The 57,671-nt window shown below is 45.3% G+C and carries 57 protein-coding genes (2 of these 57 cut by a window edge); 41 read left to right on the top strand and 16 right to left on the bottom strand.

Going from position 1 to position 57,671, the window contains the following annotated elements; translation table 11 throughout:
* On the bottom strand, positions 1 to 17 hold the beginning of the coding sequence (gene gatC / locus B4F66_RS11615) for an Asp-tRNA(Asn)/Glu-tRNA(Gln) amidotransferase subunit GatC (protein WP_014707980.1). It extends 271 nt beyond the left edge of the window; the window shows 17 of its 288 coding nt (coding positions 1–17); the start codon lies at positions 15 to 17; its stop codon lies off the left edge, out of view.
* 120 nt (positions 18 to 137) lie between these two features.
* Between gatC and B4F66_RS11610 the strand changes: the two genes are divergently transcribed.
* The 14 genes from B4F66_RS11610 (at position 138) to B4F66_RS11545 (ending at position 14,049) form a co-directional block, all read left to right on the top strand.
* A complete protein-coding gene (locus tag B4F66_RS11610; protein ID WP_041354692.1) occupies positions 138 to 1,184 on the top strand; it encodes a rod shape-determining protein in 1,047 nt (348 codons plus the stop codon).
* 84 nt (positions 1,185 to 1,268) lie between these two features.
* Positions 1,269 to 2,219 (top strand): rod shape-determining protein MreC, encoded by a 951-nt coding sequence (gene mreC / locus B4F66_RS11605; protein ID WP_292354103.1) that lies wholly within the window; start codon positions 1,269 to 1,271, stop codon positions 2,217 to 2,219.
* Positions 2,219 to 2,695, top strand: coding sequence for a rod shape-determining protein MreD (gene mreD, locus B4F66_RS11600; RefSeq protein WP_292353761.1), 477 nt, complete (start codon positions 2,219 to 2,221; stop codon positions 2,693 to 2,695). Before mreC ends, mreD begins: the two co-directional genes overlap by 1 nt.
* A gap of 2 nt (positions 2,696 to 2,697) precedes the next feature.
* A complete protein-coding gene (gene mrdA, locus B4F66_RS11595) occupies positions 2,698 to 4,566 on the top strand; it encodes a penicillin-binding protein 2 (RefSeq protein WP_292353763.1) in 1,869 nt (622 codons plus the stop codon).
* 22 nt (positions 4,567 to 4,588) lie between these two features.
* Positions 4,589 to 5,719, top strand: a complete 1,131-nt coding sequence (rodA, locus tag B4F66_RS11590; protein ID WP_292354105.1) for a rod shape-determining protein RodA — start codon at positions 4,589 to 4,591, stop codon at positions 5,717 to 5,719.
* Complete coding sequence (gene mltB / locus B4F66_RS11585; protein WP_292353766.1) at positions 5,716 to 6,696, top strand: lytic murein transglycosylase B; 981 nt, start codon at positions 5,716 to 5,718, stop codon at positions 6,694 to 6,696. Before rodA ends, mltB begins: the two co-directional genes overlap by 4 nt.
* Positions 6,693 to 7,541 (top strand): septal ring lytic transglycosylase RlpA family protein, encoded by an 849-nt coding sequence (locus tag B4F66_RS11580; protein WP_292353768.1) that lies wholly within the window; start codon positions 6,693 to 6,695, stop codon positions 7,539 to 7,541. The genes mltB and B4F66_RS11580 overlap by 4 nt, the downstream gene beginning before the upstream one ends.
* A 24-nt stretch (positions 7,542 to 7,565) precedes the next feature.
* A complete protein-coding gene (locus B4F66_RS11575) occupies positions 7,566 to 8,714 on the top strand; it encodes a D-alanyl-D-alanine carboxypeptidase family protein (RefSeq protein ID WP_292353769.1) in 1,149 nt (382 codons plus the stop codon).
* A gap of 6 nt (positions 8,715 to 8,720) precedes the next feature.
* The gene (gene dat / locus B4F66_RS11570) at positions 8,721 to 9,566 is read left to right on the top strand and encodes a D-amino-acid transaminase (protein ID WP_292353771.1); all 846 of its coding nucleotides are present in this window, start codon (positions 8,721 to 8,723) and stop codon (positions 9,564 to 9,566) included.
* Entirely contained in the window at positions 9,566 to 9,841 is a 276-nt protein-coding gene (locus B4F66_RS11565) for an HP0495 family protein (protein ID WP_292353773.1), read from the top strand. The genes dat and B4F66_RS11565 overlap by 1 nt, the downstream gene beginning before the upstream one ends.
* Positions 9,841 to 10,455 (top strand): lipoyl(octanoyl) transferase LipB, encoded by a 615-nt coding sequence (gene lipB, locus B4F66_RS11560; RefSeq protein WP_292353774.1) that lies wholly within the window; start codon positions 9,841 to 9,843, stop codon positions 10,453 to 10,455. The genes B4F66_RS11565 and lipB overlap by 1 nt, the downstream gene beginning before the upstream one ends.
* Positions 10,452 to 11,411, top strand: coding sequence for a lipoyl synthase (gene lipA, locus B4F66_RS11555; protein WP_292353776.1), 960 nt, complete (start codon positions 10,452 to 10,454; stop codon positions 11,409 to 11,411). Before lipB ends, lipA begins: the two co-directional genes overlap by 4 nt.
* A gap of 32 nt (positions 11,412 to 11,443) precedes the next feature.
* Positions 11,444 to 12,715 (top strand): NAD(P)/FAD-dependent oxidoreductase, encoded by a 1,272-nt coding sequence (locus B4F66_RS11550; RefSeq protein ID WP_292353778.1) that lies wholly within the window; start codon positions 11,444 to 11,446, stop codon positions 12,713 to 12,715.
* Between the two features lie 158 nt (positions 12,716 to 12,873).
* Positions 12,874 to 14,049: a citrate synthase gene (locus B4F66_RS11545; protein WP_292353781.1), complete on the top strand. Its 1,176-nt coding sequence runs from the start codon at positions 12,874 to 12,876 to the stop codon at positions 14,047 to 14,049.
* On the opposite strand, the gene epmB is transcribed toward B4F66_RS11545, so the two are convergent.
* The gene (gene epmB, locus B4F66_RS11540; RefSeq protein ID WP_292353783.1) at positions 14,039 to 15,046 is read right to left on the bottom strand and encodes an EF-P beta-lysylation protein EpmB; all 1,008 of its coding nucleotides are present in this window, start codon (positions 15,044 to 15,046) and stop codon (positions 14,039 to 14,041) included. The two genes, B4F66_RS11545 and epmB, sit on opposite strands and share 11 nt — an antisense overlap.
* Before the next feature lie 53 nt (positions 15,047 to 15,099).
* Here epmB and efp point away from each other — a divergent pair, with 53 nt between their 5' ends.
* Both efp and epmA read left to right on the top strand, forming a co-directional pair.
* Positions 15,100 to 15,672: an elongation factor P gene (gene efp / locus B4F66_RS11535; protein WP_041354687.1), complete on the top strand. Its 573-nt coding sequence runs from the start codon at positions 15,100 to 15,102 to the stop codon at positions 15,670 to 15,672.
* A gap of 72 nt (positions 15,673 to 15,744) precedes the next feature.
* Positions 15,745 to 16,710 (top strand): EF-P lysine aminoacylase EpmA, encoded by a 966-nt coding sequence (epmA, locus tag B4F66_RS11530; RefSeq protein WP_292353786.1) that lies wholly within the window; start codon positions 15,745 to 15,747, stop codon positions 16,708 to 16,710.
* Between the two features lie 67 nt (positions 16,711 to 16,777).
* Here the strand turns inward: epmA and B4F66_RS11525 are convergent, their stop codons facing one another.
* The 3 genes from B4F66_RS11525 to B4F66_RS11515 all read right to left on the bottom strand — a co-directional run bounded on the left by B4F66_RS11525 (position 16,778) and on the right by B4F66_RS11515 (position 19,883).
* Positions 16,778 to 17,827, bottom strand: a complete 1,050-nt coding sequence (locus tag B4F66_RS11525) for a choice-of-anchor A family protein (protein WP_292353788.1) — start codon at positions 17,825 to 17,827, stop codon at positions 16,778 to 16,780.
* Positions 17,828 to 18,051: 224 nt separating this feature from the next.
* Positions 18,052 to 19,356, bottom strand: coding sequence for a TRAP transporter large permease (locus tag B4F66_RS11520; RefSeq protein WP_292353790.1), 1,305 nt, complete (start codon positions 19,354 to 19,356; stop codon positions 18,052 to 18,054).
* Positions 19,356 to 19,883, bottom strand: coding sequence for a TRAP transporter small permease subunit (locus tag B4F66_RS11515; RefSeq protein ID WP_292353791.1), 528 nt, complete (start codon positions 19,881 to 19,883; stop codon positions 19,356 to 19,358). The genes B4F66_RS11520 and B4F66_RS11515 overlap by 1 nt, the downstream gene beginning before the upstream one ends.
* 158 nt (positions 19,884 to 20,041) lie before the next feature.
* Between B4F66_RS11515 and B4F66_RS11510 the strand changes: the two genes are divergently transcribed.
* The 7 genes from B4F66_RS11510 (at position 20,042) to ccoG (ending at position 28,998) form a co-directional block, all read left to right on the top strand.
* A complete protein-coding gene (locus B4F66_RS11510) occupies positions 20,042 to 20,407 on the top strand; it encodes a DUF4389 domain-containing protein (protein ID WP_292353793.1) in 366 nt (121 codons plus the stop codon).
* Positions 20,408 to 20,435: 28 nt separating this feature from the next.
* The gene (yaaA, locus tag B4F66_RS11505) at positions 20,436 to 21,206 is read left to right on the top strand and encodes a peroxide stress protein YaaA (protein ID WP_292353795.1); all 771 of its coding nucleotides are present in this window, start codon (positions 20,436 to 20,438) and stop codon (positions 21,204 to 21,206) included.
* 79 nt (positions 21,207 to 21,285) lie between these two features.
* Complete coding sequence (locus B4F66_RS11500; RefSeq protein WP_292353796.1) at positions 21,286 to 22,650, top strand: diguanylate cyclase; 1,365 nt, start codon at positions 21,286 to 21,288, stop codon at positions 22,648 to 22,650.
* Position 22,651: 1 nt separating this feature from the next.
* Positions 22,652 to 23,200, top strand: coding sequence for an RNA 2',3'-cyclic phosphodiesterase (thpR, locus tag B4F66_RS11495; protein ID WP_292353798.1), 549 nt, complete (start codon positions 22,652 to 22,654; stop codon positions 23,198 to 23,200).
* 73 nt (positions 23,201 to 23,273) lie between these two features.
* The gene (locus B4F66_RS11490) at positions 23,274 to 25,868 is read left to right on the top strand and encodes an EAL domain-containing protein (protein WP_292353800.1); all 2,595 of its coding nucleotides are present in this window, start codon (positions 23,274 to 23,276) and stop codon (positions 25,866 to 25,868) included.
* A 297-nt stretch (positions 25,869 to 26,165) separates the two neighbouring features.
* Positions 26,166 to 27,557 carry an aminotransferase-like domain-containing protein gene (locus tag B4F66_RS11485; protein WP_292353802.1) on the top strand — a complete coding sequence of 464 codons (1,392 nt, stop codon included), beginning with the start codon at positions 26,166 to 26,168 and terminating at the stop codon, positions 27,555 to 27,557.
* A gap of 19 nt (positions 27,558 to 27,576) precedes the next feature.
* Positions 27,577 to 28,998: a cytochrome c oxidase accessory protein CcoG gene (gene ccoG, locus B4F66_RS11480; protein WP_292353803.1), complete on the top strand. Its 1,422-nt coding sequence runs from the start codon at positions 27,577 to 27,579 to the stop codon at positions 28,996 to 28,998.
* Between the two features lie 18 nt (positions 28,999 to 29,016).
* Here the strand turns inward: ccoG and B4F66_RS11475 are convergent, their stop codons facing one another.
* Positions 29,017 to 30,546, bottom strand: coding sequence for a bifunctional GNAT family N-acetyltransferase/carbon-nitrogen hydrolase family protein (locus B4F66_RS11475; RefSeq protein WP_292353805.1), 1,530 nt, complete (start codon positions 30,544 to 30,546; stop codon positions 29,017 to 29,019).
* A 159-nt stretch (positions 30,547 to 30,705) separates the two neighbouring features.
* Between B4F66_RS11475 and B4F66_RS11470 the strand changes: the two genes are divergently transcribed.
* From B4F66_RS11470 to B4F66_RS11450, 5 genes are all read left to right on the top strand, one after another.
* Complete coding sequence (locus B4F66_RS11470; RefSeq protein WP_292353807.1) at positions 30,706 to 32,511, top strand: SLC13 family permease; 1,806 nt, start codon at positions 30,706 to 30,708, stop codon at positions 32,509 to 32,511.
* Between the two features lie 49 nt (positions 32,512 to 32,560).
* Complete coding sequence (locus tag B4F66_RS11465) at positions 32,561 to 34,774, top strand: heavy metal translocating P-type ATPase (protein WP_292353809.1); 2,214 nt, start codon at positions 32,561 to 32,563, stop codon at positions 34,772 to 34,774.
* Positions 34,775 to 35,022: 248 nt separating this feature from the next.
* On the top strand, positions 35,023 to 36,606 hold the full coding sequence (locus tag B4F66_RS11460) for a GGDEF domain-containing protein (RefSeq protein ID WP_292411235.1): 1,584 nt from the start codon (positions 35,023 to 35,025) through the stop codon (positions 36,604 to 36,606).
* Positions 36,607 to 36,639: 33 nt separating this feature from the next.
* Positions 36,640 to 37,044, top strand: coding sequence for a lysozyme inhibitor LprI family protein (locus B4F66_RS11455; protein ID WP_292353812.1), 405 nt, complete (start codon positions 36,640 to 36,642; stop codon positions 37,042 to 37,044).
* Between the two features lie 24 nt (positions 37,045 to 37,068).
* On the top strand, positions 37,069 to 37,578 hold the full coding sequence (locus B4F66_RS11450; protein WP_292353814.1) for a hypothetical protein: 510 nt from the start codon (positions 37,069 to 37,071) through the stop codon (positions 37,576 to 37,578).
* Between the two features lie 9 nt (positions 37,579 to 37,587).
* On the opposite strand, the gene gluQRS is transcribed toward B4F66_RS11450, so the two are convergent.
* Positions 37,588 to 38,517, bottom strand: a complete 930-nt coding sequence (gluQRS, locus tag B4F66_RS11445) for a tRNA glutamyl-Q(34) synthetase GluQRS (RefSeq protein ID WP_292353816.1) — start codon at positions 38,515 to 38,517, stop codon at positions 37,588 to 37,590.
* A 67-nt stretch (positions 38,518 to 38,584) separates the two neighbouring features.
* Here gluQRS and B4F66_RS11440 point away from each other — a divergent pair, with 67 nt between their 5' ends.
* The 3 genes from B4F66_RS11440 to B4F66_RS11430 all read left to right on the top strand — a co-directional run bounded on the left by B4F66_RS11440 (position 38,585) and on the right by B4F66_RS11430 (position 39,987).
* On the top strand, positions 38,585 to 38,977 hold the full coding sequence (locus B4F66_RS11440; RefSeq protein ID WP_292353818.1) for a gamma-glutamylcyclotransferase family protein: 393 nt from the start codon (positions 38,585 to 38,587) through the stop codon (positions 38,975 to 38,977).
* An 88-nt stretch (positions 38,978 to 39,065) separates the two neighbouring features.
* A complete protein-coding gene (locus B4F66_RS11435) occupies positions 39,066 to 39,389 on the top strand; it encodes a hypothetical protein (protein WP_292353820.1) in 324 nt (107 codons plus the stop codon).
* A gap of 49 nt (positions 39,390 to 39,438) precedes the next feature.
* Positions 39,439 to 39,987 (top strand): hypothetical protein, encoded by a 549-nt coding sequence (locus B4F66_RS11430; protein WP_292353822.1) that lies wholly within the window; start codon positions 39,439 to 39,441, stop codon positions 39,985 to 39,987.
* A gap of 134 nt (positions 39,988 to 40,121) precedes the next feature.
* Here B4F66_RS11430 and B4F66_RS11425 read toward each other — a convergent pair whose 3' ends face one another.
* Together B4F66_RS11425 and B4F66_RS11420 are read right to left on the bottom strand one after the other, a co-directional pair.
* Entirely contained in the window at positions 40,122 to 40,271 is a 150-nt protein-coding gene (locus B4F66_RS11425; protein ID WP_014707945.1) for a DUF3096 domain-containing protein, read from the bottom strand.
* An 84-nt stretch (positions 40,272 to 40,355) separates the two neighbouring features.
* The gene (locus B4F66_RS11420) at positions 40,356 to 40,898 is read right to left on the bottom strand and encodes an SgcJ/EcaC family oxidoreductase (protein WP_292353825.1); all 543 of its coding nucleotides are present in this window, start codon (positions 40,896 to 40,898) and stop codon (positions 40,356 to 40,358) included.
* 236 nt (positions 40,899 to 41,134) lie between these two features.
* Between B4F66_RS11420 and B4F66_RS11415 the strand changes: the two genes are divergently transcribed.
* Positions 41,135 to 41,833: a type 1 glutamine amidotransferase gene (locus tag B4F66_RS11415; protein ID WP_292353826.1), complete on the top strand. Its 699-nt coding sequence runs from the start codon at positions 41,135 to 41,137 to the stop codon at positions 41,831 to 41,833.
* 15 nt (positions 41,834 to 41,848) lie between these two features.
* Entirely contained in the window at positions 41,849 to 42,298 is a 450-nt protein-coding gene (locus B4F66_RS11410) for a thioesterase domain-containing protein (protein ID WP_292353829.1), read from the top strand.
* Between the two features lie 31 nt (positions 42,299 to 42,329).
* On the opposite strand, the gene B4F66_RS11405 is transcribed toward B4F66_RS11410, so the two are convergent.
* From B4F66_RS11405 to B4F66_RS11395, 3 genes are all read right to left on the bottom strand, one after another.
* On the bottom strand, positions 42,330 to 42,659 hold the full coding sequence (locus tag B4F66_RS11405) for a cold shock domain-containing protein (protein WP_292353831.1): 330 nt from the start codon (positions 42,657 to 42,659) through the stop codon (positions 42,330 to 42,332).
* Positions 42,660 to 42,777: 118 nt separating this feature from the next.
* Positions 42,778 to 43,329 carry a DUF421 domain-containing protein gene (locus B4F66_RS11400; RefSeq protein ID WP_292353833.1) on the bottom strand — a complete coding sequence of 184 codons (552 nt, stop codon included), beginning with the start codon at positions 43,327 to 43,329 and terminating at the stop codon, positions 42,778 to 42,780.
* A gap of 112 nt (positions 43,330 to 43,441) precedes the next feature.
* A complete protein-coding gene (locus B4F66_RS11395; RefSeq protein WP_292353835.1) occupies positions 43,442 to 44,353 on the bottom strand; it encodes a cation diffusion facilitator family transporter in 912 nt (303 codons plus the stop codon).
* Positions 44,354 to 44,523: 170 nt separating this feature from the next.
* On the opposite strand from B4F66_RS11395, the gene B4F66_RS11390 reads away from it, so the two are divergent.
* The 4 genes from B4F66_RS11390 (at position 44,524) to B4F66_RS11375 (ending at position 48,318) form a co-directional block, all read left to right on the top strand.
* The gene (locus B4F66_RS11390; RefSeq protein ID WP_292353837.1) at positions 44,524 to 44,871 is read left to right on the top strand and encodes a winged helix-turn-helix domain-containing protein; all 348 of its coding nucleotides are present in this window, start codon (positions 44,524 to 44,526) and stop codon (positions 44,869 to 44,871) included.
* A gap of 80 nt (positions 44,872 to 44,951) precedes the next feature.
* On the top strand, positions 44,952 to 45,707 hold the full coding sequence (locus B4F66_RS11385; RefSeq protein WP_292353839.1) for a hypothetical protein: 756 nt from the start codon (positions 44,952 to 44,954) through the stop codon (positions 45,705 to 45,707).
* A complete protein-coding gene (locus tag B4F66_RS11380; protein WP_292353841.1) occupies positions 45,664 to 46,224 on the top strand; it encodes a hypothetical protein in 561 nt (186 codons plus the stop codon). The genes B4F66_RS11385 and B4F66_RS11380 overlap by 44 nt, the downstream gene beginning before the upstream one ends.
* A gap of 114 nt (positions 46,225 to 46,338) precedes the next feature.
* Positions 46,339 to 48,318: a TonB-dependent receptor gene (locus B4F66_RS11375; protein WP_292353843.1), complete on the top strand. Its 1,980-nt coding sequence runs from the start codon at positions 46,339 to 46,341 to the stop codon at positions 48,316 to 48,318.
* Between the two features lie 48 nt (positions 48,319 to 48,366).
* On the opposite strand, the gene B4F66_RS11370 is transcribed toward B4F66_RS11375, so the two are convergent.
* From B4F66_RS11370 to B4F66_RS11355, 4 genes are all read right to left on the bottom strand, one after another.
* On the bottom strand, positions 48,367 to 49,677 hold the full coding sequence (locus B4F66_RS11370) for an MFS transporter (RefSeq protein WP_292353845.1): 1,311 nt from the start codon (positions 49,675 to 49,677) through the stop codon (positions 48,367 to 48,369).
* A gap of 255 nt (positions 49,678 to 49,932) precedes the next feature.
* Positions 49,933 to 50,868, bottom strand: coding sequence for a sodium-dependent bicarbonate transport family permease (locus B4F66_RS11365; protein ID WP_292353847.1), 936 nt, complete (start codon positions 50,866 to 50,868; stop codon positions 49,933 to 49,935).
* Between the two features lie 106 nt (positions 50,869 to 50,974).
* Positions 50,975 to 51,724, bottom strand: a complete 750-nt coding sequence (locus B4F66_RS11360; RefSeq protein WP_292353849.1) for an endonuclease/exonuclease/phosphatase family protein — start codon at positions 51,722 to 51,724, stop codon at positions 50,975 to 50,977.
* Between the two features lie 157 nt (positions 51,725 to 51,881).
* Positions 51,882 to 52,424 (bottom strand): ATP-dependent zinc protease family protein, encoded by a 543-nt coding sequence (locus B4F66_RS11355; RefSeq protein WP_292353850.1) that lies wholly within the window; start codon positions 52,422 to 52,424, stop codon positions 51,882 to 51,884.
* A gap of 223 nt (positions 52,425 to 52,647) precedes the next feature.
* Here B4F66_RS11355 and htpG point away from each other — a divergent pair, with 223 nt between their 5' ends.
* From htpG to B4F66_RS11335, 4 genes are all read left to right on the top strand, one after another.
* Positions 52,648 to 54,555 carry a molecular chaperone HtpG gene (gene htpG / locus B4F66_RS11350; RefSeq protein ID WP_292354107.1) on the top strand — a complete coding sequence of 636 codons (1,908 nt, stop codon included), beginning with the start codon at positions 52,648 to 52,650 and terminating at the stop codon, positions 54,553 to 54,555.
* Positions 54,556 to 55,020: 465 nt separating this feature from the next.
* On the top strand, positions 55,021 to 55,917 hold the full coding sequence (hslO, locus tag B4F66_RS11345; protein WP_292353852.1) for an Hsp33 family molecular chaperone HslO: 897 nt from the start codon (positions 55,021 to 55,023) through the stop codon (positions 55,915 to 55,917).
* A 12-nt stretch (positions 55,918 to 55,929) separates the two neighbouring features.
* Positions 55,930 to 57,201: an NAD(P)/FAD-dependent oxidoreductase gene (locus tag B4F66_RS11340; protein ID WP_292353855.1), complete on the top strand. Its 1,272-nt coding sequence runs from the start codon at positions 55,930 to 55,932 to the stop codon at positions 57,199 to 57,201.
* 25 nt (positions 57,202 to 57,226) lie between these two features.
* Positions 57,227 to 57,671, top strand: the 5' portion of a protein-coding gene (locus B4F66_RS11335) for a hypothetical protein (protein WP_292738266.1). The gene runs 128 nt beyond the window's last position; the window shows 445 of its 573 coding nt (coding positions 1–445); its start codon is at positions 57,227 to 57,229; its stop codon lies beyond the right edge, outside the window.

Genomic DNA, 57,671 nt, shown 5'->3' with positions numbered 1-57,671 from the left:
GATTTATCTAAACTCATCAGTCGTCCCGTAAGTTAATTGATTTCACAAAGTTGAAGTTTAAATCATTAGTTGCTTGCCCAACAGACCTGAGCATTGCTAAAGTATCCATTTTACCTCTTCCGGATGTGGTTTCTTCAATGTTTGAACGTTTACGTGGGATCTTCTCTAACGATCTGTCTATCGATCTGGGTACAGCTAATACGCTGATTTATGTGCGCGGCCGGGGCATCGTTTTGGATGAACCTTCAGTAGTCGCAATTCGACAGGATAAGGGGCCAGGCGGCCCTCGCTCGATCGCCGCGGTAGGTGCAGAAGCTAAAAGAATGTTAGGGCGTACTCCTGGCAATATCACTGCGATACGTCCATTGAAAGATGGTGTTATAGCCGATTTCACTGTTACTGAAAAAATGTTGCAGCATTTTATTCGCAAGGTGCATGAAGGTCGCTTTTTAAAACCAAGTCCGCGCGTTTTGGTCTGCGTACCCTGCGGCTCAACACAAGTCGAACGTCGGGCAATTCGTGAATCTGCTGCCGGCGCCGGTGCGCGTGATGTATTTTTGATTGAAGAACCGATGGCAGCGGCCATTGGTGCCGGTATGCCGGTAGAAGAAGCCAGCGGCTCGATGGTGCTGGATATTGGTGGTGGCACCACTGAAGTCGCGATTATCTCACTGAACGGTATTGTTTATTCAGCTTCAGTGCGAATTGGTGGTGATTTGTTCGATGAGGCGATTGTCAATTATGTCCGTCGGAATTACGGCACATTGATTGGTGAAGCCACTGCTGAAAAGATCAAAAAAGAAATCGGTTCTGCCTATCCTGGAAACGAAGTCCGAGAAATGGAAGTACGTGGACGTAATCTGGCAGAAGGAATCCCCCGGAGTTTCACACTGAACAGTAATGAAATACTGGAAGCGTTGCAGGATCCATTAGCCGGTATTGTCGCTGCAGTGAAAACTGCGCTGGAACAGACACCGCCGGAACTGGGTGCTGACGTTGCTGAACGAGGCATCGTGCTGACGGGTGGTGGTGCGTTACTAAGAGACCTGGATCGCCTGTTAATGGAAGAAACCGGCTTGCCAGCCATTGTCGCAGAAGACCCGCTGACCTGTGTTGCCAGAGGGGGTGGTCGAGCATTAGAACTTATTGACGAACGCGGGAGCGACGTATTTACGTTTGAATAGTCTTCAGTCAGATTGAAGTAGGTATTTGACCTTTACAAATAGCAAGGTTATTTGTGAAGGTCTTTTCATTTTCGGAACTGAGCCATTAAACCGTTATTTGCCCAAACACCTTCATTAAATACTCGGATGCTGCTTGCAGTAGTCGCATCGTTGTTATTGTATTTTCTGGATACACGACTGGATTATTTCAAGCCCGTCAGGATGACCCTGTCTACGGCTGTTTATCCTGTACAGAAACTCGCCTCTATGCCAGACGATTTCACCACATGGTTTACTGATTTTTTTCAGGGCCATCGGCAACTGCGTGAGAAAATCATGAAGCTTGAAGCACAAAACCTCACTAATAGTGTGCGGATGCAAAAAATGCAGGCGCTGGAAAGTGAAAACATGCGCTTGCGAGAATTGCTTGGTTCATCATTTCGTCTACAGGAACGGGTGCAGGTTGCCGAACTGCTCAGTGTCGACTTAGATCCTTTTTATCAGCATGTCATCATCGATAAAGGTGAAACCTTTGGCGTCTATGAAGGGCAGCCAGTACTCGATTCTCTAGGTGTCATGGGACAGGTGGCGGAAGTCAGCCAGTTTTCCAGCCGCGTCGTGTTGTTAACCGACCCCAGCCACAGTATTCCAGTACAGATTGTCAGAAATGGCTTACGCGCTGTGGTCACTGGGCGGGGTCTAGGAGAAAATTTACAGATGGAGTTTTTACCGCACAATGCCGATGTGCGCGTTGGAGATCTATTGGTAACCTCGGGCCTGGGGGGGCGTTTCCCGGTTGGTTACCCCGTTGGAAAGGTGATCTCAGTAAACTTCCCTCAGGGAAAATCTTTTGCCGAAATTAGCGTTAGTCCAGCTGCTCGGTTGGCAACCAGTCGAGAAGTCATGTTGGTACTGCCGGGTGAAAAAATTGATTTCGGTATTACATATCCTTTGCAAATTGAAGAAAGTGATTTACCTGCAGTGGAAGAACAGCCTGCATTGGAAGAACAGCCTGCAGTGGATGCGCCAGTGACGCCATCGGAGGAAAGTAACTGATGGTTCTGGTGAAGTCACAGCATAGCAGTGTCATATACATTACCTTGTTATTCGCCATTTTATTAATGCTGGTGCCACTGCCAGATACGCTTCGATATGCACGTCCGGAATGGGTTGCTATCACGCTGATTTACTGGGCAATGGCTTTACCACAACGGGTCAGCATTGGCGTTGCCTGGTTTACCGGATTGGTGATGGATGTGGTCACCGGAGGTATTCTGGGGATTCATGCATTTGCCTATGCACTGGTGATTTATCTGGTTGGGCGTTTACATTTGCAAATTCGTCAATATCCTCTTTGGCAACAGGCTTTTACAATATTGTCCCTGGTTTCTCTGGTGCATTTTATCGTGATGCTGAGTGCGCCGATCACCTTCAGTTGGAACCACTGGTTGACCGTACTGACCAGTACACTGGTCTGGCCCTTTGTGTATGCCGTATTAAGGAAAATACGTCGTAGTTTTCAGGTGAGTTGATTGTGATCGATCCCCGGCACAGGCTCAAAGACCATTTTCGTGAAAGTCGATTGGTCAGTAACCGACTGATATTCGCCGGGCTTTTTTCGCTAGTGTTGTTTGGCATCATTATTTTTCGCTTGGTGATGCTGCAGATTGTCGAATTTGAACACTTTGATTCACTTTCCAATCGCAATCGGGTGGATATTGAGCCGTTAGCGCCTCAACGCGGCTTGATTTACGATCGTAATGGTGTGTTACTGGCCGAAAATATTCCGACATTCAGTCTCGAGTTGATCCCGGAGAAAGTAAAGAATGTGGATCAAACAATTGCCGAATTGGCTGAGCTGTTATCACTAACCGCTGAAGATATTGATGCGTTTAATGAACGCCGTAAACGTCATCGAGCCTTCGAAGAAATAGTGGTTCGTAACCAGCTGACTCAGAAAGAAGTCGCATTGTTTTCAGTTAATCGTCATCGTTTCCCGGGTGTTGATGTGGTAGGCCGGTTGATACGGCATTATCCGCAGGGACCGCTTTTTGCTCATGCGGTGGGTTATGTCGGTCGTATCAATCAGCAGGAAACACAGGTTATTGATCGACAAAATTACAAAGGTACACTGCAGATAGGTAAAACCGGTGTTGAAAAACAATACGAAGATTTTCTGCATGGCACAGTAGGGTATCGTCAGGTTGAAACCAATGTGCAGGGGCGCACCGTTAGAGAACTTTTCAGTGAACCGGCCACTGCAGGACAGGATCTGTATTTGCATCTTGATATTAACCTGCAGCAGGCGGCCGCAGAAGCATTGGGTGAATATAATGGCTCTGTTGTCGTACTCGATACAAAAAACGGTGGTGTGTTAGCCTTGGTCAGCAAACCGGATTACGATCCAAACTCTTTCGTGAACGGCATTAGCGTCAAAGAGTATGCAGAATTGCGTGACTCCATCGATCAACCCCTGTTTAATCGTGCATTGCGCGGTCATTATCCCCCGGGATCGACATTCAAACCCTTTGTTGCTCTGGCGGGTTTGGAGTTAAATGTCGTGACCCAGCAAAGCCGAACATTTTGCCCTGGTTTTTATTCATTACCAGGCAATTCTCATCGGTACCGCTGCTGGAAACGCATAGGACATGGTCACGTTGATCTGAAAAGTGCGATGGCCGAATCCTGTGACGTGTATTTTTATGATTTAGCACATGCAATTGGGATTGATCGGTTACATGGCTTTCTGGATTTGTTTGGTTTTGGTCATCAGACAGGTGTCGATATTCCTGGTGAGAGTAAAGGTTTGTCTCCTTCCAGAGAGTGGAAGCGTAATCAGCGCAATCAGGCCTGGTATCCCGGTGAAACGCTGATATCGGGGATAGGGCAGGGATTTAATCAGATGACGCCAATTCAACTGGCTCATGCAACCGCAACGCTTGGAATGATGGGAACGGTTTATACCCCCCAACTGGTTCGCGCTACCAAAGCGGATAATGACGAAGGTATGCAGTTGTTGGGTGTGCAACAGGCTGACAGTTTACCGATACAAAATTCCAGTCATTGGCAGTCGGTAATCGAAGCGATGGTTGAAGTGGTCCACGGCAAACGTGGTACGGCAAGACATATTGGAACAGATTTACCATTCCAGATTGCAGGGAAAACAGGCACAGCACAAGTATTCGGAATAGCCAAGGATGCTAAGTATGATGAGGAGTTACTGGCCAAAAAATTACATGATCATGCGCTTTTTGTGGCTTTTGCCCCGGCGGATGATCCTGAAATAGCGATTGCAGTAGTCGTAGAAAATGGGGGAAGTGGCAGTGCCACAGCCGCTCCAATTGCACGTAAGCTTATCGATGTATATTTTGGAATTGAGACTGATGAGCCAGTTACGGAATGAGGTAAGACAGTCGCCCAGAGCGATGAGCGGTTTGCTGCAGGACAGACGACGGGTGCCCGGATTTCAGTGGCGCTCAGGATTGCAACGTGTGCACCTGGATGGCTTATTAATATTGGGCATCCTGACGCTGCTGCTGTTCAGTTCTGTCGTGCTATATAGCAGTGGCGGTGAAGACATTGGTTTATTGCTACGTCAGGGAGTCAGAATGGCAATCGCCATAACGGTGATGATTCTTCTGGCGCAGATACATCCCGATCGATTCAAAGATGTTGCGTTTTGGATTTATGCAGTCGGACTGCTAATGCTGATTGCTGTTTTATTGTTTGGCACGATAGGAAAAGGCGCTCAGCGTTGGCTTGATTTGGGTTTTTTCCGCTTTCAACCATCTGAGATTATGAAGCTGGCGGTGCCTTTGGTAGTAGCCGTTTATCTGGCAGATAGACCATTACCGCCCAGCTTTGTCAGAATGTTTTTTGCACTGGTGATGATTGCTGTTCCAGCCTTGTTAATTGCCAAACAGCCAGATCTGGGAACGGCATTGTTAATTGCCAGTTCGGGGTTGATAGTGGTTTTTCTGTCGGGTGTTTCCTGGCGATTGATCATGAGTTTTCTAGCTCTGGCCGCTGCAGCTGCGCCGGTATTATGGTACTTCATGCATGACTATCAGCGACGCCGGGTGATGACCTTATTTAACCCTGAGTCGGACCCACTAGGTGCCGGCTATCATATTATTCAATCGAAGATTGCGATTGGATCGGGTGGGTTACAAGGTCGTGGCTGGCTACAGGGGACGCAGTCGCATCTGGAGTTTTTACCGGAACGCTCCACCGATTTTATTTTTGCGGTGATTGCAGAAGAATTTGGTCTGATTGGTTTGACACTGTTGATTACAGTTTATCTGTTAATTACTGCGAGAGGCCTCTATATAGCTGCTCAAGCGCAATTGAGTTACATGAAATTATTGGCGGGCAGTATTGCCATTACATTTCTGGTCTATGTTTTTGTAAATGTAGGAATGGTTACTGGTCTTTTACCTGTTGTCGGGGTGCCGCTGCCACTGATCAGCTATGGAGGTACATCCATGGTGACCTTGCTGGCAGGCTTCGGTATCCTGATGTCCATACACACTCATCGGAGGATGATGTCACCGTGAAGAAACACATTACCGCTACACTGTTAAGCCTGATAATGACGCCAGCATTTGCCAATCCTGAACTACCGGATGTGGATAAATTTATTGATGAAATGGTTGAAGAACATGCGTTTGACAGAGCCGAACTGGAAAACCTGTTTGCTGAGGTTGAAGTCAAAGATAGCATTCTTAAAGCTATTTCCAGACCTGCTGAGAAAAGTAAGCCGTGGTATGAATATCGCGAGATTTTCCTCGATCAGGCACGTATTAATGCGGGTGTAGCTTATTGGAAAAAACATGCCGATACGTTAGAAAGAGCTGAAAAAGAATTGGGTGTACCTGCTGAAATAATCCTGGCTATTCTCGGTGTAGAAACCCGTTTTGGCGGCAACATGGGCAGTTTCCGGGTTCTGGATGCCTTATCTACTCTGGCCTTTTGTTACCCTCCGCGTAGCACTTTTTTCCGCTCGGAATTGAAAAACTTTTTAATCCTGACTCGCGAAGAGGAGATGTCTCAACTGGAACCGATTGGTTCTTATGCCGGGGCCATGGGGCTGGGACAATTTATGCCTAGCAGTTTTCGTGAATATGCTGTCGATTTTGATAATGATGGCCACCGTGATATCTGGAATAATCCAACGGATGCTATCGGCAGTATCGCGAATTATCTGCGTCGTCACGGCTGGCAGCCAGGCGAAAACATTGTGCATGCTACAAAGTACGAAGGTAATGATCTGCCACAGGATTTGATTGATCGCGGATTGAAGCCTACCGTAACGCGTGAAGAGTTAAGAAAATCCGGTTTGAGCACCGATAAATTACCCGAGGGTGAAGATGCGATTACCGTTTTCAGCCTGACCCAGCCCGATGGTGAAGAGCTATGGTTAGGCCGGCAAAATTTTTATGCGATAACCCGTTACAATCACAGCCGTATGTATGCCATGGCTGTTATCCAATTGTCAGAAGCGATTCGTGATGGTTATGAGTCTGTAAAATGAAACAGCGTGTAGTTAAGTATTTAACTTTATCGATAATGCTGACGGGGCTTTGGTCCTGTGGAACCGTGACTGAACAACAGGATTCTGCACCAAAAGTAAAACCGGATGTTTCGAAAATCCCGGATGCAGTCCCACGTGATGAACCAAGAAGTAAATATGGTAATCCAGCTTCATATGAAGTGTTCGGCAGAAGATATTACACACTTGCCAGTAGTGAAAATTATGTAGAGCGTGGCAAAGCATCCTGGTACGGTACAAAGTTTCATGGCAGACGCACCTCCAGTGGTGAGCCTTACGATATGTATGCGATGACGGCTGCTCATAAAACATTACCTTTACCAAGTTATGCTGAAGTCATCAACCTGGAGAATGGACGCAAGGTCGTGGTAAAAATTAATGATCGTGGACCGTTTCATGATGATCGATTGATAGATTTATCCTATAGCGCCGCAACCAAGCTGGGTATTATTGATAAAGGTACTGGCCAGGTTGAAGTAAGGGCAATCAGCAGTAAGAATGTCGTTGCGTCTACTACCGCTAAAAAAGATGTAGTCGCCAATGTAACACCCACAGCAAATGCTGTTTCAACCCAAACCACAACAATGGGGAAAGTCGGACTGTTTCTGCAAATAGGAGCATTCAGCACATTAAGCAGGGCAGAACAGATAAAGCAACAAGTTCAACAACAGATTCAAGAGCGAGTTCATATTTCATCTGTTGAACGTGTTCAAACTCCCTTATACCGGGTTCGGATTGGCCCACTTGAAAGTGTTGAATATAGCGATAGGATCGCTAATCAACTAATGGGATTAGGTTTTTCTGATACCCGGCTTATCAAGGAATAACTGTTTTTTATTGAGAGTAACTAAATGATTAAAATTTTCAAAATGAGCCTGGCAGGGCTACTTTTCAGTGTCGCCACTATCAGTTCGGCGGGAATGATCACGCCGAATCCTACAGCACCCTCAATTGCGGGTACTGCCCATATTTTGCAGGATTACGATAGCGGACATATTTTAATGTCCGAAAATGCAGATGAGCGTCTGCCACCGGCCAGCATTACCAAATTAATGACCTCTTATGTGGTTTCCCAGGAAATCCACGATGGCAATATTAAACTTGATGATGAAGTATTAATCAGTGAAAAAGCCTGGCGCATGATTGGCTCACGCAGCTTTATTGAGGTGAACACTAAGGTAACCGTGGAAGCCCTGTTGCGAGGCATGATCGTGCAATCAGGTAATGATGCTGCTGTAGCGCTGGCTGAACATGTTGCGGGTAGCGAAGAAGTGTTTGCCCAGATGATGAATCAATATGCTCAGAAACTGGGTATGGTCAATACCAACTATCAAAATGCCACCGGTTTGCCGGGACCAGAGCATTACACCACGGCGCATGATATTGCGATCCTTTCAGCAGCCTTAATCCGGGATTATCCCGAACATTACCAATGGTATGCAGAAAAGGAATATACCTACAACGGTATTACTCAGCACAATCGTAATAAATTGTTATGGCGTGATAATACGGTTGATGGATTGAAAACCGGTCACACCGAAGAGGCTGGATACTGCTTATCTGCATCAGCAAAGCGTGATGGTATGCGCCTGATTGCTGTGGTTCTTGGCACGGCAAGTGAAAATGCACGAGCCCAGGAAATCCAAAAAATGTTTAATTTTGGTTTCCGTTTCTTTGAAACGCATCAGCTTTATGCGGCAGATGAGGCGATTACTCAAACCAAGGTTTGGAAGGGGCAAACTGATCAGTTGAATCTGGGTCTGGGACAGCCATTATCTATTACGGTTCCTCGCGGACGTTATAAAGACTTGCAGGCCTCAACCAATATCCAACAGCCTGTTGTCGCTCCAGTTGCCAAAGGCACTGAGCTGGGAGAGGTGGAAATCCGTTTGGGCGATGAAGTGGTTGCCACTCGTAAACTGGTGGCTGTGGAAGAGGTTGAAAAAGGCAGCTGGTGGAGACGAATCCTCGACAGTTTGTTGATGCTTATCTGGGGTTAATGTTTCGTGGCAATAGTTTATCTTAACGGCGAATTTATCCCCGCTGATAAAGCTCAGGTCTCTGTGTATGACCGCGGATATTTATTAGGTGATGGCATTTATGAAGTGATTCCGGTGTATGCCGGAAGCGCTTTTTTACTCGATAGGCACCTGCAGCGATTGCAGAATAGTCTGGACGGCGTACGGATCGAAAACCCGTTTTCAGATGCGCAATGGACCGGCATTATTAATGATTTGATCGCCCGGAATAATGCGGGCGATCAGTCGTTGTATTTGCAGGTCACCCGGGGCGTAGCACCAAGAGATCATATCTTTCCGATTGGTGTGGCACCTAGTGTGTTTCTGATGAGTAATCCGCTGCATCCGGTTGCCGATAGCTGGAAGACGGATGGTATCAAGGCCATTACCACAGCCGATATTCGCTGGATGCGTTGCGATATTAAAGCAATTACCTTGCTGGCAAACAGTCTGATGAAACAGTTGGCGCAGGATGCTGGTGCACAGGAAGCGTTATTGCTCCGCGATAATTATCTGACCGAGGGTTCAGCCAGTAATGCGTATGTGGTCATCGACGGTGTCATCTTTACTGCGCCAAAAGATGAAAAAGTATTGCCTGGCATTACCCGTGATCTGATTATTGAGCTGGCGGCGCAAAATGATATGCCGCTACATGAAAGAGCCATCAGTGAATCAGCTCTGCGAAATGCGGATGAGATCTGGATCAGCAGTTCAACCAAAGAAGTGGTGCCAGTGACCTTATTGGATGGTGAAATCGTTGGTAATGGTAAACCCGGCCCCGTGTGGCAACAAATGGACATCTTGTTTCAGCGCTATAAACAAGAGGTAATCTGATGAGTGAATCAAACGGCGAAGAGACGTTACTGGAATTTCCCTGTGAATATCCGGTAAAGGCAATGGGAGAAACCCACCCGCAGTTGGATAATATTGTGGTGGAAATCGTCCGCAAGCATGCTGGTGATATTACTGAAGGAGCTGTCACCAGTAGACAGAGCTCAGGGGGCAAATATACTTCCATCACCGTGGTTATTGAGGCGACCAGTAAAAAACAACTGGACGCTATCTATCAGGAACTCAGTAGTCACGATGCCGTTAAATACGTGCTCTGATGAAGATACAGGATCTCGGCCTACGGGATTATCAACCAACCCTGCTAGCCATGCAGCAGTTCACGCAGCAACGTGATAATCACACCGAAGATGAACTGTGGTTATTAGAACATTATCATGTTTACACTCAGGGGTTTAATGGTCAGGACGGTCATCTGCTGAGACAAAATACAATTCCGATGGTACGAACTGATCGTGGTGGTCAAATAACCTACCATGGTCCGGGACAATTAATCGTTTATCCATTAATTGATTTACGTCGTTTCGGCATGGGCGTACGCAATATGATCAGTTGTATGGAAAACACGGTTATTGCCATGCTGGACGAGCATAAGATTGACGCATATGCTCGTAAAGATGCCCCTGGAGTGTACTGTGGCGAAGCGAAAATTGCTTCACTGGGATTACGGGTCAAACGCGGCGCCTGTTATCATGGCCTGAGTTTAAACATTGATATGGATTTACAGCCATTTGCCGATATCAATCCCTGTGGTTACGCAGGCATGCAAATGACCGATATGAAAACATTAGGTGCAACGGTCGATATGGCCTCAGTAAAACAACAATTTGTGTCTGTTTTTCTCGCACACATGCAACAAGGTAACAACACATGACTGACACGGTTGAACCGGTAAAACGTGATGTAAAAGCGCTTAAAGGTGCCTCTAAAGTCGCGCGTATTCCCATAAAAATCGTTCCTAGTGATCCTAAGCGCAAACCGGAATGGATTCGTGCCAAATCACAAGGTGCACCTGAAGTACAGCGCATCAAACAAATGTTGCGTGATCATGATTTGCACACCGTGTGTGAAGAAGCGTCCTGTCCCAATCTTGGGGAGTGTTTTGCCCACGGTACGGCGACATTTCTGATCATGGGCAATATTTGTACCCGACGTTGCCCTTTCTGTGATGTGGCGCATGGTCGTCCTGATGCATTAGATGAGAATGAACCGAATCATCTGGCAAAAACCATTGCCGCCATGCAGCTCAAACATGTAGTGGTGACCTCGGTCGATCGTGATGATTTACGTGATGGTGGCGCTGCCCATTTCAGCCGCTGCATCAGTGAAATTCGTCAGCAATCGCCACAAACCCGTATTGAAGTGCTGGTGCCTGATTTTCGTGGTCGTATGGATGTGGCGCTGGAGATACTGGCGGATAATCCACCGGATATTTTTAATCACAATCTGGAAAGTATCCCCAGACTCTACAAAGCCGTTCGACCTGGCTCGGATTATCAATGGTCATTAGATCTGATTCAGCGCTTTCAGCAAATGCATCCTGAAGTGCCCACTAAATCTGGCCTGATGCTCGGTTTGGGTGAAAGCATCGATGAAGTTAAACAGGTGATGCAGGATTTACGCGATCATGGTTGTCGGATGCTGACGCTGGGTCAGTATCTGCAACCTAGCAGGCATCATCTGGCAGTTGAGCGTTTTGTCACTCCAGCAGAGTTCGACGAGCTGGCAGTAGCAGGTAAGGAAATGGGCTTTGAACATGTGGCCAGTGGACCAATGGTGCGATCGTCTTATCATGCCGATCTGCAGGCTCAGGGTGAAAAAGTCTCTTGAGTCAATAATTATTAACAGCTGAGTGCTCTGATATGACTATCAAGCGTCGACAAGTGTTAAAAAATGCAGCTTATTTATCGGCTATGGCAGCCCTGCCATTGGGATTATCTACTGCTTGTTTTCGTCATCAAAAACAGAAAGTCGTAGTTATTGGTGGTGGGTTTGCTGGAGCCACTGCAGCGCGATATCTGGCAATGTGGGCGCCAGAACTTGATATCACGTTGATAGAAAAAAACCGTCAGTTTATCTCCTGCCCTCAGAGCAATCTGGTGCTTAGCGGCAGTCGCAACCTGTCACAGCTTACTCATAACTACAGTGCCTTACAGACAGATAAGGCTATTCGCTTTGTACAATCCGAAGTTATCGCCGTTGATACTGAAAACCGCCAACTCTGGCTGGCAGATGAAAGCCGAGTGGACTATGACCGATTGATTATTGCCCCCGGCGTCAGTTTTATTTATGACCAGCTGCCTATCCTTGCTACGGCTGAAGCTCAGGAACATGTTCCCCATGCCTGGAAAGCGGGTGAGCAGACTTTGTTATTAGCCAATCAGCTTAAGTCGATGCGGCAGGGCGGAGTGGTGATAATGACGGTTCCGGCAGCACCTTTCCGCTGTCCTCCTGGGCCTTATGAGCGTGCTTGTCAGATTGCGTTGCATCTTAAACAGCATAATCCTACCGGCAAACTACTAATACTGGATGCCAACCCGGATATTGTCTCTAAAAAAGCCTTATTTACCGAAGCGTGGCAACAGCAATATGATGGTTTAATTGAGTATCAGCCAATGAACCCGCTTGAGTCGGTCAATGTGGCCAATCTGGAGGTTGAGAGCTTTTTTGACCGTTATCAGGCAGATGTATTAAACGTCATCCCACCACAGAAAGCTGGTGCGGTGGCTGCAATGGCTGGCGTGATTAATGTTGATAATCGCTGGTGTGACGTAGACTTTCTGACCTACGAGTCCACAGCGGTTGAACGAGTGCATGTGATAGGTGATGCGGTGGCCGCCAAACTACCGAAATCTGCACATATAGCTAACCAGCAGGCTAAAGTGTGTGTCGCTGCAGTTATAGCTTTGTTGCGTGATGAATTACCAGAGCAACAACCTATATTTAGCAATACCTGCTACAGTTTTGTCGATGGACGGCAAGCAGGACATGTTGCCGCGGTTTATCGTTATGATAAAAACAGTCAGGATATGGTTCCTCACCCCAGTGGTGGAGTTTCCGAGACGGCCAGTGAACAGGAAGGTCGTTATGCTCAGGGTTGGGCCGAAAACATCTGGGCTGATACGTTAGGCTAGATTTTCCAAAGCAACGATATATTAGTCGTGATGGATAAATAGATTTGAGAAGGCGAAATCTGCTACCGATAGCGCGGGGTTTCGGTCTTGTCCCATTGCAGTATAATGACCCCCAATTTCAATAACTCCACCAGCTGGATTTAAACACGAGGTAGTAGATGAGCGATTTTTTACCCGGCCTGGAAGGTGTGCCTGCCACGAAGTCAGCCATTTCATTTATTGATGGCGAAAAAGGCATCCTTAGTTACCGTGGTTATCCACTGGAAACACTGGCAACCAACAGTACTTTTGAAGAAACCACGTTATTGCTTCTGGATGGCGAACTCCCCACTAAAGCAGCTTTAAATCGCTTTTCCAAACAGCTGCGCAGCAGCTATCGCATCAAATATCATATTCGTGAAATGATGCGTCATTTCCCGCATACCGGTCATCCGATGGATATGTTGCAAACAGCGGTTTGCAGTTTGGGCATGTTCTATCCGGGCACAGAATGTCTGACCGATGCCGAAAGCTGTAAAGATATCGATTATGTCCGCAATATGACGGTTAATATTATTGCGCAGATGGCACCTTTGGTCGCCATGTGGGAACACATGCGCCAAGGTTATGATCCCATTAATCCGCGTGATGATTTATCCGTGGCGGAAAACCTGCTGTATATGTTTACCGGTAAAGAACCGGACAGCCTGATGGCGCGGATTATGGACGTCTGCCTGATTCTGCATGCTGAACATACTTTGAATGCCTCAACCTTTGCAGCCTTGGTTGCCGGTTCAACATTAGCATCACCTTACAGCGTTATTTCAGCAGCGATTGGTACGCTTTCGGGTCCATTACATGGTGGAGCCAATCAGCGTGTAGTTGGCATGCTGCAGGAAATTGGTTCACCAGAAAATGTTGAAGCCTGGGTCGATAAAAAACTCGCCAACAAAGAAGTTATCTGGGGCATGGGGCATCGTGAATATAAGGTCAAAGATCCACGTGCCACCATCCTACACAAGCTGGTGACCAAGCTGGTGGAAGAACGTGGTGGTTCACTTGATAAGATGTTTGCTACGGCGATGAAACTGGAAGAAGTCTGTGTGGATCGTCTGGGCCATAAAGGCGTGTATCCGAATGTGGATTTCTACTCCGGTATTCTTTACTCAGAAATGGGCATTCCAGAAGATCAGTTCACCGCATTGTTTGCAGTCGCTCGCTCAGCCGGTTGGCTGGCTCATTGGCGTGAACAGATTTCCAATAACCGTATTTATCGTCCAACACAAATTTATGTTGGTCATGAACAGCGTGAATATATCCCGATGTCTGAACGGAAAAAAGCGTCTAAGCAATAATGGTTTTACTGGTTTCACCTTGTTGCTCGCGCACCAGCCGCGGCACAAGGTAGCCAGGTAATTCGCGACGCATGGCAGCAATGAGCTCTATTCCTTGCTGTTCAGCTACATCAAAATGACTGGCCCCTTTTACTTTATCGAGTAAATGCAGGTAATAAGGCACTACCTGAACCTCGCTCAACCTCTCACTAAGTGCCACTAAGCTGTCCGCATGATCATTCACACCACGTAATAAAACGGCTTGATTGAGTAGTTCACAACCGGCATTGCGTAACTGCAATAGCGCCTCAGCAGTTTCAGCATCAATTTCATTGGCATGATTGGCATGAATGACCATCACCACCCGTAATGAAGAGCTGCTAATCCAGTTTAATAAGCTTTTGCTAACCCGTTTTGGCAGCACTAATGGCAGCCGTGTATGAATTCGCAGCCGTTTGATATGTGGGATTTTCTGCAAGTCTTCCACCATGGCCGCTAATTTTTTATCGGTTAATGCCAATGGATCGCCGCCACTGAAAATCACTTCCCGAATGCTGTTATCACTTTGCAATGCAGCGACCGATTGTTGCCACTGACTGGCTAACGGATTACTTTCGCTATAAGGGAAGTGCCGGCGAAAACAGTAACGGCAATGAATGGCACAGGCTCCGGTTGTCAGCAATAATGCCCGGCCCTGATATTTATGCAAAATACCGGGTGAGCTGATTGCCAGATAATCCCCCACCGGATCCGCTGAAAAACCTTCGACCTCAATATTTTCATCAATTAGCGGGAAAACCTGACGTAACAGAGGGTCATTGGCATCACCATAATGCATTTTATTGATATAACTTTGCGTCACCCGCAGCGGGAAGTTTTTTAAGCTCTCGGTATCAATCGCTTGCAGACGATTCTCCAGCCCCAGCATTTGCAGCAAGACTGTTGGGTTTTTAATGGCATGACTTAATTCATCCTGCCAATCAGCAAAGATTACGTCAGCTTGCGATTGCGGTATCATAGTGGGCTTTGATTTTGTGAACAGGCGACGATCGTCCCCCAAAAGAGGTAAGCATGGCAAGTTATAGTACAAATGAGTTTAAAGCCGGACTGAAATTCATGATGGATGGCGATCCTTGCAGCATCATCGAAAATGAATTTGTGAAACCAGGTAAAGGTCAGGCATTTAACCGCGTTAAATTCCGTAACCTGAAAACCGGGCGCGTTAACGAACGTACTTTCAAAACTAACGAATCTGTTGAAAGTGCTGACGTTGTAGAAATCGATCTGGAATTTTCTTACAGCGACGGTGAATTCTGGCACTTTATGGATCCCAGTAGTTTCGAACAATATGCTGCCGATGCCAATGCGATTGCTGACAGTAAAGACTGGCTGAAAGAACAATATGTTTACACGGTCACTCTATGGAATGGCACACCATTGCTGGTGACACCGCCTAATTTCGTTAATCTGGCAGTGGTTGAAACTGATCCGGGTGTGCGTGGTGATACTTCAGGTGGCGGTGGTAAACCGGCAACGCTGGAAACTGGCGCAGTAGTGCGAGTTCCATTATTTATCGAAATCGGTGAAGTGTTGCGGGTTGATACTCGTTCAGCATCTTACGTCGAACGTGCTAAAAAAGATTAAAATCATTATCAGTTTTTGTGTTTTTAGTGTTGCATGTAGCAAGCTTACATGCCTTAACCCTAAGTCTGAATAATGCTTCAAAATGAGCAATTACAGATCATATTAAAACGGCGGGCAAAGCTTCTGGCAAATGTCCGCCGTTTTTTTTCAGTTCGCAATGTACTGGAAGTTAATACTCCCATTTTGTCTTCGGCGGCACCTACTGCGCTTTATCTTGACAGTTTTTCCACCCGGTTTGAGGCTGGCAGCGATTCCAAAGTCCTGTATCTGCATACTTCACCTGAGTTTGCGATGAAACGCTTGCTGGCGGCCGGCAGCGGCGCGATTTATCAGATTGCCACGGTATTTCGTAATGGTGAGTTGGGTCGCCAGCATGCGCCCGAGTTTTCCATGCTGGAGTGGTATCGACCAGGATTTTCGCTGACTGAGTTAATGGCGGAAGTCGATGCTTTTATGCAACAGGTGATCGGCTTACCTGCAGCAGTTATTTTTCCTTATCGTGATTTATTCGCTAAATACTTGCAGCTGGATATTTATCAGGCTGATGACAATTTACTGAAGCAAATTGCATTGGATCGCGTAGCCGGGCTTACTGCTGATTGGCAAACTGATCGGGATGGCTGGCTGGAAATGTTGATGAGCGAAGTAATTGAACCACAGCTTAAAGCGCTGGAAATGCCGGTGATGGTTACAGAGTTTCCTGCATCTCAGGCGCAGTTGGCGAAAATCGAAATGAATGCTGAAGGACATCAGGTCGCCAGTCGTTTTGAGCTATACGCTGGTGGAATGGAGCTGGCTAATGGCTATGACGAATTATGTGATGCCACCGAATTACGTCAGCGTTTTGAGCAGGATAATCAATTGCGTCTGCAACAAGGCAAACCCCAAATGCCGATAGATGAAAATCTGCTGACAGCAATGCAGTGTGGTTTGCCGCAATGCAGTGGCGTTGCATTGGGACTGGACCGTTTAATGATGCTGCATTTTGCTGAAAACAATATCAGCCAGGTGCAAGGCATTGCTTTTATTGAGAGCTAACAAGCCCTATGCAAATAAAAAAGCCACCAACGATGTCGTTGGTGGCTTTTTGGTTTTATAACTTAAATTAAAGTGATTTTCTGCGATTACGACGAAGTGAGAAGAATCCAATCAAACCACTCAGAAACAAAGGCAATGCAGCTGGGACCGGAACAGCTGCCGGTGGGACGAAATCAGTAGGTTGAGAGTGAATCTCACCATATTGTGTCAGGCTTTTGGCCGCTAGTGTGCCCTCAATATTATTACTATTTGTGACACCTGCGTTCAATGCCAGAATACTACCACCGAACTGGCTGGCCAGATTAAGCTCAGTAGCATCGACAAAATTCCATAAAAACATCGAACCGTAGAGCGTCGCTGCACTCGCCAGGAAATTCGCTTTGATATCAAATTCGGTATTACCCCCACCAAATACATTAAACAGAATGCTCTGCGTATTGGTCATGCTGAAATCAAACTCAAAGGCTTTGTCGAAAAAATTACTTGCATCAGTGATTTTGAAGATTGCCAGCCCACTATCATTGCCGACGGCGTTAAAGGTGACTTTTCCTCCATTAACGCTATAGCCACTGTTTGCGTCAAGCCCGGATAATTGGTTAGAAAAATTGCTCAATACATTCATTGCATTTGAAGCTTGAGTAGCAGGATCGAAGGGGGCGGTAACCGGTTGGTTTAATACGCTTCCGCCGCCATTAGCATTTGCCGAACCCGTCAGATTTCCACCATAAGTCGTATTACCACCATTGGTGTTTACACTACCTGAGATATCACCAACAACTGAAGTGGAGCCGCTACCGTTTGCATTATTTTGTAAGGATCCAGATACCGAACCAACAAAGGCATCTCCACCATCATTCATTGTGACATTCCCGGCAATATTTCCACCTACATTCAGACCTTTGCCTTTGGTTTGAACGTTGCCACTAACGTTTCCACCCACCGTCAGTGCCGGCACAGCGGCATTTGATGTTTGATGCATGTTGTAAAGGCCGCCATTAACATTGCCTCCAATAAGTGCGTTTCCTTCGACCTCTGAGGTACTTGTGACATCGCCAGAAGTGATAAGGTTATATTGGTTCAGTAATGAAGTGGCGTCGACAGGGCTGGCGTTAGCCATTTGACTGCAACTAATAAAAAAGAGGCTGGCAAGGGTTAATTTAGATACATGCACTTGGCTTATTCCTTTAATGGATACATGGATATTGATTGTATGATATTGATATACCAAAAAATAAACAATTGGACTTTGGTACACCCTTAAAGAATATAGCGTGACAGTTTAGGGGCTATTGACCTTTCAGAGGTGGTTATGAAAGATCAACAAGCCCTGGCAGTCAAGTTTTACCCCATCAGGTTTGGCAGCCAAAGTGAGATGGCCGGAAAACTGATAAGCAGTGCAAGCACAATAATCTGAATACCTACAAACGGCATGATGCCTCTATAGATATCCATCAATTTCAAGTTAGATGGGGCACTGGCTTTCAGATAAAACAGTGAAAAACCAAATGGCGGTGTCAGAAATGACGTTTGCAGGTTAATCGCAATCAGCAGAGCAAACCACAATGGATCAATATTCAAATGGATTGCTACCGGTGCAATGATCGGCACCACAATAAAACAGATCTCAATAAAATCGAGGAAAAAGCCCAGTATGAATATCAGCAACATACTGAGAACTAAAAACGTCCATTTCCCTCCCGGCAGACCTGAAAAAATATCCAGAATCAGTCCATCACCACCCATGCCGACGAACACCAGTCCAAAGGCGGTGGCACCAATAAAGATTAAAAACACCATGCTGGTCAGACGAGCTGTTTTCTCCATAGCATCGCGAAGATTAGGCAGCGTCAAACGACGATGCAGAGCAGCCAGTATCAATGATCCCAGCGCACCAACCGCAGCAGATTCAGTAGGAGAGGCAATACCATAAAAAATGGAACCCAATACCGCGATTATGAGCAATAAGGGGGGGAGCAGACTCTTTAAAACACTGATCCACAGCGCGGCCAGTTCCGGATTATCATCCCGTACCGCTGGTGCCAGGTGTGGGTGACGCCATGCGACATAGACTATATATAGAATGTAAGCCACAATCAGCATTATGCCCGGCACTACTGCACCGATAAATAATTCACCCACCGGCACGCCGATAACATCACCTAACAGGATCAATATGATACTTGGGGGAATGATTTGTCCTAACGTGCCGGAAGCGGCAATAGTGCCACTGGCTAAAGACGGGGCGTAACCTCGCTTCAGCATCGAAGGTAAAGCAATAACGGTCATGGTGACTACTGATGCTCCTACTACTCCGGTGGTGGCAGCTAACAAAGCACCCACCATGACAACGGATATTGCCAGCCCTCCGCGAATTCTGCCAAACACCCGTCCCATGGTATCGAGTAGTTCTTCAGCAACACCGGATTTTTCCAGAACCACACCCATAAACACAAACAATGGCACCGCCAGTAAGGTGAAGTTGGTCATGATGCCCCAAATTCGAAATGGCAACAGCTGGAAGAAGTCAAAGCCTAGATAGATACTACCGAATAACAGCGAAATGGCACCGAGCACAAAGGCGACCGGATAGCCGGTCAGCAGGAGCAGGATCAACAAGGCAAACATCAGTAAAGCAATATATTCCATTATTTTTGCTCCTGATGATGTTGAATAATGCGGATATTCCGAATTAACTCAGCTACAGCCTGAATCATTATCAGTAGAAACCCCAGCAACAAAGCTGCTTTGAGAATAAAGCGGTAGGGCAGGCCGCCTGGATCGGGTGAGCCCTCCTGATATAAATAAGCATTGTAGGCAAATGGCCAGCTGCTGATCAGAATCAGCAGACAAAACGGCATCAGAAACAATATAATGCCAATGACATCAATCCATGCACGGTGCTTATTACTAAGCCGTTGACTGCGATAGAGAATATCTACCCGTACATGGGCATCATGTTTGAGGGTATAGGCGCTGCCGAGCAGAAATATCAATGCAAACAGATGCCATTCCAGTTCCTGTAAACCGACAGATCCCTGTTGAAACAGATAACGCATCATTACGTCGTAGCAGGTTAACAATACCAGTAGCAAAACCAACCAGCTGCAAAGTTTGCCAGTATATTCAGTGAAATGGTTTATCGAAGTTTCCAACGAGGCAAAGAATCGGTCCATGGTAGTCTTTCATCAACAAAATAAACGTTGAAGTTTCCCATAAAGCGGCCCATTGCTCCAGCAATTCACCATTTTATGAAATTTATTGCTCGACTTTCCGCAACAAGTTATGGAAGTGTTAAAGTGATATTGACTTATCACCTACCAGGAGAAATGACATGGATAATACGGAATTTAAAAATAGTGATGAAAAAAACCAACTGATACGCCTGTTATATATGCTGCTTTACGGTTTTGTGCTGTATCTAACGATGTCAGTGTTAGCAATTGTGGTCATTGTGCAGTTTGTCTTTGCATTATTTAGTGGCAGCGCCAATGATGCTATTCGAGGATTTTCAAAAGACTTGTCTCGCTTTATACAGCAAATTGTTTTATTTCTGACATACAATGATGAGAAAAAACCGTTTCCATTCAACCCACTATATGATGAGGTGGAAGCTGAAGCGGTGTATGATAACGACGATTATATTGCAGACTATGAAGACATCTCTGACCGTGATGATCCAGATGCACCTAAAAAATAAAATTGACTGATGGAATACTGAATTTCTTATGCTCACTGTAATCTCTCCGGCCAAGACGCTTGATTTCGATACGCCTGTGTCTACCAATAAATACTCTGAACCTCGTTTTCTGGATCAATCACAACAATTGATTGAGCAACTGAAAAAGCTGTCTTCTCAGGAAATCGCCAATTTAATGAAGATCAGCGACAAACTTGCCGGTTTGAATATGGCGCGGTTTCAACAATGGCAAACACCCTTTACCGAAGAAAATGCCAAACAGGCAATTCTGGCATTTAAAGGAGATGTGTATACCGGTCTTGCAGCTGAGACCCTGGATGATAAAGGGCTGGACTTTGCACAGCAGCATTTACGAATACTCTCCGGTTTATATGGTGTGTTAAGACCCCTGGATTTAATGCAACCCTATCGTCTGGAAATGGGCACCCCGTTTCAGAATGATGCCGGCAGGGATCTTTACAGTTTTTGGGGAGATCAAATACGGCAATCCCTGGAGGCTGAACCAGCATTGAAAGATGGCGTGTTGATCAATCTGGCGTCAAATGAATACTTTAAAGCCGTTGATGCCAAAAAGCTCAAGGCGACTATTATTACGCCTGTTTTTAAAGACTGGAAAAACGGTCAGTACAAAATGATCAGTTTTTATGCCAAAAAGGCGCGAGGACTGATGAGTCGTTTTATTATTGACCAACAAATTAACTCTCCGGAAAAACTCAAGCAATTTGACTCGGATGGCTATCGATATAGTGAAGAAATGAGTCAAAAAAATGATTGGGTGTTTATCCGGGATAATCATTAAGTAACGTGAACTAAGGTCGGTAATGAAGCCAGGGACGGTTACAAGAACCATAAAATCAATACTGATATTGATTGGCTTTATGGCCGGGCATATTTCAGCCAACGCAGAAGTCGTTTTGACGAAAGCAGAACAGGCTTATCTCACCCAAAAACAAGTCATTAAGCTGTGTGTTGATCCTGACTGGCTGCCTTATGAAGGCATTGATGAGCAAGGTGAGTTCACCGGTATCATGTCAGATTTTTATGCTTTATGGTCTGACAAAATCAATATGGCCATTCAGCTGGTCAACACGGCAAGCTGGCAGCAATCGTTGCAATTTATACAGGATGGCAATTGCGATATTCTTGCCAGCGCACAGGATGTCCCCAGTCGACGTGACTGGCTCAATGTCAGTAAACCCTTTATTTTTTATCCATTAGCTGTAGCCACTCAGCCAGATCACCAGTTTGTGGTGAAGTTTGAACAAATCCAACATCGTGATTTTGTGATGGTGGGAGGCTATGCGGGGGTCGAATTGCTTCGTAGTCGCTATCCGGATATCAATATCACCACCGTAAACACCTCAAGAGAAGGCCTGAAAATGGTCGAAACCGGTATAGCCCATGGATTTATCGATACGGTACCGACCATTAATTATCAGATGCTTCGCTGGGGAATCTCGCACCTGAAGATTAGCAATGTGCTGGATTTGCAGTATGCAATGTCGGTGGGGGTGAGCACCCGCGAAACCCAGTTGCTCGAAATTTTCAACAAGGCCATTGATGATACTTCAGAAGTTGAACGACAGCGTGTATTGAACAATTGGTTATCTATAGAGTTTCAACAAAATAATACGGCTTTATTCTGGCAATTATTGGTGGGCGTATCGTTAGTGCTGTTAGTATTAGTTTATCGTTATCGGCAGGTGCATCATCATAATCGAAACCTGCGTAATCTGAATAATCAGTTAGAACAAATCTCGCGCCATGATCACCTGACCGGATTAGCTAACCGTTATGCGTTACACGAGCGGTTTAACGTGGAAATCGAAACTTCCAGCCAGACCAGACAAGTCTTTTCAATCCTTTTGCTAGATGTTGATTTTTTTAAAACCATTAATGACGAGTATGGTCATGATGTAGGCGATGAGGTTATCAAACAATTTGCTTCTCTGTTAATGTCCAAGGTGCGTGAGAACGATATGGTAGGTCGTTGGGGCGGGGAGGAATTTCTAATTCTCTGTTCACAAACTTCCAAAAATGGCGCTTTTCAGTTAGCCGATCAGTTGCGTCATCAGGTGCAGAATTACAATTTCCCGGTAAATCAGCAAATTACTGCCAGTTTTGGATTAAGTGAGTATAGGCATGGCGAAACTATTGGTGATACGATTAAGCGAGCTGATGATGCACTATACGATGCCAAGAAAAATGGTCGGAATCAGATTGTAATGGCGGACTCTGATTAATATGAATTCACAACAAAACACCCTGTTAACACCAGGCAGATATTTTTTTGCCTTGTCTCCCGATACCAGTTCAAGGATGCAGATTCAGCACATTATGAAACGTCTACCGGAAGATCCCTCGCTGAAATTACAAACCACCGCCAATTTACATCAGACATTGTTATTTCTCGGCCAACTAGACCAACAACAATTAGATGCACTGTTAAAACAGACTGACTCAATACGTTTCCCGGCAATAGATATGCAGTTTGATCACCTGTCATACTGGGATGGTCCAAAGATATTTTGCCTGACAAGTCGTGCTCCAAGCAGTGAATTGTATAACCTGGTGAACCAACTGGAGCATATCGCCAGTCAGGCAGATATTAAAGTCGATGTAAAACCTTACCTACCCCATATTACATTGGCGCGAAAAGCCAGTGAATCTCTAGACGTGCCCATTGCCCCAGTTAATTTTAAAGCAGAACAGCTGGTATTAATGAAATCAGTTTCCACCGATCATGGGCCGCAATACCAACCCGTAATGCATTGGCCTGTCACTGCAGATTGATTAATTATATTTGCTCAATGAGAGCACTATAATCTGGTATAAATGGTGCTCTATCCCGGCGGCTATTCCCATAATGAGTTCAAACACAAAACTAGCCAATTTATTCAGGTTGTTGGTGGTGTTATCTGCCATCCTAACCAGCGGCAAATTGTGGGCTGAGGAAACTGTTTTACGGGTGGGTGTTTATGAAAACCCACCCAAATTGGTGATGGACCCAAACGGACAGGTGAGTGGCATTCTGGGGGATCTTTTACAGGTTATTGCGTTACAGGAAAACTGGAAGCTGGTTGCTGTACCCTGCTACTGGAATGATTGTCTGGAGCTTCTTGCTAAAGGGGAAATTGATTTATTACCTGATGTGGCAACCAGCTCAGAGCGAACTGAGTTTTATGATTTTCATAATACGGCTGCATTACTCAGCTGGTCGCAGATCTACGTAAATCGTGAACATAACCTCAGCAGTCTGTTGGAACTGGATGGTAAACGCCTGGCACTGCTCAAGGGCTCCATTCAATACGATTACCTTAGACAATTAGCTGAAAATTTCAATATTGATGTCACCTTTGTTGTTGTTGATACCCAACAGGCAGCATTCGCTGCTTTATCGGATGGCATTGCCGATGCTGTCACCGCTAATAATTTTATCAGTGAGCTTAAAGCGGCAGAACTGAATTTAAGACCAACGCCAGTGGTATTTCAACCGAGTCGATTATTTTTTGCTGTCCCCAAAAATAAACATGGAGAGGTGCTAAAAGCAATTGATAGCTACTTACAACAATGGCAGGCAGATGCCAATTCGCCGTACTTTACGGTCTTAAAAAAATGGAACAGCTCTACTAGCAAGATGACGATTCCAAAAGAAATCTGGTGGTTGCTTATTGCTTTGGTAGTCGGTTTTCTCAGTGCTTTAATGTTTTTGCTGTTGATGCGTCGCCGTGTAAAGGAAAAAAATATTTCTCTGCGTCAGACCCAACAAAATCTCAACGTGATTCTTGATAGTGTGGATGCTCATATTTACATCAAAGATCTGCAGTTACGCTATCAATATGTAAATAAAAATGTCTGCAAACTGATTGGGCTGGACGAAAAAGAGATTCTGGGTAAAACCGATGCCATTCTATTTGATCGGGATACCTGTAAAACGTTGCAGGAACATGATTTAAGGGTTATCAAACAAGGCGAACGGATTGTTGAAGAAGAAATAAATACCGTCCTTGGTTCAGATAAGCCCCAAACATTTTTATCGGTCAAACTACCATTGCGTCAGGAAGATGGCAGTATTTACGCTTTATGTGGGATTTCCACTGATATTACCGATTATCTGTTAATTCAAAAACAGCTTCGTAAACTGGCGTTATATGATTCTCTGACCGGTCTGGCCAACCGCCGATTGTTAATGGAGTTTCTGGAGGATTCGCTGGCAGAAGGCCACCAATCGGAAATGGAAGGTGCTTTACTAATTGTCGATCTGGACTCATTTAAAACCCTGAATGATACCTTGGGACATCACGCTGGAGATTTATTATTACAAGGCGTCGCAAAACGACTTCAGTCTCGATTATTGCCACATGATCTGGCTGCCCGATTGGGGTCTGATGAGTTTGTAATCGTCAAACCTAAAATGGGTAAAGCACGGGGAGAAGTAGAAGCGCTTGTACAACAATACGCCGAGGAAATTCTGCTGGATTTTGTCATGCCATTTGCACTTGAACAAACTCAGTACATTGCTTCCGCAAGTCTGGGTATAGCATTGTTCTCCGATGCCGAGGGAGATGTTGAGCGTCTTTTACAGGAAGCTGATATGGCTTTGTACCGAGCCAAAGCCTCGGGCCGAAACAGTCTGAGATTCTTTGATCCGGTTATGCAGATGGAAGTTAATCGTCGCAGTCAATTGGAACGCAAATTAAGAGAAGCCATTGCTTCTCAGCAACTTGAATTGTATGTACAGCCTCAAATCAGCAGTGACCAGCAGTATGTTGGCATGGAGGCCCTACTTCGCTGGCATGATCCGGTTGAGGGCTTTATTTCACCGGTCGACTTTATCCCGGTTGCCGAATCCAGCGGCCTGATAATTCCTCTGGGCGCCTGGGTGTTAAGAGAGGCTTGTCAGATTTTGGCGCAGTGGGCGAAGCTACCTGAAATGCAAAATCTTACTTTATCGGTCAATATCAGCCCACGGCAGTTCCGACATATGCAGTTTATTGACTATATCGACAGTTGTCTGAAAGAGTTAGATGTCAATCCAAATCATTTGGAGCTTGAAATCACCGAGAGCCTTTTAATTGAAGATATTGATCAGACAATCGAGAGGATGAATGCCTTGCGCCAACGTGGTTTGCGTTTTGCACTTGATGATTTTGGCACCGGCTATGCGTCGTTAAGTTATCTAAAATTACTGCCACTGAATAAACTGAAAATCGATCAGTCATTTGTCCGGGATGTGCTGACCGATCCAAACGATGAAGCAATTGTCAGCACCATCATTGCGTTGGGACAAAGCCTGGATTTGGCGGTGATCGCTGAAGGAGTGGAAACCGAAGAGCAGGCAGTGCTGTTGGAAAAATTTGGCTGCCATGTTTATCAGGGCTATCACTTTGGCAGGCCTGCACCAGTGGCCGAGTGGCAACAAATTATTTCCGAAAAGCGTTTGGCCCTTAAACCTCATTAACTTTTTTAATCAATTGAGTTTCTTGCGCAACGCAAACTTATAAAATTCAAATCCGCTAACGGTGTTGTAAAAAATTGTATGGTTATTTTCGACAAATTTAGCGTTAACACGCTATTTTCCATACAATATCATTTTTTAGTTCAATATTCCCATACATTGTCTTTTTTTGTATGTAAATAAAATTGTATTTGTCCGGGAAAGTGCTTAGCCTGTAGCCTAAATGTTAGGGGCTGTTTATCTTTCATAGCCTCCAGCAGTGGTGGCGATGAAAGATAAACAGCCCCTAGGAATTTACCTATGCACTTGTGGAAAGCCCGAATCGAAACCGATGCGAAATCCAAATATCTTGGTATTGTGGAAGCGTTGGAAGCCGATATCTATTCTGGTTATGTCAAAGCCGGTGATCGTTTACCACCACAACGCGCTGTGGCCGAAACCTTAAATGTTGATTTGACTACGGTTACCCGTGCTTTCAACGAAGCGCGCCGACGTGGATTGATCGATGCCACCACCGGTCGTGGCAGTTATGTACGACAGCATGTCGAAAGTAAACTTATTTCGCATATCTCCGAGGCTCGTCCATTGCTGGATTTGAGCATGAATAATCCGCCGCAGCCCGAGTCAGCGGGTATACAGCAACATATTCCACAAGGTATCGCCCAGCTGATTTCCGGAGCCGACCGGGTGTTACAGATGCATTATCAGGATAGTGCCGGGAACCCACATGATCGAAGTGCTGCCTCGGGCTGGCTAAATCAAACTATAACGAATGTCTCGGCAGAACGCACACTGATCACCGGTGGAGCACAGTCTGCTTTGTATGCCATTTTGCATTGTATGGCAAAACCCGGTGATATCATTGCTTGTGGTGAGTTTGTCTATCCCGGCCTGAAATCGGCTGCTGAACAGCTTGAACTGGTATTGCAGCCTTTAGCTATGGATGAAGAAGGGGTACTTCCAGCGTCATTTGAACAGGCATGTCGGGATCACAGAATCAAGGCGATTTATCTGGTGCCGACGATGGATAACCCGACAACCGCCACCATGTCATTAACCCGTCGGCAGCAAGTCGTTGCCGTTGCCAACGAATATGACATCACGATTATTGAAGATGATCCTTATTCGCCGCTGCAGACAGAGGCCGTTAAAGCCTTAGTCGATTTAGCAGCTGATCGTACCTGGTATGTACGGACACTTTCCAAATGTATCACGCCCGCTTTGCGGCTGGCCTATGTGATTGCTCCCAGTAACTCACAGGCACTGGGCCTCGCTAATGTATTAAGAGCGATTAGCGTTATGGCCTCACCATTAATGGCTGCGCTGGTGACACGTTGGATTTACGATGGACGTATTAACCGGTTTGCTGAAGCCATTCGGGAAGAGAACCGTCTGCGTCAACAGATTGCCAGCCAATTATTAGCAGGAATGGACTTTTACAGTCATCAGGAAGGCCATCATATCTGGCTACAGCTCCCCAGTTGCTGGCAGGCCCAGGCCTTTGCTGAACAAGCCACCGTGCTGGGCGTATCGGTGGTGGCATGTAACAGTTTTGGTTTCACTGACAATCAGCGACAGGCCGTGCGCCTGTCGCTGGGATTGTCGCCGGATCATGCGACTTTGTCACAGGCATTAAGTATCTTGCGCGGATTATTAATTCAGCCCGCCACCACATCACATCACATCATTTGACCCCAGAGGTGAAATAATTATGACTGAACAACCTATTCACTTTATGGAAAAAAATGGCGATATCTATGAGGAAATGGCCGATTGGGATGTGAATGCCGGCGGCGAGAAAATTGTCGCAAAACGTATGTCAGGCCGGTTTCGTAACCTGAAATGGTTTGGTATGTCGGTTTGGCTGTTTTATTTTCTGGTGCCGTATATCCGCTGGGATGATAAACAGGCGGTATTACTGGATATTCCCAATCGTCAGTTTCATTTTTTTGAGCTGACGATTTTTCCGCAGGATATCTGGATGCTCTCACTGACGTTGTTGTTTTTTGCCATTTTGCTGGCGGCAGTCACCAGTGTTGCCGGACGGGTTTTCTGTGGTTACTTTTGTTTCCAGACAGTGTGGACCGATATCTATACATGGATTGAAGGCAAACTCGAAGGCAATACTCCTCAAAAACAATTACGTTTCAAACAAGCGCCATGGTCGGTCAGTAAACTACTGAGAAAAATCAGTAAACACACGCTATGGTTGGCTATCGCCTTGTTAACCGGGCTGACTTTTTCAGCCTGGTTCACTGATGCGTTTGAGTTGTGGCGTGATGTATTTAGTTTCCAGGCGCATATTGCGGTGTGGATTGCGATGGCAATCTTTACCACTTTTACCTATGTTTTTGCCGGGTTTATGCGTGAGCAGGTTTGTTTCTGGTTGTGTCCTTATGCCCGTTTACAGGGGGTTATGTATGACCAGAATACAATTTTGCCCGCTTATGATGCTGAGCGGGGCGAGCCACGAGGCAAACTGAAAAAAGGTGAGACCGACCCGAGTAAAGGCAGCTGCATAGATTGCAAACTTTGTGTCAATGTCTGTCCGACCGGCATTGATATTCGTAAAGGTCAGCAGGAAGGTTGTATTACCTGTGGTTTGTGTATTGATGCCTGCGATTCGGTAATGGATAAGATTAATGAACCCCGTGGTTTGATTCGTTATGCTTCCTATGCCGAGCTGCAAGGTCACAGCAAACCACAACCCTTGTACAAGCGTCCACGGGTGATTATTTACAGCTTGATCCTGCTGGCGTCACTGGGCGGTATAGCCTACGGCTTTTTATCCTTATCAGCCACCGACTTCAGTGTCAGACCGGACCGTCAGCCTTTATTTGTGCGCCTCAGTGATGGCTCGATACAGAACCGCTATACGCTGAAATTGCTCAACAAGCAGAATATGCCGATTGAAGTGCAATATCAGATTGAAGGTCTGGAGGGGGCCAGTCTGCATGGGGTGCATGACTCTTATGTTTTAGAGCCCGCCAAAGTACTAACCGTGACTGCGCTGGTTCGGGTGCCGGAATCAGAGCTGCAAAGCGGCATCAGCCCGTTGACTTTTAATGTTGAGGTTATCGACGGACCGCAGTCCGATATTTCTTACCAGACTATCTTTATCGCACCCAAATAAAACGGTGCGATAAGGTATTTAATCTTTTGGTTTGATAAACAGTTCGTAAAGATCGGCCCGGCGATCTTTCAGATTATTGACGGCACCTTCATTGCGGACCAGTTTGAGTTTTTCCAGATCCAGATCGGAAAACATGATCATCTCACTGTTAGGCGTGGTTTCAGCCATTATTGCATCATGGGGGAAGGCGAAATCAGACGGTGAGAATACCGAGGATTGGGCATATTGCACATCCAGGTTTTCCACTTTCGGTAAGTTGCCAACACTACCGGTAATCGCAACATAACATTCATTTTCAATCGCTCTGGCGCGTGCACAATGGCGAACCCGCAAATAACTGTTTTTGGTATCAGTCCAGAATGGAACAAAAATAATATCAACTTCCTGATCAGCAGCAATACGGCCCAGTTCAGGAAATTCAATGTCATAGCAGATCATGATGGCAACACGACCGGCATCGGTTTCAAAAACCTGAAATTTATTGCCACCTTCAATTACCCAGTCACGGCGCTCATGCGGGGTAATGTGAATTTTACGCTGTTCATCGACCCGGCCATCACGATGGCAAAGATAAGACACATTGTAGACCCGATCATTTTCCAGTAATGGCATTGAGCCGGTAATAATATTAATGTTGTAGCTGACCGCCATTTCCGACATTTCGTCGCGGAACTGTTCGGTAAAACTCGCCAGGTATCGGATTGCCCGAGTCTGATCCATTTGATCGGTCAGTCCCATTAATGGGGCATTGAAAAACTCGGGAAACAGGGCAAAGTCGCTTTTGTAATCCGACAATGCATCAACAAAGTATTCAACCTGTTTAAGCACTTCCTCAACCGAATGAAACTCACGCATCTGCCACTGCACGGCGCCCAGACGAACCTGAGTTTTTTTGACATCCAATAACGAAGTGGGTGGGGTGTAAAGAATATTGTTCCAATCCAGCAATGTGGCATGGCCCAGAGATTTCTCATCTTCCGGCAGATACTTATGCATCAACCGCATGACCTGAAAATCATTGGATAACTGGAAAGTCAGGATCGGATCATAAATCTCTTTTCGTGAAACTTGATCGATGTACTCTGCAGGTGAAAGCTTGTCAGCAAATTTATGGTAATTAGGGATCCGTCCACCGGCCAGAATAGCGCGTAAATTCATTGAACGGCATAATTCCTTACGCGCTTCATATAAACGACGCCCTAACCGATAACCCCGATATTCCGGATGAATAAATACATCCAGACCATACAACGAATCTCCTTTCGGGTTATGCCAGATTTTGTCATTTTTCAAGATTAAATCATCGTAGGTATGCGGATTGCTGAATCGCTCATAACTGACCATAACGGTTAATGCCACAGCAATCAGTTCACCCGAATCTTCAATGCAGATCTGTCCATCCTGAAACTGATTAATTAATCCTTCAATCGTGGGTTGCGGCCAGGCACCGCCGATGTCGTCGTATACTGTGTCCATCAGAATTTTGAGCTGATCGTAATCCTCCAGGGTCAGATTACGTAAATTCAGGTGCAGCTCTTCATGGGCCATAAATGCTCCGGGGTTCAATTTGTTTCAATGATGAAATATCGCATTGAGTCTAGCAGATGCAGACAGGCATGATCAGGGCTTAAGACTTTATTTTTACATTAACCCGTACTAACGTCGTTCTCGGCACAAGCTGTTATATTGCGGTTTAAAAGGAATCTTATGACCACTGATCAAATCATTATTTTTGCCGTGCTGGCAGCAACACTGGGCCTGTTTATCTGGGATAAGCTGCGCTATGACGTGGTGGCGGTGTTGGCCCTGTTAGCTGTTGCGTTAACCGGTCTGATTCCCGCAGATGATGTCTTTTCCGGCTTAGGACATCCAGCGGTGGTGACGGTGGCTGCGGTATTAATTCTTGGTCAGGCACTGGTTAATGCCGGTGTGGTCGATGTCATTGCTCGCCAGTTGACCCGAGTGGGCAGTCATCCAACCATTCAGATGGCCGCGCTTACCGTGACCGTGGCAGTTTGCTCCGGATTTATGAATAACGTCGGTGCATTGGCCTTACTAATGCCCGTGGCGATCTGGATGTCCCGGCAGAGCGGACATTCGCCATCAATGTTTTTGATGCCTCTGGCGTTTGGTTCGTTATTGGGTGGTTGTTTGACCCTGATTGGTACACCACCGAATATTATTATTGCCAGTTATCGTGCTCAAACAGATTCACCCGCATTCGGCATGTTTGATTTTTTACCTGTTGGCGCAGCAGTTACGATTGTCGGCGTGATTTTTTTGGTGCTATTTGGCCGTTTACTGACGCCTAAGCGTGAGGCCAGTAACAGCGAAGAAGAATTATTCGAGATCAGCAGTTATCTCTCAGAACTCACCGTGCCGGAACAATCTGATTATAGCGGACGCAGTCTGATGGATTTGGTCGCTGCAGTAGAAGATGAGGCTGATATCACGGTGTTGGCATTATTACGTGGTGAAGAGCGCTTTAATACACCTTCCATGTATAAAGTGTTACAGCAGGACGATGTGTTGTTGGTTGAAGCGGATTCCGACAGCCTGAAAGCGCTTACCGATGTCACGGGACTGAAGCTTATCGGCGATAAAACCGATGAGCAAACTGAAGAGCAAGCCGACGAGGCAGATTCGAGCAAAACCAAAGCTCTGGATTTGGCCGAAGCTATTCTGGCGCATGATTCAATTTTGGTTGGAAATACCTTAAGCAGTCTGTCAATCCGCCAACGTTACGGCGTCAATATTCTTGCTGTGGCACGTCGAGGTCATCAGCTCAAACAACGTTTGCATCAAATCCGCTTTGTCGCTGGCGATATTTTGCTGATGCAAGGTAATGAGGACGTGCTCAAATCAGTTATGGGAGAGCTGGGTTGTCTGCCCTTGGCATCGCGAGGCTTGCGTCTTGGGCAACCGCGGAAAGTGGCCATAGCTTCGTTCATTTTTATCGGCGTAATTCTGTTGATTATGTTTGATGCTGTTTCCACTGCAACGGCAATGGTGGCAGGGGTGGTGGCGATGTTTTTTGCGGGTTTATTGCCGATTGCAAAGTTATACAAAAGTCTGGATTTGCCGGTGATTGTGCTGCTGGCGGCGATGTTGCCAGTGGGTCAGGCATTGGAAACAACGGGGGGATCAGAGTTAATTGCCACTTTATTACTTAATATGTCGGAGTCCACGCCACCGGCAATGACGTTGGTGATCCTGATGGTGGCAACAATGTTACTGTCGAATATTATCAATAATGCCGCGGCGGCGATATTGGCCGCACCAATTGCCTTGAGTGTGGCCAGCGGCATGGATGTTTCGGCAGACCCGTTATTGATGGCCGTGGCGATTGGTGCCTCTTGTGCTTTTTTGACTCCGATTGCTCATCAATCCAACACATTGGTCATGGAGCCCGGTGGTTATAACTTTACTGACTACTGGAAGCTTGGTTTACCGTTATCTATTTTGGTGATTCTGACAGCCTTACCGGTAATATTGTGGGTTTGGCCCCTGTAAACTTGTTTTAATAGAACGCTCCACTAATTTTTCAGCAACAGGACATTAAATGGCTCAACAAATTGTGCAATTGCAACTCAGTGGCATGCGGTGTGCTGCCTGTGCGAACACCATCGAAAAAGCCCTGAAAAAAACGCCTTCGGTGAAGTCGGCACAGGTGAATTACGCCAATGAAAAGGCCACGATTCGTGGCGAACAGCTTGAAGCAGATGTGTTGATAAAAGCCATTGAACAAGCCGGTTATCAAGCGCAATTAATTGATATTGAGCACCAGCAGGATAAACGGCAGGATTTGCAGAAAATCCAGCTATATAAATTTATTGCCGCAGCAATTTTATCTCTGCCGCTGCTTTACAGCATGATCGGTCATTTCAGTTGGACCCGTGATCTGCCGATTCCAGCAGTTTTGATGAATGCATGGGTACAAATGGCCTTGGCCACGCCGGTGCAGTTTATTATCGGCTGGCAATTTTATCGTGGTAGTTATTACGCCTTAAAAAATCTCAGTGCCAATATGGATGTGTTGGTAGCGTTGGGCACATCAGCTGCCTATTTTTACAGTGTCTGGCTTACCTTCAAATTTGGTGCGATAGCAGCGCATGATGGTCTGTATTTTGAAACCAGTGCGGTATTGATCACGTTAATTTTATTAGGCAAATGGTTTGAAGCAAGAGCCAAGGGCCATACTTCGGAGGCTATTCGCAAACTATTAAAACTGCAGCCTCAACAGGCATTACGCGAATCACCAGATGGTCAGACCTTATTGGTTTCGGTAAAAGAGTTGCAGCAGGGCGATATTGTGCAGATTAAACCCGGTCAACAGATCCCCGTTGATGGAGTGATAGTCGAAGGTCAGTCGGCTGTAGATGAATCCATGTTGACCGGTGAAAGCATGCCAGTGGAAAAAAACGTCAATGACAAAGTGGTGGGTGCCACCTTTAACAAAAATGGTTTTTTACGGGTTCGCGCTACCCATTTGGGCGAAGAAGCGGCACTGGCCCGAATTGTTCGGGTAGTTGAACAGGCTCAGGGCTCCAAAGCGCCGATACAGCGTCTGGCGGATAAAGTTTCGGGTGTATTTGTTCCGGTGGTTGTGGTGATAGCTCTGATTACATTTTTACTGTGGTGGTTTTGGTTTGCCCCCGGTGATAGTGGCAGGGCTTTGGAAACCATGGTGGCCGTGCTGGTTATCGCCTGTCCGTGTGCTTTGGGGCTGGCTACACCAACCTCGATTATGGCCGGGTCAGGGCGGGCGGCTGAAGCTGGCATTTTATTCAAACAAGCCGATACGCTGGAATTAACCCAATCATTGACAGCGATTGTGTTTGATAAAACGGGTACGTTGACCCAGGGCAAACCGGCATTAACAGATTTTTTGCTGGCAGAAGATTATGAAAAATCGGTTATCGCTGGCATCGTCATCGCTATTGAAAGCAAATCAGAACATCCGCTGGCACAGGCTATTGTTGATGGGTTAAAACCCCAAAAAACTCAGAGTGTAATGATTGAGAACTTTACCGCCCTGAGTGGTCATGGGGTGATGGGTAATGCTGAGGTGAACGGCAAAACCTCCCAGATCCGTTTGGGAACCAAAAAACTGATGCAGGATCACGATATCGATATGGGTGATTGGCAAATTCAGCAACAGCAACTGGAAAAACAGGGGAAAACCGCCATGTTGATTGCAGTAGATCAGCAGGTAATCGGCTTACTGGCTGTGGCTGATACGATTCGGGATTCGGCCAAATCAGCTGTTACCGCTTTAAAAAAACGCGGTTTACAGATCATTATGTTGACCGGAGATAATCAGCTTACAGCGGATGCCATTGCTCTTGAGCTGGGTATTGATAAGGTAATTGCCGAAGTCTTGCCAGAACACAAAGCCGATAAAATCCGTGAATTACGTCAGCAGGGACAGGTCGTGGCAATGGTGGGGGATGGTATCAATGATGCCCCGGCAATGGCTGAAGCAGATGTTGGTATTGCAATGGGAAGTGGCACCGATGTGGCGATTGAAACAGCGGATATCGCGTTGATGCGGGCTGATTTGAATACCGTTGATACTGCCATTCAGTTAAGTCACCTGACCGTGCGAAATATTCGACAAAACCTGTTCTGGGCATTTGGCTACAATTCTTTGGGTATTCCTATTGCAGCAGCAGGTTTACTGGCCCCGTGGCTGGCTGGTGCAGCAATGGCGTTCAGTTCTATTTCTGTTGTGTTAAATGCATTAAGGCTGCAACGGGTTAAAAATATCCACTAGGGTTTGATGAGCTCTCATCTCCACTTTGTCAGACACAAAAATAACCTCCTGCAGTGGTAGATATGAACAATACAACAGATTCTGGTTCATTACATGGGATAGTCATTATCAATATTTCTCAGCTTGATGCTGTTTCAGGGCTCTCAAACTTGTTAAAGCGTTCTTGGCTTGCATCACATTGCGGAAAATTATGAGTTCAGATCCATGCACAGCTGATGTAAGATTCCTGAAAAGGGATAAATCCTACATTGCCTATAACAAAGGTCGGACCAATGGCGGCAGAAGAGCTGGAAAGTAAACTCGAACAATGGAAGCACAAATATCTCGAGCTGCTTGCACGTGAAGAAAAACAGACATCTTATACCGAACTTCTGGAACGCAGTCTTGGACGACTTGCCCTGGTCTCTGAAGGGATTAATCCTGTCCTGGATAAACAGCTGCATTCACTGCGAAAGGAATTACGCAGTAATAAAGATGTTGGTCGGATCAGCGATATCCTCGAAAAAATACAGCAATTTATCAACCAAATGGATGAAAGTCCGCAGAGTTCCGATGCTTCAGAATTATTACGTCATCTGCTGTTATCGTTAACCATACCAGCAGAATCAAAGCCAGCTGTTGATAATCTGCTAATTCAGCTGAAAGATGCTACCAACCAACAAACCCGTGAATTGTTACCGGATTTTGTGTCTTTACTGGAAGCGATTAACGTTAAGGTATCTGCTTCACCGGACCAGGAAAAACCTCGTTCAGGGCTGTTGCAGAAAATCGGCTTTAAGAAACGTACTATTGAAGTCACTCAGTTGCTGTGCAGTATGATTGATAATCTGCAGTTGCCAGAAATGTTCAACGAACAACTCCGTGAGATCCATGCGCAATTGCAATCCCAGCCGGATAAAAAGAACTTACCGCAAATTATTGATGCCCTGACTGCGCTGATTAATTCGCTGGGAGCTCAAGCTCAGCTTCAACAACTTGAATACCGGGCTTTTCTTGCCACGTTAAGCGAGCGCATTAATGAGCTTGATGATTTGCTGCGGGTGACAGTGAAAGACGAAGAAGAAGCCTTTAATCAACGACAGAAAATTGGTCAAAAGGTTGATGCCGGACTGGATGATATTTACAAACAAATTGATGTTGCCAGTGAACCGCGTGAGTTGAAGACGATTATTCGTGAACGTTTGACAGCACTGAGCGGAGCGGTAGATGAATATCGAAACGCTGATCAGACACGCTATTATCAATCACAATTAGAAATCAAAAAGCTGACAGATCGGTTACAGGAACTGGAATCTGAGACCAAATCCTTACAGGATGGTATTCGCAAAGCCCATGAAATGGTACGCAAAGATACGTTGACTGGGATCGGTAATCGTCAGGCTCTGATGGATGCTTTAGAAACAGAATACATTCGCTGGCAGCGTTACAAACATCCGCTTAGCCTGGTGGTTTGGGACATTGATAACTTCAAACAGATAAATGACAATCTTGGCCATCTGGCAGGCGATAAGATATTAATTCGTATTGCCGAGATTTTATCGACTTCTACCCGTGAAATTGATTTTGTTGCTCGCTTTGGTGGAGAGGAATTTGTCGGGATATTTCCTGCGACCGCATTAGCTGAAACCATGGTTCTGGCCAATAAAATTCGCGAAGAAATCAGCAACACACGTTTTCTATATGATGGCAAACCTGTGCCCATTACTGTTTCTGCTGGCGTAGCTACTTTTCATCAGGGTGATAATACCGAAAAAGTATTTAAACGTGCTGATGCTGCGATGTTTAAAGCCAAAAAGCAGGGGCGTAATGTCTGTATTGTTGAAGAGATATAAGTTTTTTTTTGCCTGATTCACCCAGGAGTCGTGATGAGAATCATTGGGTTGTTTTTATTGTGTGTTTCAGCTCCTGTAGTAGCTGCAGAAAATTGCCAAAATGCCAACACAACCTATGAGATTGGTGTTTGCATGGCTGAGCAATTAGAGCAGCAAGAGGTTGAAATGCAACATTATCTTGCCGAAGCCAGAGCCCGTTATGCTGATGATATAGTGATTGTAGAATCGATTGAAAAGGCCCAGCAAAATTGGCTCGGCTATCGTCAGGAACAATGCGGTTCCATCTATAATATTTGGAGAGATGGGACTATCCGTAGCATCATGGGATTAAGCTGTTCTATTCGGATGACAAAATTACGAACGCATCAGATATGGCACAGTTACCTTACTTATATGGAAAATAGCCCACCACTTTTGCCTGAGCCAAAGATAGAGTGAATAACGGATTCTGGATGAGTCTCCATGAACAACAGTATTCAGGAAAAAATTCATCTGGAACATGAAGCAGCTAAATTGTTTATGCGGTTGTACGAAAAACAATTTGCTGTACCGATGCGACATATCTGGCATAACCTGCCGCGCAAACCGGATGTTTCATGTTATCTCAATGGCACACAGCTTGATTTGGAGATTGCGCATATCTACGGTAGTGAACCAGAGGCAAAGTTAATCCTTGGAAGAGCAGCAGAAGACAGGATATTAGCTGCCTTACACCAGCTATCAGAATTACCCATCAACAATCGGTTAATTGCCTCGCTGAATGCTGTTCTTACTACTAAATCGCAGAAAAAATACCACAGCCAGAGGGTATGGTTGGTGTTACGCAATATGAATTCATTATGGCAACAAAAGAATTTTGAAAAACATCGCCATCAAATAGTGTTACCGGACAAACATCCTTTCGAACAGATCTGGTTAATTTGTGATGCCAAAGGCGATAGTGGTGTTATACGTTTATTTCCATATGAATAGCGAAACAGATTAATCGTTTTCTGCAGGAATTAACGTCACCTGGCGCCGAATTTTGGGGACCAGCTGAACGTTCCAATGCTGAATGGCCCATTCCCATAAGATATCCAGCGGGACATGGGCTAAATCCGTTGGTGGTTGCATCCCCAGAAAATTCAACACACGACACAACACAGCTCCGCTGTCTCTATGCTTTACCGGTTGTGCCCGGGTTTGCTTACTGAGTTTTTCACCATGAAGATTGGTGGCCACTGGTATATGGGCATATTCCGGGGAGTTAACCCCCAGCTGCTGTTGCAGATAAATCTGTCTCGGTGTTGAATCGAGCAAATCTGCACCACGCACAATATGTGTGACCCCCTGCAACCCATCATCAGCCACCACCGCAAGTTGGTAGGCAAATAAGCCATCTGCCCGTTTCAAGACAAAGTCACCGACTTGCCGACCGAGAATTTGAGATTGTTTGCCTTGAACACGATCTTCATAATCAATACTTTCATTATTTACCCGCAACCGCCAGGAAACTGGTTGCTTCCCTTCTGGCAAACCATGACGACAAAACCCAGGATAAACAGGGCCATCAATACCCATTTGGGCAGCAGCGTTAATTTCTTTACGACTGCAACCGCATGGGTAGGCCAATTGTTGTGAGATTAATTTTTCAAGTGCCTGACGATAGATATCATCACGCTGGCTTTGATAAATTATTTCGCCGTCCCATTGAAAACCAAAGCTTATCAGCGTATCAATAATATCCTGAGCTGCACCGGGTACCTCACGAGGTTTATCAAGGTCTTCCATTCGCACCAGCCAACTACCATTATGTGCACGTGCATCCAAATAGCTGGCGGTTGCTGCGACCAAAGAGCCAAAATGCAGTGGGCCAGTGGGAGACGGTGCAAAGCGTCCGATATATTTTAGAGATGTTAAGTCTGAATTCATGTTTAGTTGAGATAATCCACCACGTAGAGTGTAATGAGTTTCTGTTGATCTTTCATAGCCTGAATTTATGACTGAAGATTATCTTTTTGTATACGGTACCTTACGTAAAAACACTGAACGCCATGATTTGTTGCAACGCTGCTGTGATTATATCGATACCGGAATGTTGCAGGCTGTCATGTATCTTATTTCTTATTATCCAGGAGTGATATTGACAGATAATCCGCAGCAGCAAGTTGTCGGGGAGGTGTATCGTATCCATAATCCCCAATTGCTGTTTGCCGAGCTTGATGATTATGAAGAATGTTCTTCAAGTTTTGCAGAGCCCCACGAATATGTGCGGCAGCAGCAAATAATTTGTTTGAGTAATGGAAATAAGCTCTCAGCCTGGGTTTATCTTTATAATCAACCTATATCGGGTAAGAAACGTATCATCTCCGGCGACTTTCTTAACCCTTAAACAACCGACCATCATAAAAACTATTTATTTCTATAACGGTTTTTAAAGATCACATCAGCAGTTAAAGTGCTTGAAAAAAAGAGGTTTTATGTTTCGATCAGATGCTTTTCGCCAGCAAGCTCAAAACTGGCAACAACAATTTCGACAAGTTCAGTCTGCCGGTTTTTTGCAACGTATTTTTGCCTGGATTTTACTGGGAATGGTGATGATGCTCAGCCTGGCGTTGTTGGTGGTGGTCGTGTTGCTAAGCTGGATTCTGATCCCCCTGATGTTGTACCGGGCGCGTAAACAAATGCGTAGAGCTCAGCAAGCAGGTAACCAGCATCAGCCGTTTTCGCAACGATCTTCTCGACAATCTCGTCATGAGACTCATATCATTGAGGGTGAAATTATCAGCCGTAAAGAGGATTAATTTGCCTGATTAATCGCTGGATGATATCAGTCGAACAAGGAGGCCACGATTGTCAGAGACCATTAGCCCGATAGGCTTTAGCGCCAGCGAAGACTGGACGGTAGAAGATTTTTACCGTTTCTTTCACCAACTAAATATATTGTATAACCGTCTTTATGTTCTGGAAAAGATAAAAAATAAAGGCCAAAGCCGTAATCTCAAAAATGCGTTTTACGGTTCATTATCCTCTGTGAGTGAATCCCACCGCCTGATTATCAAATCCATCGAAGTGCATTCGCCTGGAGATTTTAATCTATTGGGAGTTGATAAAATTATTCAGCAATTGCGTGATTTGTGGAAAGATATTTCCTATCAAAACCGGCTGACCAAACAGCGGGTCACTGAACAAAATCGTCACGATAAACAAATGCATCAGTTGAAAGAAGTCGCTGCAATGCAGAAACTGCTGCAAAATCAGATCAAATTGATGCACCAGCTGGGATATAAAGAAGACGAAATTGCACAAGGAGTGAAAGCGTTGGCCGACCCGCTCGAACAGTTAGTGGAACTGGCTAACAGCCGTAAAATTTCGTTGAAAGAGGTAAAGGGTAAAAATTAAGCCTGAAGTCGTTATGGCATTGATAGTAATCATCAAGCGATCGATGCCATTAAGATACAAACATCATAATAAAATCAAAAAACGACGAAAGTTTATTACAACTCCCGCCGTCATTGGTACCTAATCTATTAAGCCTAAGGCGTAATGTTGAGATTGCCGCCAAAGATACCTACCAAACCGATAATAATCAGATAAATTGCCACGATATAGTTCAGTAATCTTGGTACCACCAGGATCAGAATACCGGCTATCAAAGAAATCAGTGGAGTCAGTGCAATAGTCATTTTTTTCCCTCGCTGTTGTAATTAATTTTATTATTGTGCTCAAAAAGCCTGTCAGAAGACGTGAGCAGGAATGATAATACAGAATTAGCCCTGTTCTTTAATCAGAATATTTTTCATTAGCTCTGGTTCATCAACCATATCTTCTGGCATCGCTGATGAATGGTGATTGATGATTAACCATTCACCATCATTCTGACGTTCATATACAAAGTTGTAGCGTGCCTGAACTTCCTGTTCCTGCCCATTTTTTGTCAGGGTGAAGGTATAAATTCCGGCATCAATTGCAATATTGCCATTAATGGTAATGTTACTTTCATCAATCCGGCCATTGGGTTGCAGGGCGAGAAAATATCCGAAATAGTCACGTATGCCCTCATGGTCAGTACGAACCTGGTTAGAGAGTGTTGGTAACAGAACCGCATCATTTGCATAATAAGCTGCTACCGCGGCTGCGTCGCCGGTTTGCAAAGCATTATTCCAACGGTCAAACAAGTATTCGATTTCTGCTTCAGTTGCCTGAACGTCTTTTACTTCAGGCTCTGGTGCACAGGCTGTCAGCATTAAGCCCAATGCTAAAGTAAATGTCAGTTTGTGGTGTGGTTTAGATAAAAAAATACTTTTTGTCATAATGATTCTCCCTCGGAAAGCACTTATCATTAACAACATAAGGCGAAATAATAGGCTTCTACCGGCCAAGATACTCCAAAATGCTGTTTGATGTGATCAGTTTCCATTAAACCAGATAATACAGTGCCATGACTTAAGCCAGATTAATCAATGCTTAATTTATTGAGCAAACAGGCAAACTTTAAACAGAACGGGGGATAGTCATAGCCCTTTTCAGTAATTTTTCAGGACTCAGAATGCAGGCACATTATTTTCAGCATGTACCGTTTGAAGGTTTAGGCAGTATTGAAGCCTGGTTTCAAAATCATGGCTATCAAATCAATGCTACCCGGTTTTATCAACAAGCTAATTTACCAGATATTAATGATGTGGATTTTCTGGTGGTGATGGGCGGGCCAATGAGCGTGAATGATGAAGCTCAGTATCCATGGTTAGCAGCAGAAAAGCAGTTTATCCGGCAATTTATAGAGACCGGTAAACCTGTTCTGGGAATTTGTCTCGGTGCACAACTGATCGCCAGCGCGATGGGTGGCAGAGTCTATCCCAATATAGAAAAAGAAATCGGCTGGTGGCCAATTCAGGCGGTGGCTAACAATATTGCAGCTGCTTTCACTTTTCCTGAAATGGCCATGGTGTTTCACTGGCATGGTGAAACCTTTGATTTACCGAAGAATAGCTTGTGGCTGGCAAAAAGTTTTGGCTGTCATAATCAGGCATTTCAATTGGGCCAATCAGTCATTGGTTTGCAATTTCATTTAGAGACCACCGAAGACTCTGCTCAGGCCATTATTGAACACTGTGCCGATGAATTGGTGCCGGCACCTTATGTGCAGGCTGAAGGTGAAATACTGACCGCCGATCTGCAAAAATATCAAAATATCAATCAGCTGATGAATTCAGTACTGGATTACCTTGATAATGCACAGCAACAATAGTAGTGACTAATAGATATGACACATAATCAACTCGAACGCTATCTGTATAAACACATTCCTTTGTCGGCAGCCATGCAGGTAAGTGTGCAGAACATGACTGCAAAATCATTAACTCTGCAGGCACCGCTGGCCCCCAATATTAACCATCAGGAAACGGTATTTGGTGGCAGTGCATCAACGTTGGCGATTCTATCAGCCTGGTCGTTATTGCATACACGATTGGCGGAGGAGGGGATAGCTTCTCAACTGGTGATTCAGCGAAACGAGATGGCCTATCTCAAACCCATGATCGGAGACTTCACTGCTACGGCTGCGCTAGTGGATGAAAATGATTGGACAAGGTTCCTCAAAATCTTACGTCGTAAAGGAAAAGCCCGTATCCGCGTAGCAGCAGTTTTGTATTCCGGTCAACAGCTGGCGGCTAAGTTTTCAGGGGAATATGTGGCGTTATACGACGAGCACTAAATTATTTAATCGGATTTGGATTACATTGGCGTTATTGAGTTACGCTCGCCACGATCAACCCAATCACCAACAGCACAATTATTCCGCTGAGAATTTTTGTTTTGTTACCCGGCGTTTTACTGAGTTTAATCGTCGAAGCATGCGTTTGCGTTTTTACTGATCCCCCACGGCTAATATTGATGGCTCTGGTTTTACCATCGGCTGTGGTTTCAATGTCAAAATCAAGCAGTTCACCAACTTTGGGACGGGGACTGCTGGATGGGAAGGCTGAAATATGAACAAATACTTGCTGTTGATTATGCTCACAGAGGATGAATCCAAAACCTCTGTCATCTTTCCATTTGATTAACTTTCCGTGCATTTTCATTCAATCTTAATTTAATTAATAACTTGTCAACATAACAAAGCCAGACGCTTTAAGGAAGTTTAATAACGTTCGCCAGAAGGGATTTATGGATCGCTGACAAATTTATTCATCGTTAATGCAGGTCAGATCCATCGAGTTTGCCTTTACCTGGAACAACGATACCTTGCAGGCTCGTAGTTGCTTGGCTATTTTCTTGCTTTACCACACTAAATGAACCATCGGTTTCCAAAACCACGGCTTTGATATGCTCGAGTGTTTGACTACCCGAGGAGCGTACAGCCGAATGAATTTCATCTTCAGTGACTCGTGCACGTTTCAGTGCTGACGATAACAGGTTTCCATCATAGACCAGCAGTGCAGGTTCGCCGGTGACAATTTTTCGTACCCAAGGCACCCTGACACTGGACCAGGTCACCAGATATTGCATGCCGATCAGCAAAGCAAACGCCAAGACTCCCTCTGCCAATGCAACATCTCTATTAAGTAAAATAGTCGCCAAAGTAGAACCCAAAGCTACAGTCACAACCATATCAAACGCATTCATTTTGGATAAAGTTCGTCTGCCTGAAATCCGTAATAAGATGACCAGACTGACGTATGCCAGCACCCCGATAATCAAAGTGCGAAATAATGTTTCCCAATTATCAAAAAATATCTGGCTCATTTGTTTCTCCTGCCTATACAACACGCCAACATTTTAAATTGATAGGTTAAATCAGGGTAATCATCTATCAATTAGGCTTGGTTTACTTCTGTGAGCTCACGATGGAGTATGGTTAATGGCATTCATTACTGCTGTTTAGCAGGCAGTTTTCAGCTTCCATTACTGACTCGATTTGAATGGTGGAATGTACGATCCCAAAATGATCATGCAAATGGTTTTGCAACTGATAGAGCAACACAGTATTCAGATCGGACTCATCAACGACCAGATGAACGGTCAAAGCTGTTTCATTGGTGCTTAAAGGCCAGACATGCAGGTCATGAAAGTGTCTGACCTGTTCAAAGCTTAACAAATAATGCTGGATCTTTTTAATATCGATATTGGCTGGGACAGCATCCATCGCATAGTTGAGGGATTCATTTAATAATCGCCAGGTGCCTACCAGAATAACAGCAACAATGAGCAGGCTGACCACCGGATCAATCCATAACCACCCTTTAAACAAAATAAACAATCCGGCAATCACTACGCCTAATGAGACAGCAGCATCGGCAGCCATATGCAGGAAAGCCCCGCGAATATTCAAATCCTGTTTTTGCCCTTTAAAAAACAACAGTGCCGTGATGGTATTAATGACCACACCAATGCTGGCGACAATAATAACGGTCATACCTTGCACTGGCTGAGGGGTCAGCATCCTGTTGATCGATTCCCAGGCAATCCCACCCAAGGCAATTAACAGCATGACAGAACTGATTAATGCCGCCATCACGGTGGCTTTACGAAAACCATAAGTGCGTTTTTCAGTGGCAGCTTTTTTCGCCAGGATACTGGCTCCCCAGGCGAGTAATAAACTGACTACATCACTCAGGTTATGCCCTGCATCAGCCAGCAAAGCCATTGATCCAGACAGAATGCCGTAACTGGCCTCAATGATGACAAATATAATATTCAGGCTGATGCCAATGGCAAATGCCTGATTGTAATTAGCGACGTCGTGATGATGTGTGTGACTATGAGCCATCAGTTGTTCCGTTAGTGAGTTCTTCAGGGTAATAAACAATAACCTGTTTGTCTTGTCTTGATGTTTTTTCATTAAAGCTAAAGGGATAAATACAAACGCAGCTATTCAACTGAGAGTAAGTCGACAATGCTATTATTTATCTGTTTAAAATTACTTCATCAGGGTGCTGCATGTCAGATTCAGTCAGTATAAAAATCAGGTTACATAACCAAGACTCAGTCGCGTTGGGGCCGGGGAAAGCCGATTTGCTTGATGCCATTTTACAGCATGGTTCAATCTCTGCTGCCGGACGTGCGATGGGAATGTCTTACAAACGTGCCTGGGATCTGGTGAATACGATGAATCTGAGCTTTTCCAAACCGCTTGTGGTGACAGCAAAAGGTGGTTCACATGGAGGTGGAGCTGAAGTCACCGAGTTTGGGAAATCCATTTTGACTGCTTACCGTGATCTTGAAAAGAAAGCCTACGTTTCGATTGCTGATGATCTTGAAAAAATGACTCAGCTGCTGGGCAGCTGAGTTCAGTAAACAGTATTAAAGAAATATTTACCTTAATCGTTATATATGTTGGAATACGTCGATAACAGGTTAGGAAGATTATGCTACCAACTAAAGCACAGCGCTGGTATATCGGCATTGATGATACAGATAATATTGAAAGCCGTGGCACCGGCTTTCATGCGCGTTCACTTGGCGCTGCGATTAATAAGCAGCAATTGGGTAGATGCCGATTTATAACACGCCATCAATTATTGATGAGTCCGCTGGTGCCATTTACTTCCCATAATAGTGCTGCTTGTCTGGTTATTGAGCAGTTCAATGCTCCCGTTAGGGATATTGAAAAATTGTGTGTTGAGTATCTTTTAAACGAGAGTGCCGAGGGGTCTGATGTTGGTTTGTGCATTGCATCGGAACAACAGCTTTCCATGGCTATGCTGCAGTTCGGTTTTATCTGTAAACAACGATTGGTGACTCAGCAGCAAGCCCGTGATCTTGCAAGGCAATACAACGTTATCCTCCATGGCCTGACGGGAACAGAGGATGGTGTAATTGGCGCGCTGGCAGCGGTTAATCTATGTGGCTCGGGAGTGGATGGACGTTTACTGTGGTTGCCTGGCATGCGTGATCATGTTCAGCAAACCTTAAGCCTTTCGAGTTTGTTGGATTTGACCGACATAACAGTGGTACAGGATCGGCAAGGAAAAGTGTTAACCGATCCTGTTATCCAAATTGCAATGGGAAGCTGGCCACGTGCTATCTGGCTGGGTGGAGAAGCCACCTTGATTGTTGAACCTGATGAGGAAACCCCCAATGAGTGGAAAGTTGCTGAAAAGAGCTATCTCAAACAGTTCTGAGGTCTGGCAATCAGATAAATCCCAGCATGCATGGATTTTTATCGCAGGTGCAATGGCGATGCTAATGCATGAAACCTTCCGTTTCGGACTCGATTTGCCAGGTCGTCAGGGACTGACGTTAATGGCAATATTGATATTTGTACGACTGGTTTCGCCATATCACTATTCTGCCACATTGGCTGGAAGTGGTGGTTTAGTGGCCGCTTTAGTGATACGTGACAATCCTGCTGCTGCGATTATCGTTTTGAGCCAGGGGATAGTCCTTGACCTCGCGTTTAAACAACTTTCTGTTTCCAACATTACATTATGGTTGTTGCCTTTAGCCGCTGGTCTTGCTCATATGTTAAAACCCCTGTTCAAAATGGGATTTCTAACTTGGGCAGGGGTCGAAACGGATTCATTGCGACATGGTTTGGCGTATCCCTTTATTACTCACTTTATCTTTGGTGCAGTGGGTGGGCTGATTGGCTTTCTGGCCTGGCGAACGCTAAAGAAATCGCAAAAAAACAATCACTAAACTCAAGGAGACTTTGTGAGCATTTCACATCATAATGCTGTCAACCGATGTATATTAAAGAATATATCCAGGTTGGTTTTCAGTGCACTGATAATTCCTGTTTCAGCACAGATCATGGCTGCCGAAATAACAAATGAAAACTACGAGCTTGCTGAAATTAAGGTTGAAAATAATCCGGTGAACAGTTCACAGGTGTTGATTGATCAGCACGATCTGGAATTGTTAGGTGCGAGAAGCCTGGAAGATGCGTTGCGCTTAGTGCCATCAGTCAATACCAGATATGGGGGTGACGGTACTCCTCGCATGGATATCCGTGGATTACGAACTAGGCAGGTCAAGCTTCTACTGAACGGTATCCCTTTTTATTCCACGTTTGATGGTCAGTTTGACCCCAGTCTGATTCCGGCTTTTGCTATTGGCAAAATTGATTTGAATATCGGTAGTTCATCGGTTTTGTATGGTGATGGGGGTATGGCTGGTGTGATGGATATTAAAACCCGCAATGCGATGAGCGGGTTTCAGGCCAGTTCCAAACTGGAACGTGGCTCAGATGACTTCTGGCTAGCCAATGGTCAGGTTGGTTATGGGGATGCCGATCAGGATTTTTTCTTTGGGTATGGTGTGAGAGAGCGAGATGGCTTTTCATTGTCCAATGATTTCACTTCGCCGCTGGAAACTTCTGCAGATAACTTTCAGGATAATGACCAGCGGCGTAACAGTGATGATCGGAGGGAAAACCTGATATTTTCATATAATCGAAATTTAACCGAAAAACTCACTATTGGCATGTTTGCCAGCTATCTTGAAGGCCAGTACGGCAAGCCACCGATTGTCTTTGATAACAATGTAGACGATTTTGCTCAACGTGCCAGGTTTGAGCGTGTTGAGTCTCAGCGAGGCTTTTCTCTTCAACTTGGAGGGGATTATCAACTAGCCGATAACTGGTCAACGCGCTTATGGTTTTTTGAAAACCAACTAGAAGAGCGCAGCGCCAGTTACGATGATAATTCTTTCTCAACTATCACCAGTAATAATACTTTTGCCAGAACAGAGCAGACTAAAACGCATGGAAGCCACGCCCAACTGACAGGTGTAATTCCCACAACCGGATCCAAACTGGCATTTAGTTTTGATCAGCGTAAAGAAAGCTATGAGGAGGCTGGTCTGGAATGCACCATTTCTGGCGGTGGCGGTGGCGGTGGCGGTGGCGGTGGCGGTGGCGGCGCCCAAACTTGCCCATCACGACCATTTACCAAAACCAGTTCCGATGAATCGATCAGGGTAAAATCCTATGCAGCCGAGTTAACACAGCCATTGGCATTTGATATTACGGCTGTGCTGGGTATTGCGAGACATGAACTAGATAAGTCGGGAAATACTGATGAGTCGGCGCACAGCGGGCAATTTTCACTCACTAAACCGATAACCGATATATCAACCCTTTATGGAACAATTGCACGTAAAGTGGATGCTCCAACCATACGTCAATTGTTTGAGCAGGGCTCTGGTAACAGTGAATTGGGTTTTCAAAGGGCCAAACATTATGAAGTGGGTGTGAAAAATCAATGGCAAAAAGGTGCATTGAATATCGCCTTCTGGCAATCAGATATTAAAGATTTTATTGAAAAGGGCAACATCACAGATGTATTTGAAAACCGTGATAAATTGCGTTTTAAGGGAGTTGATATTGATGGCGGATATCAGTTTACGGATAAATTAACCATTAACGCTGGGCTAGGCTTTTTAAGTGCTGAAGATAAGTCATCAGATGCCACTACTGAAAGACTGCAGTATCGCCCTTCACATAAAGCCAGCCTGCAGGCCATCTATCAGTTAACACCACAATGGCAATTGAGCGGGGATATCATTCGTATCGGTTCACAAAATTACTTTAACCGAAAGGATTCAGCTATTCGAGATAAACTCGATAGTTTTGAATTAGTAAATACTCGACTAAAATATACGCTTGCCAATCAGAAGGCCGACTTCTATGTTGGTGTTGAAAACCTTTTGGATGAGGATTACTCCACCAGTTATGGTTACCCCCAGGCAGGCAGGTTTGTTTATACCGGTGTGAATTTACGCTGGAAGTAATTTCCAATAGCCAAATCATAGCTACACTTGACGCTAGCTGCCCTAGCGTCAAGAGCCGCTTTGCCGAAGAGCATTGATGATCCGCTTTTGTTCTTCTTCGGCGTAAAAACTCGGATCATCGAATAAATCACGTTGCTGTTGATCAAACATCATATTAAGTGCCTGGGCACTGGTTTGCACCATCGGTTCAAAGTGGGCATTTTGACCACTAACCAGATCCACCACCCGGCGTCGACGGTAAACGATATAACCGCCAAGTAACAGCAAGACCACTCCGATATAAATCGGTAAGCCATGCGACCCCAGTAATGTCATTAAAGAACCGGACAGCACCGGAGCAAACGCACAGCCGGCTCCATGCAATACCAGCATATCGGATGAACCGGAAACAATTTCATCCGGATGCAGTTGATCGATCAGCTGGGCAACCGAGAGTGGATAAATGGAAAACGCCAGGCCACCCCAGATAAAGAACATACTGAGCAGCAATTTTTGTGAGGACGCTATAATCATCATTATCGATATAGCTGCAGCCAGCATCACCACCCATGTCATGACTTTCGGTCGATCATGCTTGTCCGAATAGCGACCAATTGGAATCTGCAACACCGCACCCCCGATAATGGTCAGGCTCATGATCAAAGCAATACCGCTGATATCGTATCCAAGTTGGGTGGCATAAATAGGTGTCATTGACCAGAAAGCGCCCATAGCCAATCCGGATAAAGACGCCCCGGCAACAGACAGTGGAGCGATTCTTAATAAGTTTTTTAAACTGCTTTTTGGTCTTTCAGTCGCGATGTTGGGTTGATTACGCCTGGTAAGGGTTAGCGGTAAAATCGCCCAGCTCACCAGAATCGATACCAAAGCAAATAATAAAAAGCCTTCTGGCGAATCAAGATGCAACAATTGTTGTGCAAGAGCGAGCGCGCCCAGGTTGACTACCATGTAAAAGGCAAAGATGCGTCCACGTTCATGACTGGCCGCCTGACTATTGAGCCAACTTTCAATCACAGTCATCAGCGTGATATAGGCCAATCCATAAAAGAAACGAAAGCCCATCCACGCCCATTGGTCGATGAAGATAATGTGTAAAAGCGTGGTGGTGGCGCAGATAGAAGCACAAAATGCAAAAGTACGAATATGCCCCATACGACGAATCAAGCGTCCACTCACCCAGGTGCCACAGATAAATCCGACGAAATAAGCTGACATGATCATGCCCATTACTGCACTGGAAAACCCTTCACTGGTTCCTCGTAAGGTTAACAGTGTGCTGATAAGTCCATTTCCAAGAAGCAGGAGAGCAACGCTCCACAAAATCGACTGAATAGGTTTTAGCAACGCCAATGATTGCATGCATAGCTCCTTATTCGACTGTCCATTTGGTTATTTTTGAACCATCACGCACCAAAACAAAGCCGTGATGGATTCTGCAATGCAAATGCACCTAGCCTGGAAAATGCCATTAAACCTGCATTACTAAAGGGGATGAGGGTTAGCATTGCTGATCAGCTTCTTCGCTGCAATTGATTGCTTAAAGTATTATGCAATTGTTGAACCGCATGAAAGCTTGCTGGAAATACTGGCAGAATCAGCCATTGGAAAAACGAATTAACCAATCAGGCTGTGATATAGCGGAATGCCGACAAGCACATTAAATGGAAACGTCAGGCCTAATGCCGCCAGCATAGCTAAACCAATATCAGCTTGTGGAATGGCCGAACGAACGGCAACCGGTGCAGCAATATACGAAGCACTGGCGGTTAAACTTGCCAGGATCAATACGGAGCCGTCTGGCAGTCCGAGCAATTTACCGACAAACAATCCAGCCAACGCTAAGATACTGGGTGCAACGATGGCAAATAGTACTACGGGAATTTTATCGCGTGATAATTTACTCAATGCTTCGGCGGCTACCAGACCCATTTCCAATAGAAATAGTGCGAGCACGCCCATAAATGCCCCAGTGTATAAATCAGTTACCCCGGCGCCTTGCCTTGGGCCATACATCCAGCCAATCAACACCCCGCCAACCAGCAATATAACGCCTCGATTGATTAATGATTCATGCAGGATACTTAACATGCCTCCGGAGGAAGCTTGTTTTACCCCACTGAAATGCCGGTAAAGCATTAAACCGATAATAATGGCTGGTAATTCCAGTAACACCAGATAAAGTGTTACCTGTCCGCCAATAACCAATTGATTGCTTTCTGCATAAGCGAGCGCAACAGCAAATGTCCCGGCACTGACTGAGCCGTAATGTGCAGCAAAACTGGCACTATCAGCCAGATTAAGACGAACCACTTTCAACAGTAATGGAAATAAAATAAGCGGGATCATAAAGCCCAAAAAAGCGACGGATATCAGCTCCGGCATCAGACTCCAGCCCATATTGCCATGTAACGCCATACCGCCTTTGAGGCCAATCGTCAGCATTAATAACAGACTTAAAACATCGTATGCGGCTTTGGGAATGGCCAGATCGGATTTCACCAGACCACCCACCAGGCCAAGCAGGAAAAACATTACTACGATGTCAGGCACAGGCTCTCCTTGAATCTATACAACAAACAAGAGGCGTTATTGTAACGTTATTGGCGGCTTTCGCCGAGCAATTCCTCGTTAAAGATGAGCAGAGATTGGTCTGTATTTAAAATTCAAATGCGGCAATTAATGGAGCATGATCCGACAGCATCTTCCAGGAAGAATGTGGGGGGCATTCACAAAAGGTAGGTTCAAGGCCACGATAATAAATGCGATCCATCTTGAAAATCGGCATCCAGGAGGGCCAGGTTCGTGCATGTTTCTTATGCAGTGTTCGGAAAGCTTCTTTCAAATCTAATCGTTGGGAGAAATGTTTTTCAGCCTGACCGTTCCAGTCATTAAAATCACCGGCAACAATCAAAGGCGCGTTGTGTGGCACATGCTCATCAATGCGTTCACATAGTGTTTGTAGCTGACGTTTACGTTCGGTGCCCGTCAGGCCAAGATGCAGACAGACAATATGCAGTTCCTGCTGGGTGTCAGGAATGTGGATGACACCATGTAACAAACTGCGGCTGGCCCAAGTGTATGGCGAAACATTAATATTTTCCCAACTCTGCAATGCATATTTACTGAGTATGGCATTGCCATGATGTCCTACGCTATAAACGGCGTTTTTGGCATAAGCAAAATGTGGCCACATATCTTCTGCAATAAAATCGCAGTGAGGCCCCGGCCAATGCTGATGTTTTAGCTGATGACCAGTGTGCTCACCTTGAATTTCCTGTAACAGCATAATATCGGCATCGGCTTCTCGTAGTGCTTCCCGCATTTCATGCAGAATGAACTGCCGATTACCGGTATTAAAGCCTTTATGCAGGTTGTAAGTCAGGATTCTAAGTGATTGTTTGGACATTCCATCTCTGAAAAAAGCTTAAAGCAATACAGTAACATCTCTTATGGCTAGAAAATATTACCTATATTAAATCCTTTAAGTCATAGACCAAAAAAAACGCCGGTTCAACTATGAGCCGGCGTTCTGTAATGTGGCTTTTATAATAGCTTTTACGGAATCAAGGTTGTACCACGGGAAGTTCTTCCGGATCTTTCTTTGCGAGCTTCACCTCACATTCCGGTGATGCAACCATCTTTTCCGATGAACTCACCAATAATGAATTTTTCAAAAAGTTGCGACCCACCAGAATCGGGAAGGTCATACGACTGCGATCAGCAAGCGTAAAACGGGTTTCTTCGTAATGGGAGCCAACACACAGACCCATTTCAACTACATATCGTGTTTGTTTACCGCTGGCCTGTTTAATCGTGACTTTATCCACGATGGGCCGGGTCAAAATATATTCTTTATCTTCGTGATCAACAAAGGTAAACCGCACCATTTCCTCGCCGTTCTCTTCAATGACCTTTGTATCAACTGCATACATCGAATTGGTTGCAGCTCCGGTATCAATCCGTGCTTTGGTTTGTATTTCGCCAGGAAATAATGTGACGATTTCTTGATGACCGAGAACCGATTGTTCTTCTATATCAATTTTGTTTTCATTGGCTTGAGTCGTCAGGCTAAATGCCAGTAACAAACTCAAAGATACTTTACGCATGCTGTCTATCCTTTTCATCTTAGGTTGATTTAGTTATTTGAATTGGGTGGGCATCATGGCCAAAAACAGGCTAACACAGCCTTGATTAATTCAAGCTTAATCAAAGTTAAATGGCTGATTTACCAAATTTTTAGGCTTTTATAGTGATGCACTCTTGATATCCAATATGACCAACCCCATCTGTGAGCTATCGTTAAAACAGCCAGATGGAGGCAACACAGAAATGGGCGTTGATGCACATAAGGAAACAATGGGTTTCCAGACAGAAGTCAAACAACTTCTCAACCTGATGATTAACTCGCTTTACAGCAACAAAGAGATCTTTCTGCGTGAGCTGATATCCAATGCGGCCGATGCTGCCGATAAATTGCGTTTTGAAGCGTTATCCGATTATGCGTTATACGAAGAAGATGGCGATCTGAATATCCGTGTTGATTTTGATAAAGAAGCCCGCACCATCACCATCACTGATAACGGTATTGGTATGACCCGTGAAGAAGTCATCAATAATATCGGCACCATTGCTCGTAGTGGTACCAAAGCATTTTTTGGCCAGTTAACTGGTGATCAGGCTAAAGACTCACAACTCATCGGCCAGTTTGGTGTGGGGTTCTACTCTGCATTTATCGTGGCTGATAAAGTCACACTGAAAACCCGCCGTGCTGGTACTACCAAAGAACACGGTGTGCTGTGGGAATCGGCCGGTGAAGGTGAGTTCAATATTGAAACCATCGAAAAAGCCACCCGCGGTACCGAAGTCACTCTGCATTTGCGTGAAGATGAGGATGAATTTCTCAATGGCTGGCGTCTGCGTAATGTGATCCGTAAATATTCTGATCACATCAATCTGCCCATCATCATGCAAAAAGAGCCTGTTCCCGATGAAGAAGGCAAAATTGATGAAAGCATTATCGAAGATGAAACCGTCAATAAAGCCACAGACTTATGGACGTTATCCAAAAACGATATCACCGATGAGCAATACAAAGAGTTCTACAAGCAGATTGCTCACGACTTTCAGGATCCATTGAGCTGGAGCCATAACAAGGTCGAAGGCAACACCGAATACACCTCACTGCTGTATATCCCATCCAAAGCACCGTTTGATCTGTGGGATCGCGATCGTATGCACGGCATCAAGCTGTATGTGAAACGCGTGTTTATCATGGAAGACAGTGAACAACTGATGCCTCGTTATCTGCGCTTTATCCGCGGTGTAATTGATACCAATGATCTGCCATTGAATGTGTCGCGTGAAATCCTGCAAAGCAGCAAAGTCATTGATACCATACGTGCTGCTTCAGTGAAGAAAATTCTCTCTGAACTGAATAAAATGGCCAATAACGAACCTGAACAATATGCTGAATTCTGGAAAGAATTCGGTCAGGTGATCAAAGAAGGTCCAGGCGAAGACTTTGCCAACAAAGAAGCATTGGCCAAATTACTGCGCTTTGCCAGCACTGAAACCGGTAATGCCGATCAAACCGTTTCATTGGAAGATTATGTCAGTCGGATGAAAGACAAGCAGGACAAAATCTTTTACATCACTGCCGAAAGCTATGCTGCGGCGAAAAACAGTCCGCATCTCGAAGTGTTCCGTAAGAAAGGCATTGAAGTCCTGTTGCTCACCGACCGCGTCGATGAATGGCTGGTGAACTCTCTGACTGACTTTGACGGCAAACACCTGCAATCCGTTGCCAAAGGCGATCTGGATCTCGGTGAGCTGGAAGACGAAGAAGAGAAAAAAGCGCACGAAGAAGTCGAGAAAAACTTCGAAGATCTGGTTGAGCGGGTCAAGAAAACCCTGGATGAGAAGGTCAAGGATGTTCGCATCACTCATCGTTTGACCGATTCACCAGCCTGTCTGGTGGCCGATCATTACGATATGAGCGGTAACCTGGAACGCATGCTCAAAGCTGCAGGCCAACAGGTTTCAGCCAGCAAACCAATCCTGGAACTCAATCCGGAACATCCAATGGTTGCTAAACTGAAAGACGAACAGAACGATGAACAGTTCAGTGACTGGACATCCATTATCTTCGATCAGGCTTTATTGGCCGAAGGCGGACAACTGGAAGATCCGGCCAGCTTCGTCAAAAAACTGAACGCGATGTTATTACAACGCGCATAAATGGAAATCAGCCCATTACTCGGTTTGTAAGAGTAATGGGCTTTTTCATCATCTTTTACCCTGACTGCTTAAACTTAAATCCTAATCTTCGGTTCTACAAAACATTTGCTCATGGTAGGTTGGGTTGAAGCATGAAACCCAACAATCCACGCTTGTTTTAATCACACTTGCCCCCCCACAACCGAATCACAATCTAATTCCTCGAAAAAGTACCCTAACCATCGCGAGGCACAGTGCTGATGAATATCAATTAAAAAAGCTTGATTCAGCTGTGCAAGAATATTCAGTCGCATTTGCCAGCCGCGCTGAGAGATTTTTTAGCCGCCCGAAGCCGCTGATAGTTTATGGCTTGATCTTCTCAGGGGTAAACCCCACTTGTATTCAGATACGTTAAAATGTCGCTATCATTCGGCAGCTTCATTTGCCATATAACCGCCCGCTACAGGTGCAGTGTGAGGATTTATCATGCAAGACGACGCCATTCAGGCAGATCATTTACAACGTTTCATCTTTGATAATGCCGCTATCCGTGGCGAATGGGTGCAACTTAAAAAAACCTGGCAAACGGTTAAAGTTCAACGGGAATATCCACCTGCGGTTGCTGGCTTGTTGGGAGAAATGCTGGCAGCGGCAGCGCTATTGGCTGAAACAGTCAAAATGTCCGGCCGATTGGTATTGCAATGTCGTTCCGATGGGCCGGTATCGTTATTAATGGTTGAATGCACCAGTGATCACACTCTCCGTGGTTTAGCGAACTGGGAGGGTGAAATTGCTGATGATGCCACGATGCAGCAAATGCTCGGCGACGGTAATCTGGCGATTACTATTGAAAATGTTGAAGCCAAACAACCCTATCAGGGCATTGTCAGCGTCCAGGGCGAGTCAATTGCTGAAATGCTGGAAATGTATTTTGCGCAATCTGAACAATTGAAAACCCGTATCTGGTTATCTACCGATGAGCAGACTTCCGGTGGGTTGATGCTGCAACAATTACCTGATCAGGATCCGGAACAGCATGATGAAAATTGGACGAGGATTAATTTTCTAGCCGATACCGTGACCTATGAAGAACTGCTGAACTTGGATGCAGTCTCTTTGTTATACCGATTATTTAACGAAGAAATGGTAAGACTATTAAGTACAACCGTATTGGAATTTGCCTGTACCTGCTCGCGCCAGCGAGTGGCTGATACCATCAAGTTACTGGGACGGCAGGAAGCAGAAGACATTATTGCCGAACGAGGCTTTGTTGAGTTGGCCTGTGAGTTCTGCAATACCCATTATCAGTTTGATCCAGTGGATGTGGCAGGCTTATTCAGTGACCCGCTTAATATTCAGAATGACTCGGATACGCTGCATTAATTCAGGATAGATATGGCACATATTGTCATTATCGGAGCAAGTACCGGCGGTTTACCCGCTGCTTATGAATGCCGTGCTGCTCTAGATAAAACGCACCATATCAGCGTAGTTTCCAATACGCCGATATTTCACTTTGTACCCAGCAACCCCTGGGTCGCTGTTGGTTGGCGAAAACGTGAAGATATCAGCTTTAAACTGGCCTCGGTTTTATCCAGCAAAAATATCGATTTTTATGATTCCGGTGTTGCCAAAATCAAACCGGCTACCGATCAGATTTTGTTGGGTGATAACACCATTCTTAATTACGATTTTCTGATTGTGGCAACCGGGGCCAAGCTGGCATTTGATGAAATCGAAGGCTTTGGTCCGCATGCCCATACTCACTCAATCTGCACCGTTGATCATGCTGAAGACAGCTACCAGGCTTGGCGTGAATTTCTGAAAAATCCTGGCCCGATTGTGGTGGGTGCTGTTCAGGGTGCTTCCTGTTTTGGTCCTGCCTATGAATTTGCTTTCATCATGAATCGGGCATTACGTAAGGCCAAAGTACGGGATCGGGTACCAATGACGTTTGTCACTCCTGAACCGTATATCGGCCATATGGGATTAGGCGGCGTAGGTGATTCAAAAGGGCTGTTCGAGTCCGAGTTTCGCAAAAACGATATCAAGTGGATCACCAATGCCCGTGTTAAGTCCATCGAAAAGGGCCAAATGCTGGTCGAGCAGGTAGACGATAATGCCGAGACCATCAAAACCCATCAACTGTCATTTGATTACAGTATGTTGATTCCAGCGTTTAAAGGGGTTGATTGTGTTGCAAATCTGAATGAAGAACTGGTCAATCCCCGAGGCTTTCTTAAGGTCGATGAATTCCAGCGTAATCCGGTTTACCCAAATATTTATGGGGTTGGTGTCTGTATTGCGATTCCCCCAGTTGAAGTGACTGCTTTACCCGTGGGCGTGCCGAAAACCGGTTATATGATTGAAAGCATGGCCAAAGCAGCGGTGGCCAATATTCAAGCCGCTATCGAAAATCGTCCGATTAAAACCCGCGCCAGTTTAAATGCTGTCTGTCTGGCGGATATGGGACACACGGGAGCTGCATTTGTCGCCTTACCACAAATTCCCCCACGCAATCTGGCCTGGATGAAAAAGGGCCGTTGGGTTCAATGGGCGAAAATGGCCTTTGAAAAATACTTTCTGTTCCGTATGAAACGTGGCCTGCCAGAGTCTTTCTACGAACGCTGTCTGCTACGTTGCTTTGGAATCAGCAAAATTAAATAATGTTATGAAAGCAACTTCTATCAGAATGTGGTGGCTGATCTTATTCATGCCAATCATGCTGATGTTAAATGGTTGCTCTGGTCGAATTATCCCACCTCAACCTCCGGAAAGCCCGCGGGCAGTATTTGTGCTCGATCACGGACACCACTCGAGTTTAATCATCGAAGATAAACAAGGGGATATGACACGCTATTCCTACGGCGACTGGCGGTATTATGCAGAAGGGAATACCGGCATCTGGTCCGGTCTACGGGCCTTATTTGTTCCCACTCAAGCAGGATTAGGTCGTAAACAACTCTCCGGGCCCGCGTCCATTGAGAATATCCATAACCAGATAACCGTTGTTATCGCAAATGCCGTTTCAATTGAAGCAGAAGCCAAAGCGGTAGATGATTTACAGTTAAAACTTGAAAAAATTTATCGACAGAACCAGGGGCAACAAATTTATCACGGGACATTTGATCTTTATT

The organism is Methylophaga sp. UBA3603 (genome assembly GCF_002375335.1).
Classification (GTDB): Bacteria; Pseudomonadota; Gammaproteobacteria; order Nitrosococcales; family Methylophagaceae; genus Methylophaga.
Note: the sequence above shows the minus strand (reverse complement) of the source record. Positions and strands in the feature narration are given on the sequence as shown.

Coding starts and splice junctions, on each gene's coding strand:
- B4F66_RS11610 (WP_041354692.1), top strand. CDS start 138: ATGTTTGAACGTTTACGTGGGATCTTCTCTAACGATCTGTCTATCGAT.
- mreD (WP_292353761.1), top strand. CDS start 2,219: ATGGTTCTGGTGAAGTCACAGCATAGCAGTGTCATATACATTACCTTG.
- rodA (WP_292354105.1), top strand. CDS start 4,589: ATGAGCGGTTTGCTGCAGGACAGACGACGGGTGCCCGGATTTCAGTGG.
- B4F66_RS11580 (WP_292353768.1), top strand. CDS start 6,693: ATGAAACAGCGTGTAGTTAAGTATTTAACTTTATCGATAATGCTGACG.
- B4F66_RS11575 (WP_292353769.1), top strand. CDS start 7,566: ATGATTAAAATTTTCAAAATGAGCCTGGCAGGGCTACTTTTCAGTGTC.
- B4F66_RS11565 (WP_292353773.1), top strand. CDS start 9,566: ATGAGTGAATCAAACGGCGAAGAGACGTTACTGGAATTTCCCTGTGAA.
- lipB (WP_292353774.1), top strand. CDS start 9,841: ATGAAGATACAGGATCTCGGCCTACGGGATTATCAACCAACCCTGCTA.
- lipA (WP_292353776.1), top strand. CDS start 10,452: ATGACTGACACGGTTGAACCGGTAAAACGTGATGTAAAAGCGCTTAAA.
- B4F66_RS11550 (WP_292353778.1), top strand. CDS start 11,444: ATGACTATCAAGCGTCGACAAGTGTTAAAAAATGCAGCTTATTTATCG.
- B4F66_RS11545 (WP_292353781.1), top strand. CDS start 12,874: ATGAGCGATTTTTTACCCGGCCTGGAAGGTGTGCCTGCCACGAAGTCA.
- epmB (WP_292353783.1), bottom strand. CDS start 15,046: ATGATACCGCAATCGCAAGCTGACGTAATCTTTGCTGATTGGCAGGAT.
- efp (WP_041354687.1), top strand. CDS start 15,100: ATGGCAAGTTATAGTACAAATGAGTTTAAAGCCGGACTGAAATTCATG.
- epmA (WP_292353786.1), top strand. CDS start 15,745: ATGCTTCAAAATGAGCAATTACAGATCATATTAAAACGGCGGGCAAAG.
- B4F66_RS11525 (WP_292353788.1), bottom strand. CDS start 17,827: ATGGCTAACGCCAGCCCTGTCGACGCCACTTCATTACTGAACCAATAT.
- B4F66_RS11520 (WP_292353790.1), bottom strand. CDS start 19,356: ATGGAATATATTGCTTTACTGATGTTTGCCTTGTTGATCCTGCTCCTG.
- B4F66_RS11515 (WP_292353791.1), bottom strand. CDS start 19,883: ATGGACCGATTCTTTGCCTCGTTGGAAACTTCGATAAACCATTTCACT.
- B4F66_RS11510 (WP_292353793.1), top strand. CDS start 20,042: ATGGATAATACGGAATTTAAAAATAGTGATGAAAAAAACCAACTGATA.
- yaaA (WP_292353795.1), top strand. CDS start 20,436: ATGCTCACTGTAATCTCTCCGGCCAAGACGCTTGATTTCGATACGCCT.
- B4F66_RS11500 (WP_292353796.1), top strand. CDS start 21,286: ATGGCCGGGCATATTTCAGCCAACGCAGAAGTCGTTTTGACGAAAGCA.
- thpR (WP_292353798.1), top strand. CDS start 22,652: ATGAATTCACAACAAAACACCCTGTTAACACCAGGCAGATATTTTTTT.
- B4F66_RS11490 (WP_292353800.1), top strand. CDS start 23,274: ATGAGTTCAAACACAAAACTAGCCAATTTATTCAGGTTGTTGGTGGTG.
- B4F66_RS11485 (WP_292353802.1), top strand. CDS start 26,166: ATGCACTTGTGGAAAGCCCGAATCGAAACCGATGCGAAATCCAAATAT.
- ccoG (WP_292353803.1), top strand. CDS start 27,577: ATGACTGAACAACCTATTCACTTTATGGAAAAAAATGGCGATATCTAT.
- B4F66_RS11475 (WP_292353805.1), bottom strand. CDS start 30,546: ATGGCCCATGAAGAGCTGCACCTGAATTTACGTAATCTGACCCTGGAG.
- B4F66_RS11470 (WP_292353807.1), top strand. CDS start 30,706: ATGACCACTGATCAAATCATTATTTTTGCCGTGCTGGCAGCAACACTG.
- B4F66_RS11465 (WP_292353809.1), top strand. CDS start 32,561: ATGGCTCAACAAATTGTGCAATTGCAACTCAGTGGCATGCGGTGTGCT.
- B4F66_RS11455 (WP_292353812.1), top strand. CDS start 36,640: ATGAGAATCATTGGGTTGTTTTTATTGTGTGTTTCAGCTCCTGTAGTA.
- B4F66_RS11450 (WP_292353814.1), top strand. CDS start 37,069: ATGAACAACAGTATTCAGGAAAAAATTCATCTGGAACATGAAGCAGCT.
- gluQRS (WP_292353816.1), bottom strand. CDS start 38,517: ATGAATTCAGACTTAACATCTCTAAAATATATCGGACGCTTTGCACCG.
- B4F66_RS11440 (WP_292353818.1), top strand. CDS start 38,585: ATGACTGAAGATTATCTTTTTGTATACGGTACCTTACGTAAAAACACT.
- B4F66_RS11435 (WP_292353820.1), top strand. CDS start 39,066: ATGTTTCGATCAGATGCTTTTCGCCAGCAAGCTCAAAACTGGCAACAA.
- B4F66_RS11425 (WP_014707945.1), bottom strand. CDS start 40,271: ATGACTATTGCACTGACTCCACTGATTTCTTTGATAGCCGGTATTCTG.
- B4F66_RS11420 (WP_292353825.1), bottom strand. CDS start 40,898: ATGACAAAAAGTATTTTTTTATCTAAACCACACCACAAACTGACATTT.
- B4F66_RS11415 (WP_292353826.1), top strand. CDS start 41,135: ATGCAGGCACATTATTTTCAGCATGTACCGTTTGAAGGTTTAGGCAGT.
- B4F66_RS11410 (WP_292353829.1), top strand. CDS start 41,849: ATGACACATAATCAACTCGAACGCTATCTGTATAAACACATTCCTTTG.
- B4F66_RS11405 (WP_292353831.1), bottom strand. CDS start 42,659: ATGCACGGAAAGTTAATCAAATGGAAAGATGACAGAGGTTTTGGATTC.
- B4F66_RS11400 (WP_292353833.1), bottom strand. CDS start 43,329: ATGAGCCAGATATTTTTTGATAATTGGGAAACATTATTTCGCACTTTG.
- B4F66_RS11395 (WP_292353835.1), bottom strand. CDS start 44,353: ATGGCTCATAGTCACACACATCATCACGACGTCGCTAATTACAATCAG.
- B4F66_RS11390 (WP_292353837.1), top strand. CDS start 44,524: ATGTCAGATTCAGTCAGTATAAAAATCAGGTTACATAACCAAGACTCA.
- B4F66_RS11385 (WP_292353839.1), top strand. CDS start 44,952: ATGCTACCAACTAAAGCACAGCGCTGGTATATCGGCATTGATGATACA.
- B4F66_RS11380 (WP_292353841.1), top strand. CDS start 45,664: ATGAGTGGAAAGTTGCTGAAAAGAGCTATCTCAAACAGTTCTGAGGTC.
- B4F66_RS11375 (WP_292353843.1), top strand. CDS start 46,339: ATGGCTGCCGAAATAACAAATGAAAACTACGAGCTTGCTGAAATTAAG.
- B4F66_RS11370 (WP_292353845.1), bottom strand. CDS start 49,677: ATGCAATCATTGGCGTTGCTAAAACCTATTCAGTCGATTTTGTGGAGC.
- B4F66_RS11360 (WP_292353849.1), bottom strand. CDS start 51,724: ATGTCCAAACAATCACTTAGAATCCTGACTTACAACCTGCATAAAGGC.
- B4F66_RS11355 (WP_292353850.1), bottom strand. CDS start 52,424: ATGCGTAAAGTATCTTTGAGTTTGTTACTGGCATTTAGCCTGACGACT.
- htpG (WP_292354107.1), top strand. CDS start 52,648: ATGGGCGTTGATGCACATAAGGAAACAATGGGTTTCCAGACAGAAGTC.
- hslO (WP_292353852.1), top strand. CDS start 55,021: ATGCAAGACGACGCCATTCAGGCAGATCATTTACAACGTTTCATCTTT.
- B4F66_RS11340 (WP_292353855.1), top strand. CDS start 55,930: ATGGCACATATTGTCATTATCGGAGCAAGTACCGGCGGTTTACCCGCT.